At 31.0% G+C, this 46445-nt stretch carries 46 protein-coding genes and 1 pseudogene; 35 read left to right on the top strand and 12 right to left on the bottom strand.

Annotated features, from left to right (window positions below; translation table 11 throughout):
- Window positions 1–121 precede the first annotated feature (121 nt).
- The 3 genes from CD121_RS07160 to sroA all read right to left on the bottom strand — a co-directional run bounded on the left by CD121_RS07160 (window position 122) and on the right by sroA (window position 1678).
- Complete coding sequence (locus CD121_RS07160) at window positions 122–1051, bottom strand: DMT family transporter (RefSeq protein WP_017637184.1); 930 nt, start codon at window positions 1049–1051, stop codon at window positions 122–124.
- A gap of 188 nt (window positions 1052–1239) precedes the next feature.
- The gene (locus CD121_RS07155) at window positions 1240–1461 is read right to left on the bottom strand and encodes a DUF2922 domain-containing protein (RefSeq protein WP_017637185.1); all 222 of its coding nucleotides are present in this window, start codon (window positions 1459–1461) and stop codon (window positions 1240–1242) included.
- A 10-nt stretch (window positions 1462–1471) separates the two neighbouring features.
- A complete protein-coding gene (sroA, locus tag CD121_RS07150; RefSeq protein WP_017637186.1) occupies window positions 1472–1678 on the bottom strand; it encodes a sigS mRNA-stabilizing protein SroA in 207 nt (68 codons plus the stop codon).
- A gap of 141 nt (window positions 1679–1819) precedes the next feature.
- Between sroA and CD121_RS07145 the strand changes: the two genes are divergently transcribed.
- From CD121_RS07145 to CD121_RS07105, 9 genes are all read left to right on the top strand, one after another.
- Complete coding sequence (locus CD121_RS07145; RefSeq protein WP_017637187.1) at window positions 1820–2377, top strand: tyrosine-type recombinase/integrase; 558 nt, start codon at window positions 1820–1822, stop codon at window positions 2375–2377.
- 79 nt (window positions 2378–2456) lie between these two features.
- The gene (gene mnhA2, locus CD121_RS07140; protein ID WP_371683223.1) at window positions 2457–4799 is read left to right on the top strand and encodes a Na+/H+ antiporter Mnh2 subunit A; all 2343 of its coding nucleotides are present in this window, start codon (window positions 2457–2459) and stop codon (window positions 4797–4799) included.
- On the top strand, window positions 4786–5211 hold the full coding sequence (gene mnhB2 / locus CD121_RS07135; RefSeq protein WP_017637189.1) for a Na+/H+ antiporter Mnh2 subunit B: 426 nt from the start codon (window positions 4786–4788) through the stop codon (window positions 5209–5211). Before mnhA2 ends, mnhB2 begins: the two co-directional genes overlap by 14 nt.
- Complete coding sequence (gene mnhC2 / locus CD121_RS07130; protein ID WP_017637190.1) at window positions 5208–5552, top strand: Na+/H+ antiporter Mnh2 subunit C; 345 nt, start codon at window positions 5208–5210, stop codon at window positions 5550–5552. The genes mnhB2 and mnhC2 overlap by 4 nt, the downstream gene beginning before the upstream one ends.
- Window positions 5542–7041, top strand: coding sequence for a Na+/H+ antiporter Mnh2 subunit D (gene mnhD2, locus CD121_RS07125; RefSeq protein ID WP_096807880.1), 1500 nt, complete (start codon window positions 5542–5544; stop codon window positions 7039–7041). The genes mnhC2 and mnhD2 overlap by 11 nt, the downstream gene beginning before the upstream one ends.
- Window positions 7042–7524: a Na+/H+ antiporter Mnh2 subunit E gene (mnhE2, locus tag CD121_RS07120; protein WP_029056408.1), complete on the top strand. Its 483-nt coding sequence runs from the start codon at window positions 7042–7044 to the stop codon at window positions 7522–7524.
- Entirely contained in the window at window positions 7521–7823 is a 303-nt protein-coding gene (gene mnhF2, locus CD121_RS07115) for a Na+/H+ antiporter Mnh2 subunit F (RefSeq protein WP_017637193.1), read from the top strand. The genes mnhE2 and mnhF2 overlap by 4 nt, the downstream gene beginning before the upstream one ends.
- A complete protein-coding gene (mnhG2, locus tag CD121_RS07110) occupies window positions 7798–8253 on the top strand; it encodes a Na+/H+ antiporter Mnh2 subunit G (protein WP_126567694.1) in 456 nt (151 codons plus the stop codon). The genes mnhF2 and mnhG2 overlap by 26 nt, the downstream gene beginning before the upstream one ends.
- 533 nt (window positions 8254–8786) lie before the next feature.
- The gene (locus CD121_RS07105; protein WP_017637195.1) at window positions 8787–10829 is read left to right on the top strand and encodes a cation:proton antiporter; all 2043 of its coding nucleotides are present in this window, start codon (window positions 8787–8789) and stop codon (window positions 10827–10829) included.
- A gap of 444 nt (window positions 10830–11273) precedes the next feature.
- Here the strand turns inward: CD121_RS07105 and mntC are convergent, their stop codons facing one another.
- Genes mntC through CD121_RS07090 form a run of 3 tightly spaced genes read right to left on the bottom strand, consistent with a single transcriptional unit; the run spans window position 11274 to window position 13780 of the window.
- Entirely contained in the window at window positions 11274–12203 is a 930-nt protein-coding gene (mntC, locus tag CD121_RS07100) for a manganese ABC transporter substrate-binding lipoprotein MntC (protein ID WP_017637196.1), read from the bottom strand.
- Window positions 12204–13037, bottom strand: a complete 834-nt coding sequence (locus tag CD121_RS07095; RefSeq protein WP_070452610.1) for a metal ABC transporter permease — start codon at window positions 13035–13037, stop codon at window positions 12204–12206.
- Complete coding sequence (locus CD121_RS07090) at window positions 13034–13780, bottom strand: metal ABC transporter ATP-binding protein (RefSeq protein ID WP_126567692.1); 747 nt, start codon at window positions 13778–13780, stop codon at window positions 13034–13036. Before CD121_RS07090 ends, CD121_RS07095 begins: the two co-directional genes overlap by 4 nt.
- 121 nt (window positions 13781–13901) lie before the next feature.
- Between CD121_RS07090 and CD121_RS07085 the strand changes: the two genes are divergently transcribed.
- On the top strand, window positions 13902–14546 hold the full coding sequence (locus tag CD121_RS07085) for a metal-dependent transcriptional regulator (RefSeq protein ID WP_029056415.1): 645 nt from the start codon (window positions 13902–13904) through the stop codon (window positions 14544–14546).
- Between the two features lie 114 nt (window positions 14547–14660).
- Here CD121_RS07085 and CD121_RS07080 read toward each other — a convergent pair whose 3' ends face one another.
- Window positions 14661–15407, bottom strand: a complete 747-nt coding sequence (locus CD121_RS07080; RefSeq protein WP_126567691.1) for a M50 family metallopeptidase — start codon at window positions 15405–15407, stop codon at window positions 14661–14663.
- Window positions 15408–15685: 278 nt separating this feature from the next.
- Here CD121_RS07080 and tarA point away from each other — a divergent pair, with 278 nt between their 5' ends.
- A complete protein-coding gene (gene tarA / locus CD121_RS07075; protein WP_017637201.1) occupies window positions 15686–16438 on the top strand; it encodes an N-acetylglucosaminyldiphosphoundecaprenol N-acetyl-beta-D-mannosaminyltransferase TarA in 753 nt (250 codons plus the stop codon).
- Between the two features lie 100 nt (window positions 16439–16538).
- Here tarA and tagH read toward each other — a convergent pair whose 3' ends face one another.
- Window positions 16539–17333: a teichoic acids export ABC transporter ATP-binding subunit TagH gene (gene tagH / locus CD121_RS07070; protein ID WP_017637202.1), complete on the bottom strand. Its 795-nt coding sequence runs from the start codon at window positions 17331–17333 to the stop codon at window positions 16539–16541.
- 482 nt (window positions 17334–17815) lie between these two features.
- Here tagH and CD121_RS07065 point away from each other — a divergent pair, with 482 nt between their 5' ends.
- From CD121_RS07065 to tagD, 4 genes are all read left to right on the top strand, one after another.
- Window positions 17816–18628, top strand: coding sequence for an ABC transporter permease (locus CD121_RS07065; RefSeq protein ID WP_029056417.1), 813 nt, complete (start codon window positions 17816–17818; stop codon window positions 18626–18628).
- A gap of 155 nt (window positions 18629–18783) precedes the next feature.
- Window positions 18784–19878, top strand: coding sequence for a teichoic acid glycerol-phosphate primase TarB (tarB, locus tag CD121_RS07060; RefSeq protein ID WP_026083478.1), 1095 nt, complete (start codon window positions 18784–18786; stop codon window positions 19876–19878).
- Window positions 19875–20942: a glycosyltransferase family 2 protein gene (locus CD121_RS07055; protein ID WP_046466416.1), complete on the top strand. Its 1068-nt coding sequence runs from the start codon at window positions 19875–19877 to the stop codon at window positions 20940–20942. The genes tarB and CD121_RS07055 overlap by 4 nt, the downstream gene beginning before the upstream one ends.
- 126 nt (window positions 20943–21068) lie before the next feature.
- Window positions 21069–21467 carry a glycerol-3-phosphate cytidylyltransferase gene (gene tagD, locus CD121_RS07050; protein WP_002451030.1) on the top strand — a complete coding sequence of 133 codons (399 nt, stop codon included), beginning with the start codon at window positions 21069–21071 and terminating at the stop codon, window positions 21465–21467.
- 60 nt (window positions 21468–21527) lie between these two features.
- Here tagD and pbp4 read toward each other — a convergent pair whose 3' ends face one another.
- A complete protein-coding gene (pbp4, locus tag CD121_RS07045; RefSeq protein ID WP_126567690.1) occupies window positions 21528–22814 on the bottom strand; it encodes a penicillin-binding protein PBP4 in 1287 nt (428 codons plus the stop codon).
- A 191-nt stretch (window positions 22815–23005) separates the two neighbouring features.
- Between pbp4 and CD121_RS07040 the strand changes: the two genes are divergently transcribed.
- From CD121_RS07040 to CD121_RS06980, 13 genes and pseudogenes are all read left to right on the top strand, one after another.
- Window positions 23006–24733, top strand: a complete 1728-nt coding sequence (locus CD121_RS07040; protein WP_017637207.1) for an ABC transporter ATP-binding protein — start codon at window positions 23006–23008, stop codon at window positions 24731–24733.
- 44 nt (window positions 24734–24777) lie between these two features.
- A pseudogene (locus tag CD121_RS12510) lies at window positions 24778–24972 on the top strand (hypothetical protein).
- A gap of 310 nt (window positions 24973–25282) precedes the next feature.
- On the top strand, window positions 25283–26512 hold the full coding sequence (locus CD121_RS07030; RefSeq protein ID WP_017637208.1) for a NupC/NupG family nucleoside CNT transporter: 1230 nt from the start codon (window positions 25283–25285) through the stop codon (window positions 26510–26512).
- A 493-nt stretch (window positions 26513–27005) separates the two neighbouring features.
- Window positions 27006–27839: a YitT family protein gene (locus CD121_RS07025; protein WP_017637209.1), complete on the top strand. Its 834-nt coding sequence runs from the start codon at window positions 27006–27008 to the stop codon at window positions 27837–27839.
- Between the two features lie 218 nt (window positions 27840–28057).
- Window positions 28058–28858, top strand: a complete 801-nt coding sequence (locus CD121_RS07020; protein ID WP_017637210.1) for an ABC transporter ATP-binding protein — start codon at window positions 28058–28060, stop codon at window positions 28856–28858.
- 45 nt (window positions 28859–28903) lie between these two features.
- Window positions 28904–29908 carry a FecCD family ABC transporter permease gene (locus CD121_RS07015; RefSeq protein WP_026083479.1) on the top strand — a complete coding sequence of 335 codons (1005 nt, stop codon included), beginning with the start codon at window positions 28904–28906 and terminating at the stop codon, window positions 29906–29908.
- A complete protein-coding gene (locus tag CD121_RS07010; protein ID WP_070452581.1) occupies window positions 29905–30921 on the top strand; it encodes a FecCD family ABC transporter permease in 1017 nt (338 codons plus the stop codon). Before CD121_RS07015 ends, CD121_RS07010 begins: the two co-directional genes overlap by 4 nt.
- Window positions 30922–31037: 116 nt before the next feature.
- Window positions 31038–32006 carry a dihydroxyacetone kinase subunit DhaK gene (dhaK, locus tag CD121_RS07005; RefSeq protein ID WP_017637213.1) on the top strand — a complete coding sequence of 323 codons (969 nt, stop codon included), beginning with the start codon at window positions 31038–31040 and terminating at the stop codon, window positions 32004–32006.
- Window positions 32007–32035: 29 nt separating this feature from the next.
- A complete protein-coding gene (gene dhaL, locus CD121_RS07000) occupies window positions 32036–32614 on the top strand; it encodes a dihydroxyacetone kinase subunit DhaL (RefSeq protein WP_017637214.1) in 579 nt (192 codons plus the stop codon).
- A complete protein-coding gene (dhaM, locus tag CD121_RS06995; protein WP_017637215.1) occupies window positions 32614–32976 on the top strand; it encodes a dihydroxyacetone kinase phosphoryl donor subunit DhaM in 363 nt (120 codons plus the stop codon). Before dhaL ends, dhaM begins: the two co-directional genes overlap by 1 nt.
- A 115-nt stretch (window positions 32977–33091) precedes the next feature.
- On the top strand, window positions 33092–33592 hold the full coding sequence (locus tag CD121_RS06990) for a hypothetical protein (RefSeq protein WP_017637216.1): 501 nt from the start codon (window positions 33092–33094) through the stop codon (window positions 33590–33592).
- Between the two features lie 254 nt (window positions 33593–33846).
- Window positions 33847–34914 carry a YkvI family membrane protein gene (locus CD121_RS06985; protein ID WP_108000049.1) on the top strand — a complete coding sequence of 356 codons (1068 nt, stop codon included), beginning with the start codon at window positions 33847–33849 and terminating at the stop codon, window positions 34912–34914.
- 154 nt (window positions 34915–35068) lie between these two features.
- Window positions 35069–36118 carry an alpha/beta hydrolase gene (locus CD121_RS06980; protein WP_017637218.1) on the top strand — a complete coding sequence of 350 codons (1050 nt, stop codon included), beginning with the start codon at window positions 35069–35071 and terminating at the stop codon, window positions 36116–36118.
- Between the two features lie 130 nt (window positions 36119–36248).
- Here the strand turns inward: CD121_RS06980 and CD121_RS06975 are convergent, their stop codons facing one another.
- On the bottom strand, window positions 36249–36755 hold the full coding sequence (locus CD121_RS06975) for a GNAT family N-acetyltransferase (protein ID WP_046466422.1): 507 nt from the start codon (window positions 36753–36755) through the stop codon (window positions 36249–36251).
- 124 nt (window positions 36756–36879) lie between these two features.
- Here CD121_RS06975 and CD121_RS06970 point away from each other — a divergent pair, with 124 nt between their 5' ends.
- The 5 genes from CD121_RS06970 to CD121_RS06950 all read left to right on the top strand — a co-directional run bounded on the left by CD121_RS06970 (window position 36880) and on the right by CD121_RS06950 (window position 42357).
- Window positions 36880–37803 (top strand): NAD-dependent epimerase/dehydratase family protein, encoded by a 924-nt coding sequence (locus tag CD121_RS06970; RefSeq protein WP_017637220.1) that lies wholly within the window; start codon window positions 36880–36882, stop codon window positions 37801–37803.
- A 13-nt stretch (window positions 37804–37816) separates the two neighbouring features.
- A complete protein-coding gene (gene graR / locus CD121_RS06965; RefSeq protein ID WP_017637221.1) occupies window positions 37817–38491 on the top strand; it encodes a response regulator transcription factor GraR/ApsR in 675 nt (224 codons plus the stop codon).
- On the top strand, window positions 38484–39524 hold the full coding sequence (locus tag CD121_RS06960) for a sensor histidine kinase (protein ID WP_017637222.1): 1041 nt from the start codon (window positions 38484–38486) through the stop codon (window positions 39522–39524). Before graR ends, CD121_RS06960 begins: the two co-directional genes overlap by 8 nt.
- 192 nt (window positions 39525–39716) lie before the next feature.
- The gene (locus CD121_RS06955; protein ID WP_126567689.1) at window positions 39717–40478 is read left to right on the top strand and encodes an ABC transporter ATP-binding protein; all 762 of its coding nucleotides are present in this window, start codon (window positions 39717–39719) and stop codon (window positions 40476–40478) included.
- Window positions 40468–42357: an FtsX-like permease family protein gene (locus CD121_RS06950; RefSeq protein WP_029056430.1), complete on the top strand. Its 1890-nt coding sequence runs from the start codon at window positions 40468–40470 to the stop codon at window positions 42355–42357. The genes CD121_RS06955 and CD121_RS06950 overlap by 11 nt, the downstream gene beginning before the upstream one ends.
- 75 nt (window positions 42358–42432) lie before the next feature.
- On the opposite strand, the gene CD121_RS06945 is transcribed toward CD121_RS06950, so the two are convergent.
- Window positions 42433–42822, bottom strand: coding sequence for a DUF1398 domain-containing protein (locus tag CD121_RS06945; protein ID WP_117239528.1), 390 nt, complete (start codon window positions 42820–42822; stop codon window positions 42433–42435).
- Between the two features lie 429 nt (window positions 42823–43251).
- On the opposite strand from CD121_RS06945, the gene CD121_RS06940 reads away from it, so the two are divergent.
- Both CD121_RS06940 and CD121_RS06935 read left to right on the top strand, forming a co-directional pair.
- Entirely contained in the window at window positions 43252–43869 is a 618-nt protein-coding gene (locus CD121_RS06940) for a DUF47 domain-containing protein (RefSeq protein WP_017637226.1), read from the top strand.
- Between the two features lie 14 nt (window positions 43870–43883).
- A complete protein-coding gene (locus CD121_RS06935) occupies window positions 43884–44894 on the top strand; it encodes an inorganic phosphate transporter (protein ID WP_017637227.1) in 1011 nt (336 codons plus the stop codon).
- A gap of 505 nt (window positions 44895–45399) precedes the next feature.
- Here CD121_RS06935 and CD121_RS06930 read toward each other — a convergent pair.
- On the bottom strand, window positions 45400–46224 hold the full coding sequence (locus tag CD121_RS06930) for a LysM peptidoglycan-binding domain-containing protein (RefSeq protein ID WP_124760804.1): 825 nt from the start codon (window positions 46222–46224) through the stop codon (window positions 45400–45402).
- Between the last annotated feature and the right edge of the window lie 221 nt (window positions 46225–46445).

The following is a 46445-nucleotide window of genomic DNA, read 5'->3' as shown; positions in this document are numbered from 1 at the left end:
ATATTATACAATACAATATTATATTGAGGTATATTGAAATTAAATTAGATTTTAATTTTGTATAAATTTATTGTTAATATGAATAAAATAAATAAAAATCGAGTTCATAAATAGAACTCGATTAGAATAAACGTAATAGTATAATGCCAATTGCGATACAGACTAATCCTATGCATTTACGAAGAGTGATCTTATTTTTAGGCGTACCTAGTAAACCAAAGTGGTCGATAATGACACCCATTAACATTTGACCTAGCATACCTACAATAGTTGTCAGAGCGGCACCTAGAAAAGGCATTAATACGATGTTTGAAGTGACAAATGCCATACCTAATACACCACCGACAAAATAAACAGGTTTAATTTGACCTAATTTTTCATGTGAACGATGTACTTTTAAACTTTTATGGAATATAAGAGTCAAAATCAATAAAGCGATAGTACCTATAGTGAACGAGACGAGGGAAGCAAAGAAAGAAGAATCAACTTCTTTAGCTAACGCACTATTAATTGTAGTTTGTATAGGAGGTGCGCAACCAAAAATAAATCCTACAATTAACCATATATATAAACGAGAATTAGATTTCCCCATTAATTTGTCTTTAGGTATTTGATTCATTAATAATATACCGATGAGTAATAATATAATTCCAACGGCTTTAAAAAGGGTGAATGATTGTTCATTTGCACCAAACAAACCTAACGTATCAATTGTGACACCCATGATAATCTGACCAGCCACAGTAATGACTACTGTAAGCGCAGCACCAAGTCTAGGTAATAATAATAAATTTCCTGTTAAGAAACATACACCTAATAAACCACCGATAAACCAATGATAATTGATGTCTTGATGAGTAAGGAAGCTTGGCGCCAACATTTGAGGATTAATGATTAAATTAAGAATAATTAAACATACTGTGCCAACACCGAAAGAAATTGTTGAAGCATAAAAAGAAGACTTCGTATATTGACTAAGTCTTGAATTCACTGAAGTCTGTATTGGGATTAACATACCTACAAAAATACCTAAAAAGTATAGAAAAGCCATATTGTGTGTCACTCATTTCTTATATAGTGAATTAATTATAACGGAAATAAGGGTTATATAAAATAGATGGCGTTAAATCATATAGAGAAATATGAGGTCATAATATTCATATTCTATGATAATAAAAAAACGCTTCTTACTGAATCATTGTTCAGTGAGAAGCGGTTTAAATATCAAATTGGCACTATCTATTTGTTTTCAAAAAGAATTTGAGTATTTTTAGTTACGATATACGCTGCATAGATTTTATTAATTGGGCCTTCAGTTGATTTTAAAATATCTAACTTTAATAACTGTTTCATACATTCTTTTGCAATTTGTTCAGTTATAGAGCTGTCATTTTCGGGTATTTGTAACTTAACAGGTTTGTCTAATTGATTTTTGAATACAAGATCTAATGTAGTCTTCATGTTAGTCCTCCTATACTAATGCTTGAGTTCTAATTGCTTCAACTTTATCGAATGATTCTCCAGTTAATCGTTCAATAATAGAAGAAAACGTTTTGATTTGTTCATCTGTAGCAGTGGGCTTTAAATTTGAAAAACGACGTTTGTGTTGAGTTGCTTTACCTTCTGAATCATAAGTGACACGTGTTAAAACAACTACAAGTTGGTTAACTTCATTCATTGTAATGACCTCCTTTCACTTTATATATCGAAAGTAAATTTTAAAAGGGACACTATTTATTAATTTATTTTTAAGCAAACTGCTTTAATGTTACATAAATATGATTTATCATTGAATAAGAAACTTTTTTCAGGAGGACGTATGAATCAAGTAGAACCTATTAGAAATACAGAAGACATACAAAAAATGTACACTATATTGCGATCTCGTTCACAAAGAGATTATTTATTATTTAAATTTGCGATACATACAGGTGTTAAGTTATGTGAATTATTAAATATGAAAGTCCATAGACTAAAGTCAGTTGAAAGTGGAAATATCAAATCAACTTGGATTGACAATGTTGACCCCTCTATACAAATTTTATTGCCCCCAGATTTAAGAAATGAGTTACAAGATTATATTAATCATTATCAAATTCAGGAAGATAAACTTATATTCCAATCATTAAGAACCGGTAAGGGATTATCTAGGCAACAAGCATATCGCATTATTCATAAGGCAGCTGAAGAATCTAATATACCGCATGTTGGGTTAACTACACTTAGAAAGACATTTGCCTATCACGCTTATCAATCAGGTATTTCCATTTCTATTATTCAAAAATATTTAGGACACCAAACAACGCATGAAACGATGAAGTTTATTGGTATTAAAGATAAAACTCATAATAATACTGTTATTGCGTTGAATTTATAAATTAAAAAGGAGGCTTTTGATGGGCTTGTTAAACCTAATGGTGATATTAGTAGCCATTACGGGTCTAGTGCTATTGTCCATGTTACATCGTAAAATGAATGCGTTGGCAGGTTATATAGCACTATGTGCCCCTATTATTTCATCAATCTATTTTATTGCGAAGATACCACAGATTGTTCAGCAACATATGATTACGTTGCATATTCCATGGATGACTTCGCTAGATATTAACTTTGACTTGAGGCTAGATGGACTCAGTTTAATGTTTGCTTTAATTATTTCACTTATAGGTGTAGCGGTATTTTTCTATGCTACTCAATATTTATCGCCTCATACGGATAACCTACCTAGATTCTTCTTTTATTTATTATTATTTATGTTTAGTATGTTAGGAATTGTGCTTTCAAATAATACCATTTTGATGTATATCTTTTGGGAGTTAACAAGTGTTTCATCATTTTTACTTATATCCTATTGGTATGATAATGGTAATAGTCAGTTGGGAGCTATACAATCCTTCATGATAACTGTATTTGGCGGATTAGCATTATTGACAGGATTTATTATGTTGTATTTGATGACCGGAACAAATACGATTACAGAGATTATTGAACAACGTCATCATATTATTAATCATCCTTTATTTATGCCAATGATGTTAATGATATTATTAGGTGCCTTTACCAAATCTGCACAATTTCCATTTCATGTATGGCTACCTAAAGCAATGGCTGCACCAACCCCAGTTAGTGCCTATCTTCATTCAGCTACTATGGTAAAAGCGGGTATTTTCTTATTATTCCGTTTTACTCCAGTATTAGGATTAAGTGATGTCTATATTTATATTGTGACATTTGTAGGTTTAATAACTATGTTATTTGGTTCTATTACAGCTTTAAGACAATACGATTTAAAAGGGATTTTAGCGTATTCAACTATTAGTCAATTAGGCATGATGATGTCAATGGTAGGAATTGGCGGCGGTTATGCACAACATCCTTCAGATTCATTATCAGAGTATTATGTTTTAGTATTATTTGCCGGATTATTTCATTTAATGAATCACGCTATTTTTAAATGTGCGTTATTCATGGGTGTAGGTATCATCGATCATGAAGCTGGAACGAGAGACATACGTTATTTAAATGGAATGCGTAAACTGTTCCCTAAAATGCATATTACAATGTTGCTAGCAGCATTATCTATGGCAGGAGTGCCATTTTTAAACGGATTTTTAAGTAAAGAAATGTTTTTTGATTCATTAGTAAAGGCTATACATTTAGACCAATTTGATATTACATTAACGATTATTGTTGTTGCTATAGGTGTAATAGCTAGTATCTTTACCTTTACCTATGCACTTTACATGATTAAAGAAACATTTTGGGGCAAATTTAATAAAGATTATTTTACTAAGAAAAATATTCATGAGCCTGTAGCGTTTAGTTTGCCCGCATTAGTATTAATGATATTAATACCAATTATATTCGTTATTCCAAATCTTTTTGGTCAGCACATCATTTTACCAGCCTTAAGATCAGTTACAGCTAAAGGTACACAAGTGGATAACATCGCACCACATATTTCACAATGGCACGGCATTAATTTACCACTTATTTTAAGTATTATTGTCATCGTTGTAGGTATAGCTTTAGCTTTAATGGTAGAGTGGAAATCTTTAACACATAAATTAATCAAACATGCTTCTATAACAGATACTTACATGGCTATTTATAGAAAGTTTGAAGCTTATTCTGGATATAGTATAAGAATGTTGATGAAAAACAAACTTAACCACTACATTATCATTACATTGCTTATCTTTGTTGCCATAATTATGTATGGCTATATTCGTGTAGGCTTTCCACATGTACATGAGTTGCATGTATCTACTTTTGGACCATTAGAAGTGATTTTATCAATTGTTACATTGATTATTGGAATTGTACTTATATTTATTAGACAACGTCTGACAATGGTTGTGTTGAATGGTGTTATAGGATTTGCTGTTACATTATTCTTCATTGCGATGAAAGCACCTGATTTAGCACTGACACAACTAGTAGTTGAAACAATAACGACTATACTATTTATCGTTAGTTTTTCTAGATTACCTAACGTTCCGAGAGCAAAAGCGAATATTAAAAAAGAAACAATCAAAATCATTGTGTCATTGATTACTGCGGTTACTGTTGTTTCACTCATATTCATTACTCAGCAAACTGACGGTATGCCAACAATATCTAAATTCTATGAAAATGCAGATAAATTAACTGGTGGTAAAAATATAGTTAACGCTATCCTAGGAGATTTCAGAGCACTAGATACTTTATTTGAAGGTCTAGTATTGATTATCGCAGGACTTGGGATTTATACATTATTAACTTATAAAGATCGGAGGGGACAAGATGAAAGAGAATGATGTAGTGCTACGAACGGTAACTAAGATTGTTGTGTTTATCTTATTAACATTTGGATTCTATGTGTTCTTTGCGGGACACAATAATCCAGGTGGTGGATTTATTGGTGGCTTGATTTTCAGTTCGGCATTTATTCTTATGTTCCTTGCGTTTGATGTTAAACAGGTACTGATTAGTTTGCCAATTGATTTTAAAAAGTTAATGATTATAGGTTCTTTAGTATCAGTAATGACTGCTATTGTACCAACATTTTTCGGGAAGCCATTTTTATACCAAACTGAAGCGGATATTGCTTTACCTCTAATAGGTCACGTTCATGCGACTACTGTGACTTTATTTGAACTAGGCATATTACTAACCGTTGTTGGTGTTATTGTAACGGTGATGCTATCAATAAGTGGGGGTAAATCATGAATCTCATTTTATTATTAGTAATAGGATTTTTAGTATTTATTGGTACGTATATGATTCTATCGGTTAATTTAATTAGAATTGTTATTGGTATTTCCATATATACGCATGCCGGTAATCTGATTATTATGAGTATGGGTCAATATGGTCCTGGAATGTCTGAAGCACTTATTAAAGGCGGTCATCAACATTTTGTGGATCCACTACTACAAGCAATTGTATTAACAGCGATTGTTATTGGATTTGGTATGACGGCATTTTTACTTGTATTAATTTATAGAACATATCGTGTAACAAAAGAAGATGAAATCAATGTATTAAGGGGTGAAGAAGATAATGAGTAATTTATTAATATTGCCAATGTTACTCCCATTTCTTTGCGCTTTAATACTAGTATTTATAAAAGATAAAAATAAAGTATCGAAATTTCTTTGTATCAATACAATGATAGTGAATACGATTATCTCATTATTATTACTAATTTATGTAATGAATCATCATCCCATCACATTAGACTTTGGGGGTTGGAAAGCGCCATTTGGAATACAGTTTTTAGGTGATTCATTAAGTTTATTAATGGTAACCATAACATCTTTTGTCGTTACTTTAATCATGGCATATGGATTTGGTCGTGGTGAACAACGTGTCAATCGATTTCATTTACCATCATTTATTCTGTTTTTAACTGTAGGTGTCATAGGTGCATTCTTAACTTCTGATTTATTTAATTTATATGTGATGTTTGAAATTATGTTACTTGCATCTTTTGTACTTGTTACGTTAGGTCAATCTGTAGAACAATTACGTGCTGCCATTATTTATGTCGTATTAAATATTATTGGATCATGGTTCTTACTTTTCGCAATTGGCTTATTATATAAGACAGTAGGAACACTTAATTTTTCACATGTTGCATTAAGATTGAGTCATATGCAAGATAATCAAACTGTGACAATGATTTCACTCATATTTCTTGTTGCATTCAGTTCTAAAGCAGCTCTTGTCATATTCATGTGGTTACCTAAAGCATATGCAGTATTAAATACAGAACTAGCAGCACTATTTGCAGCATTAATGACTAAAGTAGGTGCCTATGCATTAATACGTTTCTTTACATTAATCTTCCATCATCATGAAAATGTGACGCATCCATTACTTATTTTTATGTCATGTTTAACGATGATTATAGGCGCTTTTGGTGTATTAGCTTATAAAGATATTAAGAAAATCGCTGCCTACCAAGTTATTTTATCAATTGGATTTGTCATTCTTGGTTTAGGTTCAAACACTTTTTCAGGTGTGAATGGCGCTATTTTCTATCTAGCAAATGATATTATCGTTAAAACGTTATTATTTTTCATTGTAGGTAGCCTAGTTTACATTTCAGGCTATCGTCAATATCACTACTTGAGTGGACTTGCCAAACGTGAGCCATTTTTTGGAATAGCATTTGTCGTTATGATTTTAGCTATTGGCGGTGTACCTCCATTTAGTGGATTCCCAGGGAAAGTACTTATTTTTAAAGGTGCAATTGAAAATGGTAACTACATTGGACTAGGTTTAATGATCGTGACAAGTTTAATCGCTATGTATAGCTTGTTTAGAATATTATTTGTGATGTATTTTGGCGATCAAGATGGTGAAGAAGTAGACTTCAAGAAGATACCTAAACATCGTACAGGTATTCTAGGTATACTCGTTGCAGTCGTTTTATTAATGGGTATTGCGGCACCGCTTGTATTACAAGTGACTGAAAATGCTACATCACTAAATATGGATGAACATAAATTCCATCAAAACGTTAATACACATTTGAAGGAGGGAAGTAACTAGATGAATCAAGTCGTACTAAATATTGTTATTGCATTTTTGTGGGTATTATTCCAAGACGAGGATGAATTCAAGTTTACAACCTTCTTCTCAGGCTATCTCATTGGTATTATCGTAATTTATATTTTACATCGTTTTTTCGGACAAGAATTTTATTTAAGAAAAATATGGGTTGCTTTTAAATTTTTAATGGTTTATTTATATCAATTGATTACAGCTAGTATTAGTACAATTAATTATATTTTATTTAAAACTAAAGATATGAACCCAGGTTTATTAACGTACGAAACGAATTTGAAAAACGACTGGGCAATTACATTTTTAACTATATTGATTATTATCACGCCAGGTTCGACAGTGATACGTATATCGAAAGGCACAAATAAGTTTTTAATTCATAGTATTGATGTGACAGATAAAGATAAGAAGAATTTATTACGTAATATTAAACAATATGAAGATTTAATCTTGGAGGTGACACGATGATACAGGCTTTGACTCAATTTTTTATTATTTCAGCTCTGGTTATATTTGGTATTGCATTATTAATATGTCTGCTTAGGTTAATTAAAGGACCAACCACTGCTGATAGAGTTGTTTCATTCGATGCGACAAGTGCAGTTGTGATGTCGATCGTTGGTGTCATGAGTGTCATTATGGATACTGTATCGTTTCTAGATTCAATTATGTTAATAGCGATTATTTCATTTGTTAGTTCAGTATCCATTTCTAGATTTATTGGAGGAGGTCGCGTTTTCAATGGAAACAATAAAAGAAATCGTTAGCCTCATCTCTGCTATTTTAATTTTTCTAGGTAGTATTATCGCATTGATTAGTGCGATAGGTATTGTGAAATTCCAAGATGTCTTCTTACGTAGTCATGCATCAACGAAAAGTTCTACTTTATCTGTATTATTGACTATCATTGGTGTATTAATCTACTTTACTATGAACGCTGGATTTTTCAGTGTTAGATTATTATTATCACTTGTTTTTATTAATTTAACATCTCCAGTTGGAATGCATTTGGTAGCGCGTGCTGCTTATCGAAATGGTGCCTATATGTATAGAAAAGATGATGTGCCAAGACAGTCTTCGATTTTACTCAGCCAAAATGAATTCAATTCGGCTGAAGAATTAAAAACACGAGCAAAATTGAGAGAAGAAAGAAGAGAAAAATTATATTATAAAGATAAGAAGAAGCTCTATAAATAATTTGTGGAAAAGAAATAAAGCAATTGGACACTTTAAAAAATAAGTGTTTAATTGCTTTTATATTTGTCAGAAAAATATGAGAAATAAAGGTGCGATTTATTTAAGTATTATGTAAAATAATGATAAAATATTGAACAAGGAAAATTGTGAAATTAAGTAGTTATTTATTGGAAAGTGATAAAAATGTTTTATGAGTTTGGAACTTTAAAGTGTGACGTTTGGGCTTTTGATATTGGACGTTATTGTTAACCAGTGCAGTACTTTAACATTCCAAAATCATAAAATTCGTTTAGACTCTATGTGTTTACTTTTCAATTAATATTTATATTATTGATGTATTGATAAAACCAATTTGTGATAACTTAATTGAATTCTTACTGCTTAATTATCAAATGGATTCAATTATGCCGTTATATACGTTTTGCTTTTTATTTAATAATCGCTTCTACTTTATTTAACCCCTGAAGTACATCAATTCCATTATTTTTTACTTAATTTTCATCCCAAAAATAATTTATTAAAGAGGTGAAAGTTTGGAAATATTTGAAACATTACTTATATTTGTCGGCGTTGTTATTATTAGTTCATTTGTTCATACATTTATGCCGAAAGTACCATTAGCATTCATTCAAATTGCTTTAGGTATGCTATTATTTATCACTCCAATTCCTGTTGAGTTTAATTTTGATTCGGAATTATTTATGGTCGCACTTATCGCTCCGCTACTATTTGTAGAAGGCGTTAATGTCTCAAGGGTCCATTTAAGAAAATATATAAAACCAGTTATGATGATGGCGTTAGGTCTTGTTATTACTACTGTAGTGGGCGTAGGATTTTTCATTCATTGGATATGGCCAGAATTACCAACGGGTGCAGCTTTTGCCATAGCAGCAATTTTATGTCCTACTGATGCAGTTGCCGTGCAAGCAATTACAAATGGGAAAGTGTTACCTAAAGGTGCAATGACGATATTAGAAGGTGAGTCATTATTAAATGATGCTGCCGGTATCATTTCATTTAAAATTGCAGTTGGAGTACTTGTAACTGGAACGTTCTCAATAATGGAATCTATTGAGCAATTTCTAGTTGCTTCTATAGGCGGTGCAATTGTAGGATTGCTTATTGGAATGGCATTAGTTCGTTTTAGATTGACGTTAATGCGCCGTGGAATAGAAAACATTAATATGTTTACGTTTATTCAATTATTAACTCCATTCGTTACATATTTAGTGGCAGAATTATTCCATGCTTCTGGTATTATCGCCGCAGTGTTAGCAGGCTTAGTTCACGGCTTTGAACGTGATAGAATTGCACAAACGCGTACAAGATTACAAATGAGTTATAATCATACATGGAATATTTTGGGATATGTCTTAAACGGTTTTGTATTTTCAATATTAGGATTTTTAGTTCCTGAAGTTGTGATTAATATTATTAAAACAGAACCACACAATTTGATCTTTTTAATTGTCATAACTGTTCTCGTAGCATTGGCTGTTTATCTGTTTAGATTTTTATGGGTTTATGTATTATATCCTTATTTTTATTTATCAGTCAGTCCATTCCAAAAAATGATTAGTCAAGACGATGATGGCAATAACACAACAGAAAAGCCACCTAAGCGAAGTTTATATGCTTTGATTATGACTTTATGTGGTGTTCACGGAACAATTTCACTGGCCATTGCGTTGACACTACCGTATTATTTAGCTAATCATCAAGATTTTTCTTATCGTAACGATTTGTTATTTATTGCTTCAGGAATGGTTATTATAAGTTTAGTTGCTGCTCAACTATTATTACCATTTGTAACTGCTAATGCGCCTGAAGTAAAAGTAGGTAGTATGAATTTCAAAGAGGCAAGAATTTACATTTTAGAACATGTTATAGATTACCTAAATCAAAGATCAACTTTTGAAACAAGTTATCGATATGGTAACGTGATTAAGGAATATCATGATAAATTAACATTCTTAAAATCAGTAGAGAAAGATGATGAAAACTCTAAAGAACTTGAAAGACTTCAAAAAATTGCATTTAATGTAGAAACGAAAACATTGGAACAATTAGTTGATGACGGAGATATCACTAATAGTATTTTAGAAAACTATATGCGTTATGCTGAACGTACACAAGTATATCGACAAGCTTCATTAATACGTCGACTCATTGTATTATTTAGAGGTATGCTTTTGAAACGTCGTGTGAAAACAACAATCAATTCAGCATCTTCATTAAGTGTTACTGATAACCTATTAGAACTTGTTAAAATTAACAAGATGGTTCACTATAATGTGGTTAAACGATTAGGACAAGAAGCTACTAATGATAACAAATTAGAAGTAGGTATGATTTGTGATGGTTATTTAATGCGTATAGATAACTTAACACCAAACAATTTCTTTAATTCTGCAAGCGAAAATACGTTAACACGTATAAAACTCAATGCATTGCGTGAACAAAGACGTATACTTAGAGAATTAATAGAAGACGAAGAAGTTACTGAAGGCACTGCATTAAAACTTAGAGAATCTATTAATTACGATGAAATGGTCATCGTTGATAGTATGTCATAGAATCATTATAAAAATAGGGAAGCTCGTGAGGATGAACCTCACGAGCTTTTTTCCTATGTGTACTAGGGATGACTTTATAACATTGACAGTCAGTATACTAGGATTGAAAATTTTCGAGAAAAAAACGAACCTATTTTACATAAACTGTCTTATTAAAACTACTGGTAAAGGGGGATGAAATATTACCTTTACCGCATGGGAGATTAAATAATGTATAAGCCCACTACATAAATGAGATGAGATAGACTAACACCACCATATCGTGCGTGAGAGAACTATTTTATATTTTAGGAGGATAATATAAAATTCACGCACGATATGAGACTATTAGTTATCAAGATATGACTTAATAGGGTGGCTGGGTATTTAAATCACATAGTCATTCTATCCCAGCCATCTACTATATTAAGTCGTTGTATATATTGAACAAGTGAATTTAAAATATTATTTCATACTACCATGAATCGTATCTATATTTGATTTCATCATTTTGTAATATGAATCACCTTTTGAACCTTTTTTACCGATAGAATCAGTAAATACGTCGCCATAAATATCTTTATGTGTTTCTTCAGACAAGCTTTGCATTGCTTTTTTATCTACACTAGTTTCTATTAAAAGGTGTTTAATATGGTTATCTTTAACAAATTGAATAGCTTGTTTCATTTGTGATGGTGTACCTTGTTTTTCAGTATTAATTTCCCAAATATATCCTGGTTTAATATCATATTGTTTTGCGAAATATTTGAAAGCACCTTCACTAGTAATCATGGCACGTCGCTCTTTAGGGATGTCATTAAACTTATCTTTACTGTCTTTGTTTAATTTTTCTAGTTTAGAAAGATATTGATGACCTTGATCTTTGTAATATTGTTGATTAGTGTTATCATGCTTGATTAAACTATTTTGAATTGTTTTAACATATTTAATACCATTTTCAATACTTAACCAAGCGTGTGGATCTAATTTATCTTTATTGCCTTCTTCACCGTTGAGGTAAATCGGTTTAACATCTTTAGATACAGCAATGACTTTTTTGTCGTCGATAGATTTTCCAGCTTGATTTAATGCTTTTTTAAACCAACCATTTCCAGATTCTAAATTTAATCCATTATAAAATATAACGTCTGCATCGGTTAGCTTTTTAATATCTTTAGGTTTGACTTCATATTCATGAGGATCTTGTCCTACAGGTACGATACTATGGACGTCAACATGTTTTCCGCCAACATTTTTAACCATGTCATATAAAATTGAATTTGTTGTAACTACTTTTAATTTATGATTATCGGCATCCTGTTTGTCATCTTGCGACTGGCCACATCCAGCTAAGATAATAAAAAATGCTAGTAATAAAGGTATTAATTTTTTCATTTAAACAACGCCTCTTTTCTGTTTATTTTTAAGTGTTGTAATACCTAAGGTGATGACATAAATAGCAAAAGTACAAAGAACGATAGCGGCACCACTAGGTACGTTGTATATGTAACTGAAATAAAGTCCAATAATTGAACTAATAACACCTATAAAACTTGCTACTGCCATCATGCTATATAAATGTTTACATATTAAGAATGCAGTAGAAGCGGGTGTTACTAATAACGCAACTACTAAAATAATGCCTACTGTTTGTATACTCGCTACAGTTACTAGAGCAAGTAACAACATGACAAAATAATGTATAGCTGTCGTGTTTAAGCCATTCATTCTACTAAAGGTATTATCGAAAGTAGAAATCATTAAAGGTCGATAAAATATTACAATAAGACATAAAACAAATAGACCAATGATAATCGTTGTCCAGAATGTTGTATGTGTAATTGCTAGTAAATTACCAAATAAAATATGATACAAATCGGTTGTACTGTTAATTAAACTAATTAATATAACACCTAATGCGAGAAATGCGGTGAAACTTATACCAATTGCTGCATCAGGTTTGGTCTTACTTTTAGAAGTAATAAAACCAATTAAAATACTGGCAACCATTCCTGTCACTAATGCGCCAATAAACATAGGTATTCCAAAAAGGAAAGATAATGCCACCCCAGGTAATACTGCATGGCTCATTGCATCACCCATTAATGACAAACCTCTTAAAACAATAAGGCTCCCGACAGTGCCACATACTACGCCAACAATCATCGATGTAATTAAAGCCCTATTTAAAAATTGATAATTTAATATATGAGCTAAAAAGTCATTCACGACTGGGTCACTTCCTTTCGTTCTAAACTTTGACGAGGTGATTGTGACAAAAATGTATCATTTAAAAGGGAGTCGTTATTGAGTGCATCCTCAGTACTACCAAAGTATTTTAATGTTTGGTTAAGTAACATGATTCGATCAAAATAATGTGATGCTTTAGATAAATCATGGTGTACGATAAGAATTAATTTACCTTGAGCTTTAAGTTGTCTAATTTTATTTATAATTAAGCGTTCACTTTTAAAATCTATTCCAATAAAAGGCTCATCGAATAAATAAAGCATACTTTTAGACATAAGTGCTCTTGCGACTAGTACTCGTTGAAGTTGTCCACCACTTAATGCTGAAATTTGTTTATGTCTTAATGACGTTAAATCTAAATCCTCTAATAAATGTTTGAGTTGAACTTTAGTATCATGTCTCGGTCGATTAAACCAACCTATCTCTCCATAGCATCCGGATAAGATAACTTTTTCAACATTAATGGGGAAATCTAAGTCGATATTTGATTTTTGAGGTATGTAAGTCATACGTTTCAATTGGTTATGTATTGGACGTTCATATAATAACTGAGTACCAGATGCATGAAAATCTCCTGTTAATGATTTGAGCATAGAAGATTTACCTGCGCCATTAGGTCCCATAATTCCTATAATTTCTCCGATGATAGGAATTTTAAAATTGATGTCTTTTAAAACATGTTTATTACCTAGAAATAGATTTAAATTCTTAACTTCTAGCAAATATTAACACCTCCTAATTAAAAGTTTAGGTTAACCTAATTTATTTTATAATAAACTGAGAAGTTTTAACATGTCAAGTAGATTCGTGATACAATAAAGTGAATATATGTGAGGTGAAATGATGTTAACTGAAGAAAAAGAGGATTATCTCAAAGCTATATTGACGAATGACGGCGATGTATCTTTCGTATCAAATAAAAAATTATCTCAATTTTTAAATATAAAGCCACCTTCAGTAAGTGAAATGGTAAGTAGACTAGAAAAATCTGGTTATGTAGAAACGAAACCATATAAGGGTGTTAAATTAACAGAAGAAGGGTTAAATCTCACTTTAGATATTATTAAAAGACATCGATTACTCGAGTTATTTTTGATAGAGATTTTAAAATACAATTGGGAAGAAGTGCATCAAGAAGCAGAAATTCTTGAACATAGAATCTCAGATTTATTCGTAGAACGTTTAGACAAAATTTTAGACTACCCTGAGACTTGCCCGCATGGTGGTGTTATACCTAGAGATCACCATTATAAAGAGAAATACACGAAGACAATACTCGAATTTCAGCCAGGTGATATGTTAACTATTAAGCGTGTCAGAGATAAAACTGAATTGTTGGTATACCTTTCAAGTAAAGATATTTCTATTGGAAATGAAGTTGAAGTCGTTTCGAAAGATGATACGAATAAAGTGATTATTATTAAACGAAATGAAGTTATAACTATTTTAAGTTACGAAAATGCAATGAATATTTTTGCTGAAAAATAATATAAAAAACTTGAGTCTAGTACATTATTTTGGTGTTATACACTGAAAATTAGATGTAAAAGTAAGACTCAAGTTTTTTTATATAGTGATGTTGCTAATATTTGTATTTTATTTTTAGAAAAATGATAATTTGATTAATAAATAAACGGCATATAAATTAATAAAAATCCAAACTAGACTATAAAATACTGTTGGGATTTTACTGATTTGTGTTAGTGTACTGCCATCCCAACTATGTTTAGGTTTTTGGAATGTTAATTTAAAAATAGTCCACGATGATTGTAGTACTTCACCTAACAGTACTCCTAAAATAAAGTGATAACTATAAACCACTATTTGGTGAGTAATCATTAAATCATCGTATTGGAAAAGTATATATAATAATAGTGACATGACTATAATAATAAGAATAGGTGACAGCTTACGAGAAGTTAGAATTAGGAAATAAATAAATATAGCTAAATAAAACATAATAAAAAAGCTAGGATGATTATAATATGCAGTTAAAACACCTAACCATAACATTAACGGGGGCATAATATAACCGCCTAATGTGGTAATCCATTGTCCTAAATAACCTTTCGATTGCGTAATAGCGTATCCTTGTTGTAATGTCGTTTCTCTTTCAGAAGGAAGCGTAACGATAACTAAATCTTTAGCGCGACCACCAGAGAGTTTATTGAAGAGTACATGACCAAACTCGTGTGTGAGTACAGGAATGTAATTAAGTACAATAGCAAAATAACGATAGTAGTGTTTGTAACGATTTTGGTGGACGATGATATAGATAATACTAATAATAAAAATGATAAATATATTTAATTGAATGTGTGTAGTTAAAAATGATTCGATTTTTGACATATTAACGCTCCATTTATAGATAATAACTTGTTTGAGTAAATCTATAAGTATTTGATACTTTAATATTCATTATAATCTATTGTTTAGAAATTGGCTTTTAGACTTAAGACTTAAATTAGAAGAATATATAGGTGTTTAAATAAAATTTTCTAGAATGTTGAGTGATGTGTTAAAATAATCGTACATTTTAGTTAGAATTAAAACAATTTTGATATATAGGATAATACTTGGCAACATTATATAGAGTTATTGACCAAGTAGGATAGGAGATTTCTTTTATGACATTTAAGGGTCAGCAGAATAGTAAAAAGGTTAATATCTTAGGTGTATATTTTGACCATGTAACAATGTCAGAAATGGTTGAAAATATTAAAACATTTTTCACAACACCAACATCTCATAATTTGTTTATAGTTACTGCAAATCCTGAAATTGTAGACTATGCATCAGAACACCAAGATTATCAACAGCTTATTAATAGTGCGGACTATGTTATAGCTGATGGTACAGGTATAGTAAAAGCATCTCATCGATTAAAGCAACCATTACCGCACAGAATTCCAGGAATAGAGTTATTAGAAGAATGTTTAAAAATAGCCAATGCAAATCAACAAAAAGTATTTATCTTAGGTTCGAAAAATGAAATTATTGAAAAAGCAGAACAACAATTAAAGGCTAAATATCCAAGAGTAACTTTTGCGCATCATCATGGTTATATTAATTTAAAAGATGAAACAGTTATTAAAAGGATAGATACTTTTGATCCTGATTATATTTTTGTGGGTATGGGGTATCCAAAACAAGAAAAATGGATTGCCCGACATAGCAAACAATTCCAACACACTGTTATGATGGGAGTAGGCGGTTCTTTTGAAGTATTTAGTGGAGCTAAAAAGCGTGCGCCTAAATTCTTTAGAAAATTCAATATTGAATGGATATATCGTTTATTAATTGATTGGAAACGTCTTGGCAGATTAAAAAGTATTCCCAAATTCATGATAAAAATTGCTAAACAAAAGAGAAAACATTAAAAATTACTTGATATATGAAATACAATAAAGGCAACCAATGTGTTAGTTCGAACACTCATTGGTTGCCTTTAAAAATAGCGATATAAATCTAATGGGTAAATTATTTTACGACAAATCGAGAAGCGTCTAAGTCTCTTCTAAATGCTTTTTGATCATCTTTTGATTTTTTCTTGAATTCTTTTAGGAATTTTTCATATTGTGGTAAAACATCATCTAATTCACCAAATTCTTTAAGTTTGCCGCCTTCAATCCACGCGATTTTTGTACAAAATTCTTTAACTTGGCGTATGTTGTGACTAACAAAGAATATAGTTTTATTAGCTTCTTTAAATTCATAAATTTTATCTAAACATTTCTGTGTGAAAGTCTGATCACCTACAGATAATGCTTCGTCGATTACTAAAATATCAGGATTTACAGTGATGTTGATTGAAAACCCGAGTTTAGCGCGCATACCACTAGAATATTTTTTAACAGGTTGATAAATAAACTCACCTAATTCACTAAAATCAATAACTTGTGGCATTAATTCTTTAATTTCTTTACGTCTGAACCCCATACATAACATTTTGAATTCAATATTTTCTACACCAGTTAATTGACCATTTAAACCAGCGTTGATAGCTATAACGCTAACATCACCTTTACGATCAATATTACCAGAAGTAGGAGATAACGAACCACCAATCATGTTACTTAATGTGGATTTTCCTGAACCATTTATACCAACAAGACCAATGACATCACCTTCATGTGCTTGAAGAGAAACATCATCTAGTGCGAAAAATGTTTTGTTTTTATTTTTCGGTATTAGTGAATCTTTAATACGGTCTTTATTATTTCTATATATACGATATTCTTTAGTTACATGTTCTATATTTACCGATACGCTCATAATTAGTCCTTCCTTAATTGCATTTATATAGATTATAATATACAACACATCAGTTGTTAAATTTATTAACCTAGTGTAAAGTGAACAGAAGATTTTGTTTAATATTTTGTAAATGTCTATAGGAGTTATGTCTTATAATAAAATGACTTAATATACATCAAACAATAATCTTGTAAAATGCTTAATTGTGTTTTATAACTTAAATGATTGTATAATAAGATGAAGATATAATAAACTAATTTCTTACACTGAAATAAATTTGTTTATAATGCTTCATTCGAATAAAACAAAATTCCATATTAAAAACAATGAGTTTGAGATATAACATCATTAATTCTTAAGCGCGTACTTTACATATTTTATGTTAATTAGTATAAGCATTCTTTTAATTTGAGATTACTTTAAGAATTGTCTGATTCATTTTATCTCATTTATCAATTGTATATAAATATATTAAATGTTTGAAAGTGTGGTTTAATTCAATGTCAGCAGTTGTAACTGTATTTAAAGAACACATCAAAAACTTTTATTTAATCCAAAGACTTGCTCAATTCCAAATTAAAATATCTAACCATAGTAACTATTTAGGGATTGCTTGGGAACTTTTAAACCCAGCCTTACAAATAATGGTGTATTGGTTAGTTTTCGGATTGGGAATTAGAAGTAATTCACCTGTACATGGTATACCATTTGTATTTTGGTTACTTGTAGGTATTAGTATGTGGTTCTTTATTAACCAAGGTGTACTCGAGGGTACCAAATCTATATCACAAAAATTTAATCAAGTCGCTAAGATGAATTTTCCTATGTCTATCATTCCTACTTATATAGTAACGAGTAGATTCTATGGACATATTGGCTTGCTTTTAATCATTATTATAGCGTGTATGTTTAGAGGTATTTACCCATCTATTCATATTATTCAGTTATTCCTTTATGTACCATTTGCGTTTTTATTAACTGCTTCTGTTGCATTATTTACATCAACGTTAGGTATTTTAGTTAGAGATACTCAAATGGCTATGCAAGCATTAATGAGAATACTATTTTATATGTCTCCAATTTTATGGATACCTAAAGATCACGGTGTGAGTGGTATTGTTCATAAAATTATGATGTTCAATCCAGTGTATTTTATCGCTGAATCATATCGTGCAGCTATTTTATTCCACCAATGGTACTTCATTGATCATTGGAAAATGGCACTATATAACGTCGTGGTTATTTTGGTATTCTTTGTTTTAGGTTCTATCCTTCATAAGAAATATAGAGATCACTTTGCAGATTTCTTATAAGGGAATATCGTAATTTGAAGAATAAAGCAGACTGACTTTAAAGGTTGGTCTGTTTTTTTATGTTAAATGTAAAGAAAGGATAATTATTTTCTATCAAAGTAGGAATCGTTTATAATTTATAAATAACAATAAATCAGTATAAAGACGGTGAAAAGATGAGAGTTTTAATTAAAAAAATATATATGTGCGTTATTGCTATATTTAATTTGCTGTTTAGAGGATTCAAGGTTAAACAGAAAAGCATAGTTGTAATGATGACTTTTCCTAATGATATGTTGCCGATTATAGAGAGATTATGTGCTAAAGGTTATCGTTTAACAGTGATTACTACTGATAAGCACCGTCACCATATTCAAGATTTACCTAATGTCACATATATCAAGGCAGGTAATAAGAATGTTATTGCACACATTAAGGCTTTAAGTACAGCAAAAGTGATTCTAATTGATACGTATTATTTAATGATGGGCGCCTACCATAAAAAGCAAAATCAAACAGTGATTCAGACTTGGCATGCTTCTGGAGCATTAAAAGATTTTGGATTAACCGATCATCAAGTTGATTTAAATAATCCTAGTGTAGTAAACCAATATAAACGTGTGTATAATGCAACAGATTATTATTTGATTGGTGCCGATGAAATGGGGCATTGTTTTAATGAATCATTTGATGCGCAACCTTCTCAGATGTTACGTTTTGGTCTTCCAAGATTATATAAATATTTAAAAACAGATATAAACAAAGCTCAAAAAAGATTGAAAGATCAGTATGGTATTCAAGGTAAATTAGCAGTATACTTGCCGACTTATAGAGAAAATCATCAAGAAAATCGCCAAATTAATAAGGAACATTTCAATAGTCAATTGCCTGAATATACATTAATAAGTCATTTACATCCATCAATTTCTAACCATGGAACAACACAAGACATTGATACTACATCATTGCTTATTATGGCTGATATCATTATTAGTGATTATAGCTCTATTCCGATAGAAGCAAGTTTACTTAATAAACCAACACTATTTTACGTCTATGACGAAACAGAATATGAACGTGTTAGAGGGCTTAATCAATTTTATTATGATATTCCTAATGAATATAAAGTGGCAACAGAGGAAGAATTAATTACTAAAATTCAACAACAAGATAATCAATTAAAGCCGTTATTTAAAAATTGGCATAAATATAATACTAAAGAAACATTGAATCAAGTTATAAATTATATAGATAAGTTGGTGAAAGAATGAAATTAGCTATTATTATACCTGTATATAATGGACAGGATACAATTAGAAGGGCTATTACCTCTATTGATACAGAAGCTGAATTTGAAATTATTTGTGTCAATGATGGCTCTACAGATAACACAAAACAAGTATTAACTGAATTGCAAAAGGAATATCCAAATATTAAGGTAATACATCAAGATAATCAAGGTGCTGCTAGAAGTCGTAACATAGGCTTAGAAGCAATGGATAATGATACAGATGCATTTATGTTTTTAGATGCGGATGATGAGTATTTACCGAGTCGTATTGATGTCATGATAAAAACATTTGAGAATCACAGTGAAACGGATATAGTAATTGGTCAAATTGGACGAGATGTTCATGGTGAATGGAAAGTATTTCCAACACATGAGGAAATTAAAAGAGATGAAGTGGTTACATTAGAACGTAATCCTGAAATTCTACAATCGATTGGACCAGGCGGGAAACTATTCAGTGCTCGCTTTGCTTCACTAAGATTTGATGAAGATGTTGTATTTTGCGAAGAACATACTTTTATGGTGAGAGCATATTCAAAAGCACGTGATATTAATCTCATGTCTATTATTGCATATGGTTATAATGAGCGAGAAGGTTCAGTTACAGATCGTCGTGCAGATACATTTTTACCTTATATGGAAGATGCAATGAAAGTACGTCAACGTGTAATGGAATTGTTATTACTAATGAATGAGAAAACATACTATAGTTATCGAATGGATAATTTAATCGTAAGTTATTTAATTCAAGCGCATTTATTAAAAAATAGCGCTATTACATCATCATTTATCGAAAGTGTGACGCAGTATATTAAATTGATGCAAGAGACACATTATTCTGGAGATGCCATGTTTAGAATAGTAGAAGCGGTAGAACAAGGTGCGACACATTGGACTAAGCCTCTATATCATCAATGGAGACGTGCTTTATTAGAGGTGGGAATTGGTAGACCCGGATATATTCGATTTTTGGCTCAAATATTTCCAAAAAAATCAGCATTTTCAAGTAAACAAAAATTAAAACAAATACTAAATAAATCATAAGAAAAGATTATTTAATTTTTAAATAAAGAATTACTTTTTGTTTAATTAATGGTAAGCGTTAATAATTTATGCTACATTAAGAATATAAATTTTCATTAAATATTTAGTTAAGGAGAATCACGTATCATGAAACGAGTAATTACTTATGGTACATATGATTTATTACATTATGGACACATTGAATTATTAAGAAGAGCACGTGAAATGGGAGATTATCTTATCGTGGCTTTATCTACTGATGAATTCAACCAAGTGAAAAATAAAAAATCATATTATGACTATAACCAACGTAAAATGATGTTAGAATCAATCCGTTATGTAGACCTAGTTATACCAGAAGATGGTTGGGGTCAAAAAGAAATTGATGTTGAACGTTTCGATGTCGATGTTTTCGTTATGGGACACGATTGGGAAGGTGAATTTGATTTCTTAAAAGATAAATGTGAAGTGATTTATCTTAACCGTACAGAAGGTATTTCTACAACAAAAATCAAACAAGAATTATATGGAAAAGACGCTAAATAATTTCCTATATAATAAAAAGGACGATTGTCATGGCATTTAGCCAAGACGTCGTCCTTCTTTTTATTTTTTACGAATAGCTTGAAGAATAAGGTGAATTACGATGGCTAGGACAATAACTATACCTAAACCAAAAAGTATTGCAATGATAGGGTGTGTCTTCCATGTACTTTTAGCAACTGTTGTCGCTTCGTGTACAATCGGTTTATGCACTGATACTGAAGGTGAACCATCTTGTTTTGTTATGAATTGACGGTCATAGTCAGCATGTACTTTTCCATTTTTGATTACTAATTTATAATCTTTTTTAGAAAAGTCTTTTGGTAATACATCATAAAGATCTTTTTCTACATAATATGTTTTACCGTTAATTTTTTGTTTTCCTTTTGATAATATTTTTTCATATTTGTATTGATTATATGAACGCTCCATAAGTGCGTTACCCATCATATTTCGTTGTTTTTCTCCGCCTACATGTTTATAGTCCCCAGCACCTAAAATGACTTGATTAATTCTAAAACCATGGCGATTGGTAGTAATTGTATGGTTGTAATCTGCTGTATCACTTGAACCCGTTTTTAAACCATCTGTTCCTGGTAAGCTCATATCAGCACCATCTAATGAATGATTAAATGTATAGTACGTCACACCGTGTGTCGTTGGTGATAGTTGTTTTGTGAAATGTAATATTTTAGGTGTATCTTTAATAACATGTTGATCTAAAATAGCATAATCACGAGCAGTTGTTGTATTATTCTCAGTATCTTTATATTTGGAAGGTGCAAAACTTTTTAAACGTGAATTCTCAGCTCCTGTTGGATTAACATAATGGGTGTCATTCATTCCAAGTTCTTTGGCTTTTTTATTCATTAAATCAGTAAAATCATTTACATTTCCTGATACTTGTTCACCTAAAATTAAAGCAGCCGCATTACTTGAATTGGATACAGTAATTTGAAGTAAATCTGCAATAGTCCATTTCTGACCTGGATAAAGTTTGGTATTACTTAATTCTGGAAGTGTAGACATTTGATATTCGCGATTAGTCATTTTTACTTCATCATTTAGTGATAGTTTTTTATCTTTTACCGCTTCTAAAGTGAGATACATCGTCATCAATTTAGTCATAGAAGCGGGATACCATTTTTTGTCTTTATTATATTCATATAAAATTTGTCCATTTTGACTAACATTAATAGCACTTTCAGGTTGATATACTTCGGTTACATTGTATCCACCTTCGTTTGCAGCTTGAACTGGAGTAATATCATTATTCTCTGCATTAGCAAAAGGTGTTATAATGTGTATTGCGAAGAACATAGTTATAATGAGTATAAAGATTTTTTTCATGATTTCTTTCCTTTATCTGTTATTTTCGACTAACATATTTTATCATACACATTATTTAAGAGGTATATGTATGATTTAAAATTTTTGATATTTGATTATAATTGATAAAGACTGATTATTTGGGATGTCAGAATGTTTTAGTAAGATTGAGCAAAATTTGAAATATGAATTTTAATAGAAGAGGTATTATTATGAAACAAACTAACCCTTTATTCTTTTTATTTAAACGGCTCACTTGGCCAATTGGGTTAATCATAGCGGCAGTTATTATTACTTCATTAGGAAGTTTGAGCGGATTATTAGTTCCTCTATTTACTGGGAGATTAGTAGATAAATTCTCAGTAAGCACTATGAACTGGAATCTCGTAGCCATTTTTGGTGGTATTTTCTTACTTAACGCTATTTTAAGTGGTGTAGGATTATATTTACTAAGTAAAATTGGTGAAAAGATGATTTATGATATCCGTTCATTATTATGGGAACATATCATTCAATTAAAAATGCCATTTTTTGATAAGAACGAAAGTGGTCAACTGATGAGTCGTTTAACAGACGACACAAAGGTGATAAATGAATTTATATCTCAAAAGCTACCTAATTTATTACCTTCTGTATTAACTTTATTAGGATCATTGGTTATGTTATTTATCATGGATTGGAAAATGACGTTATTAACATTTATTACAATTCCGATTTTTGTACTTATTATGATTCCTTTAGGTAAAGTAATGCAGAGAATTTCAACTAATACACAAACTGAAATTGCTAACTTTAGTGGTTTACTTGGTCGTGTATTAACTGAAATGAGATTAGTTAAAGTGTCTAATACGGAAAGGCTCGAATTAGACAACGCTCATACTAATTTAAATGAAATTTATCGATTAGGTTTAAAACAAGCTAAAATTTCTGCTGTTGTACAACCTATTTCTGGTGTAGTGATGTTGTTAACAATCGCTATTATTCTTGGCTTTGGTGCATTAGAAATCGCGACAGGCGCTATTACTGCCGGAACTTTAATTGCGATGATTTTTTACGTAATACAATTATCTATGCCTCTAATCAATCTATCAACATTAATTACAGATTATAAAAAAGCTGTCGGAGCAAGTCATCGTATTTATGAAATTATGCAAGAACCTATCGAACCAACTGAAGCTCTAGAAGAATCAAAAGATATTGAAATCCATGATGGCGAAATTTCGTTTGATAATGTCAATTTCAAATATGATGTAAAACCTATCTTAGACAACGTTTCATTTAATATTCCTCAAGGGCAGGTAAGTGCATTTGTAGGGCCTTCAGGTTCTGGTAAGAGTACCATTTTTAATTTAATTGAACGCATGTATGACATAGAAAGTGGTGACATTACTTATAATGGAACTAGTATTTTTGATATTCCATTATCTAAATGGCGTACAAAAATTGGTTATGTTATGCAATCTAATTCTATGATGAGTGGTACTATAAGAGACAATATTTTATATGGTGTGAATCGCACTGTAACTGATGAGGAACTTACAAAATACGCCAAATTAGCGAACTGTCATGAATTTATTATGCAGTTTGATGAAGGATATGATACGTTGGTTGGTGAACGAGGACTTAAGCTATCTGGTGGTCAAAGACAACGTATTGATATTGCACGTAGTTTTGTTAAAAATCCAGATATTCTCTTGCTTGATGAGGCTACAGCTAATTTAGATAGTGAGAGCGAGTTGAAAATTCAAGAAGCTTTAGAAACATTGATGGAAGGTCGTACAACAATTGTTATTGCACATAGACTTTCTACAATTAAAAAAGCGGGCCAAATTATCTTTATTGATAAAGGTCAAGTGACAGGTAAAGGTACACATAGTGAATTAATGACATCACATGAAAAATATAAACACTTTGTCACATCTCAGAAGCTTGCTGATTAAGATTAATGAGGCTGGGACATAAATCCTAGAAAAATAGCCAGTAAATGAGTTTATCCAAAAAACTCATTTACTGGCTTCTTTATTTATAATACTTCGTATTATCGGCTCGCTTTCATAGGGGACAGCTTCAGCCTGTAGTCTTCAGCTTGTCCTGTTCCCTCAAGAGTCTCGCCATATATACTACGTATTTATACATTGAAAAACACCTTGAAAAAATAAGGACCTTTCGTGTAATTTAATAAACATCATTAAACTAAATTAAAGAAATTCCGTATGTATAAAAATTTTTATATGACTCAACTTACACTACTATTGGAAACTTCAGTTCTTATTCCTACAAATAATATGTCACGATGTGTTAATAAAATTCAAGTTGATAATGAAAATACTTATTTTAAGTCAATTTTACAAATGGTATAATAAATTCAATAATCTATACTCTGTTTTGGGAGTGACAATTCACTTTGTCATAGAGTTATACATATTTAATAAGTTGTTACTTTAGCAAAAAACGTTTTTTGGAAAATTAAATAAATAGGTGGGTGTCAGATGTTTTTATTGATTAATATCATTGGGTTAATTGTTTTCCTTGGTATAGCAGTATTATTTTCAAGATCACGAAAAAATATACAATGGAAATCAATTATTATTTTAGTCGTATTGAACTTATTCCTAGCTTGGTTCTTTATATACTTCCCATGGGGGAAAACTGGAATTAAAGCAGCAGCAAATGGAATTTCCTGGGTTATACAATCAGCAAATGAAGGCACAGGATTTGCATTTAATAGTTTTGTTTCTAATAAACAAATGGATATGGCAGTAAGTGCTTTATTCCCGATTCTTTTAATTGTACCGCTGTTCGATATATTAATGTATTTTAATATCCTTCCAAAATTAATCGGTGCAATTGGTTGGTTACTCGCTAAAATTACACGTCAACCTAAATTCGAATCATTCTTTGGAATTGAGATGATGTTTTTAGGTAATACTGAAGCATTAGCTGTGTCTAATGAACAATTGAAACGTATGAGTGAAGTGCGTGTCTTAACTGTAGCTATGATGTCAATGAGTTCAGTCTCAGGTGCGATTGTTGGTGCATATGTTCAAATGATTCCTGGTGAATTAGTATTGACTGCTATTCCTTTAAACATTGTGAATGCAATTATCGTTGCATCAATTCTTAATCCAGTTACTGTGGATGAAAAAGAAGATATTATTTACAGTATTAAAAATGATGAAATTGAAAAACAACCTTTCTTTTCTTTCCTAGGTGATTCTGTATTAGCAGCAGGAAAGTTAGTATTAATTATCATTGCTTTTGTCATTAGTTTCGTAGCATTAGCTGATTTAGCCGATCGTCTTATTAATTTAATTACTGGTGGTATTGGTCATTTAATGGGATTAAAAGGTAGCTTTGGTTTAAACCAAATTCTAGGTGTATTTATGTATCCATTTGCATTATTACTTGGACTTCCTTTTGATGAAGCTTGGTTAGTTGCACAACAAATGGCGAAAAAAATCGTTACAAACGAATTTGTAGTTATGGGTGAAGTGTCTAAAACGATTAACACACTTTCACCACATCATAAAGCAGTCATTTCAACATTTTTAGTTTCATTTGCTAACTTCTCCACAATTGGTATGATTATCGGTACGTTAAAAGGTATCGTAGACAAGAAAACGTCAGATTTTGTATCAAAATATGTTCCTATGATGTTATTAGCAGGTATTTTAGTTTCATTATTAACAGCTGCATTCGTAGGTTTATTTGCTTGGTAAGATAAATTGATAACACCTCCTATTTTGGGATGACTTTCCAAAATGGGAGGTGTATTTTATATCAAATAAAATAAGGAATCATGATAAAAGCCAAGTATAGTAAGTGAGGACACACTTCTTATACTTGGCTTTTATGGGAAATGAATATTAATGTACTTGTAACGGTAAGGACTAGGTACTGTTACAGTACTTCGAGCAAAATTTGTTTTGTTACTATAAACAACACAAAGGAGATAACTTCTTTACTAAAGAAGTTAATGTAAGTATAACAAAGAAATAGTGAAAAGTAAATTAAAAATTCTGAAAATTTAAAATTTAGTTAACACACTCATCTCAGTAATTAAAATGAAGTTTCTTACTTTTAAAAATTATGGTTTTAAACATAAAATACTCAAAATACGAATTATTTAAAGAAGCGGTGTTGTAGGAGGATATGTGCGTGTGCTAACATTTTGTTAATCATAAAAAAAAATAATAATAGGGATGTGGTTGCTTGAAGAGATTAGTAAGAGATTTAATCTTAGTTATAGTTGGATCATTTATTTTTTCAGCAGGCGTCAATGCATTTATCATTTCTGGTAATTTAGGTGAAGGTGGCGTTACTGGTTTAGCTATTGTTTTATATTATGCTTTCCATTTATCTCCAGCCATAGTTAACTTTGTAGTTAATGCAGTTTTAATTGTTGTAGGATATAAGTTTTTAAGTAAACGTAGTATGTATTTGACCATTGTAGCAACTGTCCTAATTTCTGTATTCCTAAGTTTAACTGATTCTTGGCATATTGAAACAGGCAATGTCATTGTCAATGCAGTTTTTGGTGGCTCATGTGTTGGTTTAGGTATTGGAGTAATTGTTTTAGCTGGAGGAACTACGGCTGGAACAACAATTTTAGCTAGAATTGCACATAAATATTTAGATGTGAGTACACCTTATGCTTTATTATTTTTCGATTTAATTGTAGTAGTGATTTCTTTAACTGTTATTTCAATAGATCGTGCACTAGTTACAGTTATTTCACTTTATATAGGTACTAAGGTCATGGAATATGTAATAGAAGGTTTAAATACTAAGAAAGCGATGACGATTATTTCAAGTAAACCAGAAGAAGTGGCTAAAGCGATTGACGAACAAGTTGGTCGTGGATTAACTATTTTAAATGGACATGGATATTATACTCGAGAAGAGAAAGATGTACTTTATGTAGTTATTACTAAGACACAAGTATCACGTGCTAAAAAAATCATTAGAAATATTGATCATCAAGCATTCCTTGTTATTCATGATGTGAGAGATGTGTATGGAAATGGATTCTTGATAGACGAATAAAAAAGTATTTATAAGACCGCTTTAAGTCATTCTAGTTAACTTAAAGTGGTTTTTTTAATTGACAATTTATAATAAATCATGAATTTATTAGTCAAAAAATAGTGGAAATGTTATAATAACCATTATGATAATGATTATCAATTACATTGATATTAAAAATATAAAAGTACAGTTATCTTTTCTGAATATAAAGTAATTTTTTAGAAAGTAGGGGAATTATGAGTCGTTTAAATGGTGAACAAGTAACAATTGGTTATGGCGATACGACTATTATAAATAATCTAGATGTTGAGATTCCTGATGGTAAAGTGACATCAATTATAGGACCAAATGGTTGTGGAAAGTCTACTTTATTAAAAGCACTCTCTCGTTTACTATCCGTAAAAGATGGATCAATTAATTTAGATGGAGAAAGTATTCATTCCCAATCTACGAAAGAAATCGCTAAAAAAATAGCGATTTTACCACAATCACCAGAAGTTGCTGATGGTTTAACAGTAGGCGAATTGGTTTCATATGGCCGATTTCCACATCAAAAAGGCTTTGGTCGTTTATCTGAAGAAGATAAAAAAGAAATTAATTGGGCATTGGATGTTACTGGAACATCAGAATTTAGACATCGTTCAATCAATGACTTAAGTGGTGGTCAAAGACAGCGTGTGTGGATTGCAATGGCTTTAGCACAACGTACTGATATTATCTTCTTAGATGAGCCAACAACTTATTTAGATATCTCTCATCAATTAGAAATATTAGAATTGGTTCAAAAATTAAATGAAGAACAAGGTTGTACCATTATTATGGTGTTACATGATATTAACCAAGCTATCCGTTTCTCAGACCATCTTATTGCTATGAAAAAAGGAGAAATTATAGCTAATGGGGAAACTAATGAAATACTAACTAAAGACATTTTAGAGCAAGTGTTTAACATTGATGTTGTATTAAGTGAAGATCCTAGAACAGGTAAACCACTATTAGTTACTTATGACTTATGTAATAAATCATACTCATCATAAAAAGTAATAGATAAATATAAATCATATAGAAAAGGTATGAATATAATGTCAAATCCAAGCAAAAAGGGCAATGTTAAATTTATCTCTTATTTAATAGGTGGAATAATAGTGCTAGCAATAGCGCTATTTTTATCTATTTTATATGGTGATGCCAAAATTAATATTCCAACTATAATAGATGCAATTTTCAACTATAATCCAAAAAACCAACAACACAATGTAATAAGTGAAATTAGAATACCTAGAGATTTAGGTGCTATATTAGTAGGTATGGCTTTATCCGTTGCAGGTGCAGTTATTCAAGGCGTAACGAAAAATAGTTTGGCAGATCCAAGTTTAATTGGATTAAACTCTGGCGCTTCATTCGGATTAGCACTGACATATGCCTTTTATCCAGAAGCTCCTTTTACATTACTAATGATTGCAGGATTTCTTGGTGCATTATTAGGTGGAACAATTGTATTAATGATTGGCCGTTCAAGAAAAGACGGATTTAATCCTATGCGTATTATTTTAGCTGGTGCAGCTGTAAGTGCTATGTTAACTGCGTTAAGTCAAGGTGTAGCACTCATATTTAGATTAAACCAATCTCTTACATTTTGGAGTGCCGGTGGTGTATCAGGTACAACATGGTCTCAAATTATATGGACTGCGCCTATCATTATAATTGCGTTACTTATTATTCTTACGATGAGTAAACAATTAACGATATTAAACTTGGGAGAATCTTTAGCTAAAGGTTTAGGACAAAATGTAACAGTAATTCGTGTTGTGATATTAGTTTTATCAATGATACTTGCTGGTGTTGCTGTTTCAATGGTAGGACAAATTGCATTTGTAGGTTTAATGGTGCCACATATTGTTAGATTTTTAATTGGAACAGATTATGCTAAAGTGTTACCTTTGACTGCTTTATTAGGTGGTATTTTAATGTTAGTAGCTGATATGTTAGCAAGATATTTAGGTGGCGCGCCTGTAGGTGCAATTATTTCATTTATTGGCGTTCCTTACTTCTTATATTTAGTTAAAAGAGGGGGACGTTCTATATGATAGACAGTAAGTTAAGACGCAAACAAATCATCACGTTTATTACGTTTGTAATATTAGTCTTTTTAGCTTGTACGTGGAGCGTAGCCTCCGGTGAATATAATATACCAGTAAGTAAATTCTTTAAAATATTGACTGGTCAGGGCGACTATACAGATACACTCATTTTGGTGGATTTTAGACTGCCCCGAATGTTGATTACTATTCTAGCAGGAGCTGCTTTAAGTATGAGTGGCGCAATTGTTCAAAGTGTCACGAAAAATCCAATAGCTGAACCAGGTATCTTAGGTATTAATGCTGGTGGTGGTTTTGCTATTGCCTTATTTATTACGATAGGACAAATAAAACCTGACAATTTTGTCTATGTATTACCCCTTATTAGTGTCATAGGTGGTGTAGCAACTGCGTTAGTTATATTTATGTTTAGTATTAATCAGCGAAATGGTGTCACACCTTCAAGTATGGTATTAATTGGTGTAGGTATGCAAACCGCATTATATGGTGGTTCAATCACTTTAATGTCAAAATTTGATGAAGATCAATCTGAATTTATTGCTACATGGTTTGCAGGTAATATATGGGGAGATGAATGGATATTCGTCGCTGCCTTTTTACCATGGATTATTGTGATATTACCTTATTTATTTTATAAATCTAATGAACTTAATATTATTAATACACACGAACATGTAGCTAAAGGATTAGGCGTTAAAGTGGGCAAAGAACGTATGGTGTTATTCTTTGTTGCAGTCGTACTTTCCTCAGTAGCTGTTGCAGTGGCTGGTTCTATATCATTTATTGGATTAATGGGACCACACATAGCTAAACGAATCGTTGGTCCACGTCATCAATTATTTTTACCAATAGCAGTACTAGTTGGCGCATTCCTATTAGTATTCTCAGATACTTTTGGTAAAGTTATTTTAGAACCAACTGGCGTACCAGCGGGTATTATAGTCGCTATTATTGGAGCACCTTATTTCTTATATCTTATGTATAAAACTAAAAGTGTATAAATTGTGTGAAAAAGAGTGAAGTCTTTAGGAGGCTTCGCTCTTTTGTTATGTATATTGTTAACGTTTTCTAAAAGGGTTGATTTATAATAGACATGAATGACAAAGGAGGGCTAACAATGAAGAAACTAATTAAAGATAAACAAGACTTTTTAAGTGATATGCTTGATGGATTTTTAATTGCACATCCTGAGCTAGATATTATTGAAGATACAATCATTGTTAAAAAAGATAAAAAGACATCAGGTGTAGCACTCGTTTCAGGTGGAGGGAGCGGTCATGAACCTGCACATGCTGGATATGTTGCACAAGGTATGCTTGATGCTGCGGTATGTGGTGAGGTATTTACTTCTCCAACGCCAGATAAAATTTTAGAAGCTATTAAATATGTTGATACTGGTGATGGCGTATTATTAATTGTTAAAAATTATGCTGGAGATGTAATGAATTTTGAAATGGCTCAAGAAATGGCCGAAATGGAAGATATTAATGTAGATATGGTTGTTGTTAAGGATGATATTGCTGTATCTGATGTAGAACAGCGTCGTGGAGTTGCTGGTACAGTCTTCATTCATAAATATGCGGGTTATTTATCAGAGAATGGCGAGTCGTTAGCGGATATTAAATCTAAAGTTGAAAATATATTACCTACTATTAAAAGTATTGGAATGGCATTAACACCACCAATGGTACCAACAACTGGTAAATATGGATTTGATATAAATGAAAATGATATTGAAATTGGTATTGGTATTCATGGTGAAAAAGGACTACATCGTCAAAAAATGGAGTCTATTGATGACATTGTGAAGCATTTAGGTGATGCATTGTTAAAAGAAGTTGAGACTGAGAATGTTATCGTAATGGTCAATGGTATGGGTGGCACACCATTGTCTGAACTGAACATTACAACGTCATATATCAAAAAATACTTTGAGGCTCAAAATGTAAATGTGAAACATTGGTATGTGGGAGATTATATGACATCATTAGATATGCAAGGATTTTCAATCACAATCGTACCTTATTCTGAAAAACTCCTAGAAGCATTACTTGCACCAACGACTAGTCGATATTTTAACGCTTAATCAATAAAAAATAACAAGGAGGGCTAATAATGGATATTAATACAACGAAACAACACTTATTAGAATTAGAAAATACGTTTAAAGAACAAGAAGATACATTAACAGAACTTGATAGAGCTATTGGTGATGGAGACCATGGTGTAAATATGTTAAGAGGATTCGAAAATTTAAAAGATAAAGTAGACGACAGTTCAATGAAAAATTTATTTAAATCTACTGGCATGACACTAATGTCCAATATTGGCGGTGCCTCAGGGCCCTTATACGGGTTTAGTTTTGTTAAAATGGCAGAAGTCGTTAGTGATGATATTGACCACGATAACTTAGTAACTTTACTTGAAACATTTACCGAAGCTATCGCTAAACGTGGCAAGGTTGAACTAAACGAAAAGACAATGTATGATGTTGTAGCACGAACATTCGAAGCGGTTAAAGCAGACGAAAAAGTTAATTTAGAGCGACTACAAAGTTTTGCAGACGAGACTATTGATATGGTTGCAACAAAGGGACGTGCTTCATATTATAAAGAGGCTTCTAAAGGATATATGGATCCGGGCGCACAAAGTATGGTTTATGTTTTAAATGCATTAATAGGAGATGAAAGATAATGACGACAATTGTAATCATTAGTCATAGTGAAGCTATAGCTAATGGCACTAAAGCATTATTACAACAAATGGCATCAGATGTTAATGTAGTAGCTAATGGTGGTGTAAATGGAGATATTGGTACATCTTTTGATACAGTACAGCAATTAATTAATGGACTAGAAGAAGATGCATTATGCTTTTATGATATTGGATCATCAGAAATGAATATTGATATGGCTATAGATATGTATGATGGGCCATATAAAATTGTTAAAGTAGACGCGCCAATAGTAGAAGGAAGTTTTACAGCAGCAGTTAAATTATCAATAGGTGGAAGTATGTCTGATGCTCTTGATGAAGTAAAACAAACATCATTTTAAATGAAATTATCATTTATTAAGTTGAATTTTATTTTTTGAAATGAAAGTTAAGATTATATGTGATATGATTAATATTAAATGTACGATAAAATCTGGCTAATAGGAGGACATTGCCATGCAACATCTTATAAAAAAACATGTATTGAATGGCGAGTTTGATTTAGTAAGACAATTAATGTCCGAAACAGATTTTATGGAATTTGAAGAAGCATATATTTCAAGTGCACATGAAGTAGAAAGTATGATGTTCTATACTTGTATTTTAGATATGATGAAAGTGGAAGAAACACCTGAAATGCACGATTTAGCATTTTTACTTCTTGTTTATCCACTTAGTGACTATGAAGGTGCTTTACACTCTGCATATTATCATGCAGATTCATCCATAAAACTTACTGACGGAAATGAAGTTAAAAGCTTATTACAAATGCTGTTACTACATGCAATTCCAGAGCCCGTTATTTCTGATAAAAAGGCTTTTGATATAGCTAAACGAATTCTTAAATTAGATCCAAACAATAATGTAGCTCGTAACGTATTAAAAGATACAGCGAAACGCATGGACAACGTAGTAGTTGATATTAATGAGTTAAATCAACATCGAGATGCGCGTTAAAAATCTAATATTTTGACTTATTTTTGTAAATACCATTGAATTGTGTAAAATCAATTCAGTGGTTTTTTTAATAGTAAATAAATTGATTGAATGTTTAGAAAATTTAAAATTTGAATTTAGTGAATATCCGAAAATGCTTGATATCAAAGTCTAAATTGGGAATTTAAGCTATTTTTAGCTACATGGATTGGGTTGCAATTAAAAAGCAGTACGTTATAATTCAACGTGTGTAAAATGAAGGAGGTTATTTTTTCATGGGGCTGAATAAAGAAGCTGTCAAAATTGGTTTCGCCTATGTCGGCATAGTAGTCGGCGCAGGATTTTCAACCGGTCAAGAAGTAATGCAATTCTTCACACCATATGGCTTATGGTCATATATTGGTGTATTATTATCAGGTTTAATTTTAGGTTTTATAGGTAGACAAGTAGCTAAAATAGGTACGGCTTTTGAAGCTACAAACCATGAATCAACGCTACAATATGTTTTCGGTGAAAAATTCAGTAAAATATTTGATTATATTCTTGTGTTCTTTTTATTTGGAATTGCCGTTACAATGATTGCTGGTTCAGGTTCAACATTCCAGGAAAGCTTTCATATTCCTGTTTGGCTAGGTGCTTTGATAATGACAGTTGTCATTTACGGCACACTATTACTTGATTTCGATAAAATTGTAAGAGCTCTAGGAATTGTTACTCCATTTTTAATTGTAATAGTAGTATTAGTAGCAGTGTATTATTTATTTAATGGTTCAGTGCCATTAAGTGATGTTAATCAAACAGTAGATAAACCAAGTGTTATATTTGGTATTTTAAAAGGTATCCAATACGGAGGACTCGCCTTCGCGGTAGGATTTAGTACAGTTGTTGCTATTGGCGGTGATGCATCTAAACGAAAAGTATCAGGTGCTGGAGCATTATTCGGTGGTATTGTATACACAATCTTACTTGCATTGATTAATTTTGCATTACAAGCAGAATATCCAAAAATTAAAGATGCTGCGATACCTACATTAAACTTAGCGAATGCAATTAATCCTTGGATTGGTTTAGTATTAACTATTATTATGCTAGCTGTAATGTACAATACAATCTTAGGTTTATGTTATTCATTTGCTGCACGATTCACAGAACCATATAGTAAGAAATATCATCTATTTATTATTATCATGATGATTGCTGCTTATATTTTAAGTTTCGTAGGATTTGCAGACTTAATTAATTATTTATACAACATCATGGGAATTGTTGGTTTATTTATAGTTGTTGCAGTGCTTGTAAAATATTATAAACGTAAAAGTGATGATAAAGATCATATTGCTTAATTATAAAAAAGTAAATGCACTTTACAATTGAATATGATTGATTTAACCTTAAAAGCAATTCATCTTATTCAATTAAAGATGAATTGCTTTTTTTAAATAAAGTTAAGATTTTAATTTATAATATAAGTAAAGTTTTATGAGGGGACAATCAATCATGAAGGCAAAACATAAATGGTTGTTTATTACGATATGTGTTATTTTAATCGTTAGTGTTTGTATAGGACTACTATTAAAAAAACATTATGATCAAGAACATAATCACCAAAATAAAGAAAAAGTCCAAATAAATAATAAAAATGTTAAATTATTGCAAAATATTTCATACGGCCAAGGTGTTCCAAATAGTAAATTGGATATTATTATGCCATCAGACATGAGTAAAGATAGTAAATTACCTGTTATTTTTTGGATGCACGGTGGTGGCTTTATTGCAGGAGATAAACAATATAAAAATCCTTTATTATCTAAAATTGCTGAACAAGGTTATATTGTTGTCAACGTCAATTACGCTTTAGCACCACAATATAAATATCCAACACCAATTGAACAAATGAATAAGGCTGTTAAATTTATCAAAACTAATGAACATGATTTACCAATTGATTTTGATCAAGTGATTATTGGCGGTGATTCAGCTGGTGCACAATTAACTAGTCAATATGTTGCAATGCAAACAAACAAATCATTAAGAGATGAAATGAAATTTGAACCAGAATTCAAACCTTCACAAATTAAAGCAGCGATATTCTTTGGTGGTTTCTATGATATGAAAACTGTAAAAGCGACAGAATTTCCGAGAATACAATTATTTATGAGAAGTTATACTGGTATGACAAATTGGGAAAGTAATTTTAAAAATTTATCTCAAATGTCCACAATAAATCAAGTGACTAATAAATATCCACCAACTTTCTTATCTGTAGGAGATGCAGATCCTTTTTATAGTCAAAATATTGATTTTTATAAAAAACTTAAAGAAAAAGATGTACCAGTAGATACATTATTTTATAATGGGTCTCACCATTTACATCATCAATACCAATTTCATTTAGAAAAACCTGAGTCAAAAGAAAATATTAAGCGCGTCTTATTATTTTTAAGTAGAAATACTTCTTCTTCAGGTGTTGAACGTAACAATGAATCAAACACAAATGGAAACAATAATATAAACCAAGATGTTCAATTAGATCCATTTAGTGAATAGTTATTATAATGAAAATACCGTTAAAACACTTGAAATATGTGTTTTAACGGTATTTTCTATACATGATGGAATTTTACTTTACGTTGTTTAAATACATTTTATGATAATATTTAATATACAGAGATTAGCATTAATTTAAAATTTTGGCCATCACATATTCATTGTAATATTTATTATTAATAAATAACTTATCCTTTAATTCGCCTTCAATTTGGAACCCAGTACTTTTAAACAAATTGACTGCACTATCGTTTTCTGTCACAACAGTAGCTTCGATACGGCGGATATTGTGGTTGAGTGACCAAGCTTCAATTGCATTAATTAAAGCTTGTCCAACACCATGTTGTTGATAAAGTTTTTTAACACCTAAATAGATGATAGCTTCATGGCGTGTTCGTTCATATGTTTCTGTTCCTACAAATGCATAGCCAACAAGTTGTTCATCACTTTCAGCAACATAAATGGCTTTAGATGAAGAAGTAATATAATCTTCTAATCTTTTAATAACTTCAGAAGTAGTAGGTGCGTATTCACCAGGGTTGTAGAAAGTAAATTCAGATTCATCATAAATTTTGGTAAGTAATTCAATAAAATTGTCTACGTCTTTTATACTAATTTCACGAATAGCGTGAGGCATGAAAACACTCCTATATTCATTTAAGTTTCGATTACTTCTATATTATAATATAAATAAGTTAAGATTGCTTTAAATCGTGCAATAATACAGTTGGAGTGTAGATTATACACAAGGGAGTTAAAATATGAAACCAAAAGTACTTTTAGCAGGCGGAACAGGATATATTGGGAAACATTTAAGTTCAGTTATTGAAGAAGATGCTGAATTATATGTATTGTCCAAGTATCCTAAACCAGAACATGAAGCTACGACAAATATGACTTGGCTACAAAGTGATATTTTTAATTATCAAGATGTGGTTGAATCTATGAAAAATATTGATATAGCTATTTTTTATTTAGATCCAACTAAAAACTCTGCAAAATTGACACAAGCGACGGCGCGAGATTTGAATTTAATTGCTGCTGACAATTTTGGAAGGGCAGCAGCAGTAAATCAAGTTAAAAAGCTAGTATATATACCAGGAAGTCGTAATGATAATCAAACGATTGAACGTTTGGGTGCATATGGTGTGCCTGTTGAACGTACACAATTAGAAATAAAACGTCCACATATTAATGTTGAGTTACAAGTTTCAAAGTATGATGATGTCAGAACTGCGACGAAAATAGTGCTTCCTAAAAAATGGACGCTCAATCAAGTTGTAGAATACTTTTTTAATTGGCTTGATAAAACGAGAGGTACAATTGTAAAGACTTATAAAAGTAATGATTATTATTATATTTATGTTAAAAATAAAAATAAGCCTTTAGCTATATTAAAAAGAATGATTACTGAAAAAGATTTAATTACACTGCAATTAGTTGGTGGAAGATTAGTTAAATCGAATGCGAAGAAACAAGGGAAATTAGAGTTCCGTCTATTAAAAGGTAATGCAATTGTTTTAGTACATCTATTTGATTACATTCCGAAAATGTTTTGGCCTGTGTATTATTTTGTACAAGCACCATTACAAGGAATGATGATGCGTGGATTTGAAGTAGATTGTCGTATCAAACATTTCCAAGGACGTATTCAATCAGGAGAAAAAATCAAATATACAAAATAATTAGGTGATTCGTATGCAAATTTTATTAGTTGAAGATGATAACACACTGTTTCAAGAATTGAAAAAAGAATTAGAGCAATGGGATTTTAATGTTGTAGGGATAGATGATTTCAGCAATGTTATGGATACTTTTGAAGCATTTAATCCTGAGATAGTAATATTAGACGTACAATTACCGAAATATGATGGTTTTTATTGGTGTAGAAAAATGAGACAAGTATCTAACGTGCCCATTTTATTTTTATCATCTCGTGATAATCCAATGGACCAAGTCATGAGTATGGAATTAGGTGCAGATGATTATATCCAAAAACCATTTTATACTAATGTGCTGATTGCTAAATTACAAGCTGTTTATCGCAGAGTGTATGAATTTGGGGTTGAAGAAAAACGTACTTTAAACTGGCAAGATGCTACCGTTGATTTATCGAAAGATAGTATTCAAAAAGGGGATAAAGTCATTTTCTTATCTAAAACTGAAATGATTATCTTAGAAATGTTAGTTAACAAAAGAAATCAAATTGTCTCACGAGATACATTGATTACTGCTTTATGGGACGATGAAGCCTTTGTTAGTGATAACACATTAACTGTTAATGTAAATAGATTAAGAAAGAAGCTATCAGAAATAGGGATGGATAGTGCTATTGAAACCAAAGTAGGTAAAGGGTATATGGCTCATGAATAACTTTAAATGGTTTTGGTTGTTTTTTAAATCACGTATAAATTGGATTATATGGATTGTATTTATCAATCTTGTTATGCTAGGCATTTCATATATCGATTATGATATTTCTGCTGATAGTGTATGGTATATTGTGGTGCTTAATTTAGGTATGAGTATCATATTTATTATCATTACTTTCTTTAAAGAATCGAGATTGACGAAGCATTTTGAAAAGAACAAAGAAATTGAAGAAATTAAACATAAAGACTTGGCTGAAACACCATTCCAACAACAAATAGTAGATTATTTATATCGTAATATTACTACTCAAAAGGATAAGGTTTTAGAACAACAAGTACAAATCAATAATCACGAACAAAGTATAACTGAATTTGTTCATGATATTAAAACACCTGTTACAGCATTGAAATTAATCATCGACCAAGAACAAGATGCTCAACGTAAACAAGCATTATTATATGAATGGTCGCGTATCAATGAAATGTTAGATAAACAATTATATTTAACACGTTTAGAAACACAAAATAAAGATATGTATTTTGACTACGTTTCTTTAAAAAGAATGGTTATTGACGAAATTCAACTAACACGACATATTAGCCAGATAAAAGGTATAGGTTTTGAATTGAATTTTACTGATGATTTTAACGTTTATACAGATTTGAAATGGTGCCGAATGATGATAAGACAAATCTTATCTAATTCACTGAAATATAGTGAAAATAATATGATTGAAATAAGCGGTAAATTAACTGATAACCATATTACACTAGAAATTAAAGATCATGGACGTGGCATTAGCCAAAAAGATTTGCCTCGTATCTTTGATAGAGGTTATACGTCCACGGCTAATAGAAATGAGACGACGTCATCAGGCATGGGGCTATATTTAGTGGATAGTGTTAAATCACAATTAGGTATTGAAATTAAAGTAGATTCTGTTGTAGGTAAAGGAACTACATTTAGTCTCATATTCCCACAACAAAATGAAGTCATTGAACGCATGTCTGAAGTGACAACATTGTCATTTTAAGCATGCGTTTTGTTATTCATTATTAGTACATTTGTAATAAGGAATCGTTATAATATAAAAGTGAAAATATAAAAGAGGTCGGGGCAAAATCCTGCTTTTGGGTCGTCGTTAATCAAGTTTCCCAGAGCACAAGAACTTTATGTTTCAACCTCATTGCAATGTGATTGAGCAGTGATTATTAGGAGTGTTAACGTGACAATATTAGAAGTAAATCAATTAACTAAAATATATGGAAATCAACATTCTTCTCAAGAAATACTACATGATATTAATTTGTCAGTTGATAAGGGCGAATTTATATCGATTATGGGTCCTTCAGGCTCTGGCAAGACAACGCTATTGAATGTACTTAGCTCTATAGATTATGCTACACAAGGATCAATAAAATTAAATGGTCAAGCGTTGGATAAATTATCTAATAAAGATTTATCTAATATACGTAAAAAGGAAATAGGTTTTATTTTCCAAGATTATAATATCTTACATACATTAACAGTAAAAGAGAATATTATGCTACCGCTATCTGTTAAGAAAATACCCAAACAAGAAATGAAGGAACGGTATGAAAAAGTTGTAGAAGCTTTAAATATTAAGGATATTAGTGATAAATATCCTTCTGAACTTTCAGGCGGTCAAATTCAAAGAACTTCTGCAGCAAGAGCGTTTATTACAAATCCTTCCATTATATTTGCTGATGAGCCAACAGGAGCGTTAGATTCAAAAAGTACGCAAGACTTATTAAAAAGATTAACTAAGATGAATGAATTATTTAATACAACAATTATTATGGTTACACATGATCCTGTAGCCGCAAGTTATTCGAATCGTGTAGTGATGTTAAAAGATGGAAGGATATTCACAGAAATATTCCAAGGTGAAGATAATAAACAGACATTTTATAATGAGATTATTAGAACACAAAGTGTGCTTGGTGGAGTGAATTATGACCTTTAAAGAAATTGTTTTTAAAAATTTCCAACAAAAATTTTCACATTATGCGATTTATTTATTTTCATTAGTAATTAGCGTAGTCCTTTATTTTAGTTTTATCACTTTAAAATATGCACATCATTTATATGGAAAACAAAATTATCCAATTATTAAAGAAGGATCGCAAATAGGTAGTTATTTTCTTTTTGTACTGATTATCGTATTTATTTTATATGCGAATCTATTGTTTTTAAAGCGACGTGGACGTGAATTTGCGTTGTTTCAAACGATTGGTCTTTCTAGATTTAATATTATGCAAATGATTATGATAGAACAGTTGCTTATATTTATAACTACTTCTATTTTAGGTATTATTATAGGAATCTTTGGATCAAAAATATTGTTAATGATTGTATTAAGATTACTTGGAATTAATATCACCGTATCAATTATCTTTAGTGTATCGGCTATAATACAAGCACTTCTATTAATTTTAGTTGCGTACATATTGACTGTTAGTCAAAGTTATCTTTATATAAGAAGACGTTCCATTACAGAATTAGCTTCAAATATGACAAAGCGAGAAATTAATCACAATCAGTTTACTATTGGTGATTTAATTTTAGGGATACTAGGTATCATTATGATTTTGTTTGGTTATTATCTATCTACCAGAGTTGTAGAACATTTTAATGGCTTAATTCAACCATTTGTTATTCTAATTTGTACCGTCATTGGTGCATATTTCTTCTATAGAAGTACAGTTTCGTTAATTTTTAAAGCAATTAAAAAGATAAGACAAGATACTGTAAGTATTCATGATGTTATGTTTACTGCTCCAATTATGTATCGTATTAAGAAAAATGCATTTTCTCTTACAGTTATGACTATTATTTCTGCAATAACAGTATCTGTATTGTGTTTTGCAGCTATCAGTAGAGGTACGTTAACGAATGAAGTATTACTAAATTCTCCACATGATGTTACGTTAAAAGATAAAGATAAGGCTAATGAGTTAGCTTATGAGTTAAATAATAAAAATATTAAACATTTTTACAACTATAAGGAAGTTGTATACAGCAAATTATTTAAAGACAAATTGTTCGAAAAAGGGATTGCTAAACCTTATGAAGTAGCAGTAACGAGTGATAAATATATACCTAATGTTGAAGTATCTAAAGGATATACTGATATTATTGCACCTGAAGGTAAAGTCAGCGATATGATGAAATACAAAAAACATGGTGTAACCAAGTTAGGTACAAAACAACACTCGATAAAAGTTAAATTATACAAAGAAATTAATCAAATATATTTCATGAGTGATGTAGACTTAGGTGGACCAACTTTAGTTTTGAATGATAAAGACTACCAGTATTTAAGAAATCATACTGAAGCAAAAGATATTGTATCCCAATACGGTTTTGATATTAAGCATAAAAAAGATATGCCGGAATTACAAAATGCTGTTAAAAATGTGGATAAGAATATTGAAACTAGAAGTGAAGCTGCAAGTGAAATTTCAAGCTTAACAGGAGTATTATTATTTGTTACATCATTTTTAGGGGTTACTTTTTTAATTGCTGCCGGATGTATTATCTATATTAAACAAATAGATGAAACTGAAGATGAAATAGAAAATTATTCGATATTACGGAAATTAGGTTTTACTTATCAAGATATGGCAAAAGGTTTAAAACTTAAAGTATTCTTCAACTTTGCTTTACCTTTAGTGATTGCATTATTACATGCTTACTTTGCTTCTCTAGCATTTATGACATTATTAGGTTCTACAAACCAAACACCAATTTTTATTGTCATGGCAGTATATACAGCTATTTATGCTATATTTGCATTGGCAGCATATAACCATTCAAAAAGAACAATCAGGCATTCAATATAGAATATAAAAAAGGATTTCATTAACACCGTTTATAAGACGCTGTATGAATTCCTTTTTATATAATAATTAATATTGCTATTGAGGTATTTGTTCACTTACAATCGTTTGTTCATTTAAATCAATGTATGAACAAGTACCTGCATTAATATCAATATCCCATTTATATATACCAGCTTGTGCCATTTCTTCACAAAAAGTAGGGAAATCTGTATCCCCATTTTGGTGACGTTTAAGTATATCTTTGACGCTACTAGAATGAGAAGACGTTGCCACATCATGTGTCGCTTTAACACCATTTGTAGTAATCGTTTGTTTCTCGGTATTAACATATGTTGATGTACCTTGTTGAATGTTAACGATGTTTGTTGTCATCCCCATATCTTTAAAAGCTTTAAATAGCTTTGGAAAATCTGGTCCAGTATATTTACTATGTGCATCTTGAATCGCTTTTAATGTAAATTCCATTTTAGTCTCCTTTGGTTAAGTATTGTTATTATAAAATGGTAGGAATATAATAGCAAAATTTATGATCCATAATTAGTTCATGGAAAATAATTGAAAGTCATCATATAAAACGTTAAATTATAAAGTGGAATTGTCATTATACCCGTTTTGGGCATAATGAAGAAGGTATGTAAAATTTTAATTGCGTATTTGTTAAGAATTTGTAAATTGAATTGTAGTTATGTAAATTTTGTGATATTTTCAAGTAGGAACAAAACGCAATTTATTTGAACGCAAACATCATTGCTTATAACTATGATTTACAAAATATTTACATAATGAAAAAGTGAATCTCCTTTTTTCTGAAAATTGTAAATGTGTTCCACATATCTTATGGAGTAAAAATTTATGAATGTGATTGGTAACAATCGCTCAAATGGAGGATTTTGAATGTTTAGTAAGAAAAAAGATAAGTTCATGGTTCAGTTAGAGGAAATGGTTTTCAATCTTGACCGTGCTGCAATCGAGTTTGGAAAAATGGATTTCAACACACACTTAGATTTAAAAGCATATTCTGACAATATCAAAACTTACGAATCTCATGGTGACGAATTAATGCATCAAGTGATTACTGATTTAAACCAGACTTTTATCACGCCAATTGAACGTGAAGATATTTTATCTTTATGTAACGCAATTGATGATGTATTAGATGCTATGGAAGAAACTTCAGGAATGTTTGAAATGTATTCAATTGAATATACAGATGAATTCATGGCTGAATTTGTTGATAATATTCAAAAAGCAGTAGCAGAAATGAAACTTGCTGTAGGTTTATTAGTAGATAAAAAATTATCTCACATGCGTATTCACTCAATTAATATTAAAGAGTTTGAAACGAACTGTGACGGTATCTTAAGACAGTCTATAAAACATATCTTCAATAGTGAGACAGATCCAATCACATTAATTAAAATAAAAGATATTTATCAAAGCATGGAAGAAATTGCAGATAAATGCCAAACAGTCGCGAATAATTTTGAAACTATAATCATGAAAAATAGCTAAGGGAGTCCTCACTTATGGAATATATTTTAATCGTCACGATAGCTATAGTTATATTTTCATTAATATTTGACTTTATCAATGGTTTCCATGATACAGCCAATGCTGTAGCTACTGCCGTATCTACCAGAGCATTAACTCCAAGAACAGCCATTTTATTAGCGGCAGTCATGAACTTTATTGGTGCGTTAACATTTACTGGGGTTGCTGGTACAATCACTAAAGATATCGTTGACCCATTTAAATTACAACATGGGTTAGTCGTTGTTTTAGCAGCTATTATCGCAGCAATTGCATGGAACTTAATTACTTGGTTATATGGTATTCCAAGTTCATCATCACACGCATTAATCGGTTCAATTGCAGGTGCAGCGATTGCATCTGAAGGATCATTTGGAGTATTACATTATCAAGGATTTACTAAAATTATTATTGTATTAATTGTGTCTCCAGTTATTGCATTTTGTGTTGGTTTTATTATGTACTCAATTGTTAAAGTAGTATTTAAAAACGCTAACTTAACACGTACTAATCGTAACTTTAGATTTCTTCAAATATTTACAGCAGCGTTACAATCATTTTCACATGGTACAAATGACGCTCAGAAATCAATGGGTATTATTACGTTAGCTTTAATCGTTGCTAATATCCAAAATGGTTCTAATGTTGAACCAGCATTATGGGTTAAAATGGCATGTGCTACAGCAATGGGTCTTGGTACTGCAATAGGTGGTTGGAAAATCATCAAAACTGTTGGTGGTAACATTATGAAAATTAGACCAGCTAATGGTGCAGCAGCTGACTTATCATCTGCCTTAACTATTTTCGTAGCATCATCATTACATTTCCCACTTTCAACAACACACGTTGTTTCTTCATCAATCTTAGGTGTTGGTGCTTCAAACCGTGCAAAAGGTGTTAGATGGAGCACAGCGCAACGTATGATAATTACTTGGGTAATAACATTACCAATTTCAGCTATATTAGCTGCGATTGTATACTTTATTATGCATTTCTTCTTAAAATAATATATAACATAGCGATATAAATCAGAAGGTTGGGATAATCATTAAAATATTTCCAACCTTCTTTTTTGTATACTTGAAAACTACCTATTGAATTAAAATAGTTGAATAGATACTTATAATTTTTAAGAGGTTAGGACAAATGGTATTAGATTTAGAGAAGAAATGAATGATGATTAAGAACTAATATTTATACTATGGGGTAGTAGTTCTTACAAAATGATTTATTCAACGTGGATATTTGTGATGTTTCTTAAATATTGTCGAATTGAGAAGTATGCTCAACTTGCGTTGCTTGCAGCATTTCTCTTTAGAATACTCTATGTTAGGTCTCTTCTAAGGGAACTACTGCTTTTGGAAAACGTTAATTTGATTTCCAAAGCATTAGAACTTTATGTATCAACTTCATAATAATTGTATATCTATTAAGATAAGACAAAAAAACTACCAACAAAAATTAAACTTTGTTGGTAGTTTTATAAATATATATCAATATTTAAGTATTTAATTAATGAATAAATGAATAGCTTGATACTTCTGAAGCTGGAATTGTACGGTAATCTGTATTGTATGGTCCATTAGTATAATTCATTTCTGAAATTAAGATACTACCGTCACCATTAACACGTTCAACATACGCAACATGACCATAAACGCCAGGAACACTTTGCATAATAGCGCCTACTTCAGGTGAATGGTCTACTTGATAACCATCATTAGCTGCATTAGTAGCCCAGTTTTTAGCATCTGACCAGTATGTGCTGATAGGTTTACCGGCTTGAGAACGACGATCGAAGACGTACCAAGTACATTGTCCTTCAGTATATAAGTTTTGGTGATTGAAAGAAGGTGATTGTGTGCTTGTATTGCCTGTAGTAGCAGTAGCACTACCAGATCCAGCACCAGCGCCACCTGCACCTGAACCACCATTAGGAATTTTTAACGTTTGGTTTGGTGTAATTAAATAACCATTTAAGTTATTCGCTGACATTAATTCATTTACTGATACGCCATATTTATTAGCAATAATGTTTAATGATTCGCCAGATTTTACTGTATGTGTTGAAGGTGAACCAGATTGTGAAGAAGTGTTTGAATTAGAGCTTTGAGAAGCACTTCCACCAACTGATATGACTTGTCCAGGGAATACCATATTATTATCTAAATTGTTATTTTGTTTTATACTATCAACAGAAGTATTATATTTCTGAGCAATAGTCCATAATGATTCTCCTGACTGAACTTTATGTTGAGTAGAAGCTTCGGCATCGTGGTGAGAAAGTGCTGCTGCTGCGCCTGAAGCGGCTGTTACTGCAAAGGCTAACTTTTTCAAAGTGACTCCTCCTTAAATTTGCTTTAATTATTAGCATAGAAATGAATGATTACTATGTATAATTGCTTTTTCGTTTTTCACTACGCTACCCATACTAACAAAAATATAGGGCTTTGTGTGGTTTGTTATTATCTTGTAATATTATTAACAATTAGAAATTGAATTATTTTTAAACAATAAATGCTGATACGACAGTTTTGAAGACGATTTTTAAATGAAAA

The sequence above is a fragment of the Staphylococcus pasteuri genome (assembly GCF_003970495.1).
In the GTDB taxonomy this organism is placed as follows: Bacteria; Bacillota; Bacilli; order Staphylococcales; family Staphylococcaceae; genus Staphylococcus; species Staphylococcus pasteuri.
Note: the sequence above shows the minus strand (reverse complement) of the source record. Positions and strands in the feature narration are given on the sequence as shown.

Coding starts and splice junctions, on each gene's coding strand:
- CD121_RS07085 (WP_029056415.1), top strand. CDS start 13,902: ATGTTAACTGAAGAAAAAGAGGATTATCTCAAAGCTATATTGACGAAT.
- CD121_RS06975 (WP_046466422.1), bottom strand. CDS start 36,755: ATGCCTCACGCTATTCGTGAAATTAGTATAAAAGACGTAGACAATTTT.
- CD121_RS07015 (WP_026083479.1), top strand. CDS start 28,904: ATGTCAAATCCAAGCAAAAAGGGCAATGTTAAATTTATCTCTTATTTA.
- CD121_RS06940 (WP_017637226.1), top strand. CDS start 43,252: ATGTTTAGTAAGAAAAAAGATAAGTTCATGGTTCAGTTAGAGGAAATG.
- CD121_RS07010 (WP_070452581.1), top strand. CDS start 29,905: ATGATAGACAGTAAGTTAAGACGCAAACAAATCATCACGTTTATTACG.
- tagD (WP_002451030.1), top strand. CDS start 21,069: ATGAAACGAGTAATTACTTATGGTACATATGATTTATTACATTATGGA.
- mnhF2 (WP_017637193.1), top strand. CDS start 7,521: ATGATACAGGCTTTGACTCAATTTTTTATTATTTCAGCTCTGGTTATA.
- mnhA2 (WP_371683223.1), top strand. CDS start 2,457: ATGTTACATCGTAAAATGAATGCGTTGGCAGGTTATATAGCACTATGT.
- CD121_RS07145 (WP_017637187.1), top strand. CDS start 1,820: ATGAATCAAGTAGAACCTATTAGAAATACAGAAGACATACAAAAAATG.
- tarA (WP_017637201.1), top strand. CDS start 15,686: ATGACATTTAAGGGTCAGCAGAATAGTAAAAAGGTTAATATCTTAGGT.
- mnhE2 (WP_029056408.1), top strand. CDS start 7,042: ATGAATCAAGTCGTACTAAATATTGTTATTGCATTTTTGTGGGTATTA.
- mnhB2 (WP_017637189.1), top strand. CDS start 4,786: ATGAAAGAGAATGATGTAGTGCTACGAACGGTAACTAAGATTGTTGTG.
- graR (WP_017637221.1), top strand. CDS start 37,817: ATGCAAATTTTATTAGTTGAAGATGATAACACACTGTTTCAAGAATTG.
- CD121_RS06970 (WP_017637220.1), top strand. CDS start 36,880: ATGAAACCAAAAGTACTTTTAGCAGGCGGAACAGGATATATTGGGAAA.
- CD121_RS06985 (WP_108000049.1), top strand. CDS start 33,847: ATGGGGCTGAATAAAGAAGCTGTCAAAATTGGTTTCGCCTATGTCGGC.
- dhaM (WP_017637215.1), top strand. CDS start 32,614: ATGACGACAATTGTAATCATTAGTCATAGTGAAGCTATAGCTAATGGC.
- CD121_RS06980 (WP_017637218.1), top strand. CDS start 35,069: ATGAAGGCAAAACATAAATGGTTGTTTATTACGATATGTGTTATTTTA.
- dhaL (WP_017637214.1), top strand. CDS start 32,036: ATGGATATTAATACAACGAAACAACACTTATTAGAATTAGAAAATACG.
- tarB (WP_026083478.1), top strand. CDS start 18,784: ATGAGAGTTTTAATTAAAAAAATATATATGTGCGTTATTGCTATATTT.
- CD121_RS06935 (WP_017637227.1), top strand. CDS start 43,884: ATGGAATATATTTTAATCGTCACGATAGCTATAGTTATATTTTCATTA.
- CD121_RS07080 (WP_126567691.1), bottom strand. CDS start 15,407: ATGTCAAAAATCGAATCATTTTTAACTACACACATTCAATTAAATATA.
- CD121_RS07020 (WP_017637210.1), top strand. CDS start 28,058: ATGAGTCGTTTAAATGGTGAACAAGTAACAATTGGTTATGGCGATACG.
- mntC (WP_017637196.1), bottom strand. CDS start 12,203: ATGAAAAAATTAATACCTTTATTACTAGCATTTTTTATTATCTTAGCT.
- CD121_RS06950 (WP_029056430.1), top strand. CDS start 40,468: ATGACCTTTAAAGAAATTGTTTTTAAAAATTTCCAACAAAAATTTTCA.
- mnhG2 (WP_126567694.1), top strand. CDS start 7,798: ATGGAAACAATAAAAGAAATCGTTAGCCTCATCTCTGCTATTTTAATT.
- CD121_RS07055 (WP_046466416.1), top strand. CDS start 19,875: ATGAAATTAGCTATTATTATACCTGTATATAATGGACAGGATACAATT.
- dhaK (WP_017637213.1), top strand. CDS start 31,038: ATGAAGAAACTAATTAAAGATAAACAAGACTTTTTAAGTGATATGCTT.
- CD121_RS07030 (WP_017637208.1), top strand. CDS start 25,283: ATGTTTTTATTGATTAATATCATTGGGTTAATTGTTTTCCTTGGTATA.
- CD121_RS07160 (WP_017637184.1), bottom strand. CDS start 1,051: ATGGCTTTTCTATACTTTTTAGGTATTTTTGTAGGTATGTTAATCCCA.
- mnhC2 (WP_017637190.1), top strand. CDS start 5,208: ATGAATCTCATTTTATTATTAGTAATAGGATTTTTAGTATTTATTGGT.
- CD121_RS06945 (WP_117239528.1), bottom strand. CDS start 42,822: ATGGAATTTACATTAAAAGCGATTCAAGATGCACATAGTAAATATACT.
- CD121_RS07065 (WP_029056417.1), top strand. CDS start 17,816: ATGTCAGCAGTTGTAACTGTATTTAAAGAACACATCAAAAACTTTTAT.
- CD121_RS06960 (WP_017637222.1), top strand. CDS start 38,484: ATGAATAACTTTAAATGGTTTTGGTTGTTTTTTAAATCACGTATAAAT.
- CD121_RS06990 (WP_017637216.1), top strand. CDS start 33,092: ATGCAACATCTTATAAAAAAACATGTATTGAATGGCGAGTTTGATTTA.
- sroA (WP_017637186.1), bottom strand. CDS start 1,678: ATGAATGAAGTTAACCAACTTGTAGTTGTTTTAACACGTGTCACTTAT.
- tagH (WP_017637202.1), bottom strand. CDS start 17,333: ATGAGCGTATCGGTAAATATAGAACATGTAACTAAAGAATATCGTATA.
- pbp4 (WP_126567690.1), bottom strand. CDS start 22,814: ATGAAAAAAATCTTTATACTCATTATAACTATGTTCTTCGCAATACAC.
- CD121_RS07040 (WP_017637207.1), top strand. CDS start 23,006: ATGAAACAAACTAACCCTTTATTCTTTTTATTTAAACGGCTCACTTGG.
- CD121_RS07155 (WP_017637185.1), bottom strand. CDS start 1,461: ATGAAGACTACATTAGATCTTGTATTCAAAAATCAATTAGACAAACCT.